This window comes from Pseudoalteromonas sp. SWXJZ10B, from assembly GCF_015864475.1.
Taxonomy (GTDB): domain Bacteria; phylum Pseudomonadota; class Gammaproteobacteria; order Enterobacterales; family Alteromonadaceae; genus Pseudoalteromonas; species Pseudoalteromonas arctica.
Map to the genome: position 1 here is coordinate 173,014 of NZ_JADYXD010000004.1, position 57,671 is coordinate 230,684.

Consider the following 57,671-nt stretch of genomic DNA (forward strand, 5'->3'; position numbering starts at 1 on the left):
TATTCTACTTTTACCACTTTGCTTTGAGCGATACATTGCAATATCAGCACATTTTAGCAGTTCATGAGATTCAGTAGCATCATTTGGGTATATGGCGCTTCCAATGCTAACACTGCAATTTAAAGTTCTACCTTCATGTAAAAAGGGTTTAGAAACTTCAGCTAAAATTCTATTTGCTATCATACCTATTTGATTAATGTTGCAAATCCCACCTATTATAACTGCAAATTCATCGCCTCCTAAGCGTGCAAATCCTTCGTTTTGCCTCAGGCAACTATGAATCCTTTCTACTGTTTGTATTAAAATTTCGTCGCCGACACTATGCCCAAGCGTATCATTAATATTTTTGAAGTTATCTAAATCTAAAGCAAGTAACGCCACGCAGTTTTTAGCACGTTTATTGTTAGCTATCATTACTTTTAGTATTTCTTCAAAATGATATCGATTAGACAAACCAGTAAGCTGATCCCTTTCTGCCATATGCTTTACAGCAAGATAACTGTTGTGCATACGTTGTTCTGCCTCGAAGCGTTTTTTGGCATATATAAGCGCTTTATTTAAACTATCCCTCGTTATATCACCTTTTGGTAAAAAGTCTTGAGCGCCGGCTTCTATACACTCAATAGCCAAAGCTGAGTTCTCTGAGGAACTAATCATGATAATTGCGGTGTTACCGAGTTTAGGCTTTGCACGCATTTCAATTAGCATTTCAATGCCATCTTCTTTAGGCATATTATAATCGAGTAGTATTATATCAAAGTGCGTGTCTTCAATGGCTTTCAAGCCCTCGGATACGCACGTTACCTCGGTAATGTCATGATGATGAGAGCCATCAGAAATAAGCATTTTTTTAATTAATTTGCGATCAACTAAGTCATCATCAACAATTAAAATATTCATAAGTTCCTTCTAAGAGCAGCATCTACATGATGCTCGTTTATAATTGATAATTTCATAGTTAAACTTTGGGCCAATAAATAGTGAATGTACTGCCAAGTTTCCCATCGGAGGCTACTTCAATTTTGCCCCCATAATTAATAATGAGCTTATTGGCAATACAGAGTCCAATGCCGCTCCCTTCAACATCATCTCGAGATTGCAATGTCTGAAATAACTTAAATATGAGTGAAAAATATTTAGGGTCAATTCCAGGCCCATTATCTGTTATCTCAATAATGTAATATTGATTAGAGGGGATAAGTGAAATATCGATAACCGGGTGCTCTTTATTGTTATGTTTTATTGCATTACTAATAAGATTTTGAAAAACAGTTTTAAAAGGAATCAGCGGTATATCGAGTACTTCGTTATTGGCGTGTATATCAACAGTGACAGTTTTTGGAACTTCTAAAATTTGTTCTATATCTTGGTAAATACTTTCTAAAGATATGCTTGCACGCGTTGAATCACAGCTATTTATTCTCGAGTAGCTTAGTAAATCTTCTAGCAGTACTTGCATTCTATTAGCCCGGCTGAGCACAAGCTGAAAGTTTTCTAGGTGCTCTTGAGGGAGTAAATCTTTACAGTCATCATAAATCCACTCTAATAAACGTTTTATAGCATTTAATGGTGACTTTAGATCGTGTGAAGCAATACTGGTAAATTCATCTAGTTCATCGCTCATTTTTTGTAATTTTTTGATTAGGCGATCTTTTTCAGTTTCGTCTTTTTTTAGCTCGCTAATTGTTGAGTGAAACTTAGAACTGTTTATTTTATCTAATGAATTTTTACGTTGGACCAACTGATTAACAAAGTTTTTTTGTAAACTATTTAAGATTAATTTTTCTTTTTCGGTAAGTAGTGAATCACTTGCTCGGTCAAATATAAACCATCCAAATTTAAGGTTTGAGGGCAAAATAATAGGTGATACCACTCTAAATATTTTAGGATCATGTTCGATAATCGATTCATTAAAAACGTCATCAGATAGTTGCTCTTTAGCTACTGTTATTTTTGAACCGGATTTATATAGCTCAACGGAACGTTCAGGGAGGTTAGCAACAATAGAAAATGCGGTGGCATCAAAAATAGTTAAAATTAGCTCAGCAATACTCTCTAAGTTTTTTTGAATGCCATTATCAACAGGCGTAATTAATTGCTGTTCATCAATTAATAATACATCTGCGATATAACTCTCTACATTGGGCATTCAAAATCCTACAACACTATTAAATAAATACGCCTCAATAAAATGAGATGTAACAAATGATTAACTTATTGTAGTTGATTATTTTGGATGCGTTGAATAATTTGCATTATAAATTGACTCCACATAAGAGCCTTACCTTATTGTAGTCAGTAGGTTATAAATCTATTTTTAAATACAGAGAAGGCTTAAGCTAGGCGAGCAACTTATAACTGAGTAAATAAGCACTAAGCGGGGTGGTGTTCTTATCAAAACCAATAAGAACAGCACTTTTAATCGCTCATTTGTACTATTGTTTGCGCTACGCTAAATAAGGTTTTATGCGTATCCATTGCTTGTTTTTGTAGCTGTTTATGGGCTTGCTCTTCAGTGAGCTTTAACTGCTCAATAAGTATGTACTTGGCTTGGTGAATGACCTTTTGCTCACTAATTACTTTTTTAGCGTCAAGTAACGCTTGGTTTATTTGTTTTATATGTTGGCTTTGCTCAATAATTAAATCGTACATACTTTTATTAGTATTGAGCTTATCGGCCGCTATGTTTTGGCCTACTTCTGGCTTTGGTTGCTTAATGGCTAATTGGCCAAAAGAAGGCGCTATGTGCTGCTCTGCCATATTGTTAAGTACCTGCTTATTTGTATTTAAACTACGTTGAGCACAGGCTATTTGCATTGCTGCGGTATCAATTAATTGATCTGCTATATTTTGTTCAATTTTGTGCATTATATCTATGCGCGTAGTGGTTACTTCGTACCATACTTCGCTCAGTTGTGAGAGCGGTTGAGCATTCTCGTCATCGAGTTTTTGCAGTAAACTTCTAAGTTGCTCCACCTGATTATTAACCTGATGCGTTGTTAGTGTGGCAAAGCATTTTAAAAGGTGCTCATCGGCGTATTCATTAAAAAATTCAAAGCTGTGGTTTTGTTCTTGTACAAAGTGCGCGAGTTGTTGTTTTTGCTCAGTGGTAAATTTACTTGCTGCAAATGCTTGTGCACCACAGGCACGCTCTTGTCCTGCGTACTCTTTACCTTGCATAAAATTGAAAAATGCGACTAACAAACGCGTTATTTTAGGATCGCTTGCGCCATCTGCTGCCTCTAAAATAATATTGAGTAAACTAGCAATTAACTGCGTGAACGACTGCGTAGCATGTACTGCACTAATGTTTTGTTGTGCTATTTGCTTGCGCAATACCGGTAATGCATCGAGTGCTTGTAAGCTGTAGGTAATTAAATTAAATAACCGAGTATGGCCCGTATCGGCGTTGTCGTTTATAAATGTTTGTTTAAGAGAATCATAAAATGCAGTTTGTGCGCTGTTGCTTAAAGGGATTTGTTCTTGTAATTGGGTTTTAAATCGCTCTCGATTTGAGGCCAAAAATATATTACTCATTGCGCGTTCTTTTTGTAACTGATGTACAAAATCGCCTAACTTAGTGAGCGAGGAACAACTGTTTTGTAATTGCTTTAGCGCGTGTATTTCTTGATATTTAGCAGCTAATAAAAACTGTTTTGTGAGAGGATTGTTTGTCGCCATTGATATTATTCCACACTTTTTTGTTTTTAAAGTGCAACCACTGTTCCAATCATTAATAAATTTCATCATTGAATTTAAAATCAAGCTAATACAATTGCTTAAAGTGTTATTTTTGTTTATCACTGTGTTTCTATAATTTAACTTACCATTACTTTTAACTTATTTGGTGCATTAAAGCATGTTATTGCACACAACTTGAACCTAAATTAAAAACAAAAAAAGCGCCTACTCCTGGGGAGGTAGTAAGCGCGAAAAGTGCATTATTCATTTTGTATCATGCGTTAACATTCATACTGTTTAATAACTCAGGGCTAATTGCCATTTTATGATTTATCACTTCACCAATCATAATTAGGGTAGGGCCTTGAAGGTTGTGTTTAGCATGCTCATTTACTATCAGTTCAAGCGTACTGGTAATTACCTTTTGCTTAGTAGTAGTGGCATTTTCGATTAGTGCAATGGGTGTATTACTTGGCCAGCCCACTGATTGTAAACCGTTGCTTAGCGTTTGTAAGCGCGAAAGCCCCATATAAACCACTAAAGTGGGGTTGTTGTTTCCAGGCATAAACGCGTAATTTTTCCAATGAGGCTGCTTGTTAGGATCGGCAAACTGCGCCGTTAAAAACGTAACACTGCGCGCTACGTCTCTTGCTGTAAGCGGAATACCCGTATAAGCGGAAGTAGCACAAGCCGTTGTAACACCTGGCACAATAGCAAAATTAATATTATGCTTGGTAAGTGCATCAGCTTCTTCGTTAATACGTGCAAATATACTCGGATCGCCGCCTTTTAAACGCACTACGTTTAAGCCCTGTTGCGCGTATTTAACCAGTAGTTCGCAAATGTTAGCTTGGGTCATCGAATGCTTACCCGCACGTTTACCTACAAATACACGCTGCGCTTTTTTAGGCAGTGTTTTTAATAAATCATCGCTTACTAACCAATCGTATAAAACAACATCGGCGGTATTAATTAAACGCTGCGCTTTTACCGTAATTAGCTCTGCGTCTCCTGGGCCCGCACCAATTATATAAACGTTGCCGCTTTTAGCACTGCGACTATTTGAGCTTGTTAGTTTATTAACAAGCTTATTTAGCCACACGTTTTCAATACCCGAAAAATAAGACAGTACATTCATAATATTCCCCTAAGCCACAGCTGTTGTAACTTTTGGTTCAGAGCTTATAAATACACTGCCGTCTTCAATTTTTGCATTAAAAACCGGTAGGTGTATTGCTTCTGCTTCTAAGCATTCACCTGTTTCTAGGCAAAAGTGCTGCTTATATAAAGGCGATGCGACCACTAATTTATTATCGATAGAGCCAATAATGCCACGCGATAATACATTGGCTTTGCCAATAGGGTCGTAATTGCTAATAGCAAACACAGCCGTTGGATTTTGTGGAATGTAAAAAATAGCCACTTGCTGATTATTAACTAATGCGCATACGCCGCTATTAGCTACTAGGTTGTCGATTGTTCCAATATTATGCCAAGACATCAGCTTGCTCCTCTTCAACTTCCATTACTGGAATACGGTTTTGTGTATTACGTTGCTCACGTTTTTCGGCTTCTGTAGCAGGGCGAATTTGGTTACGCTCTTGCACAAATAAAATGTTGTCGTCGGTTTCGGGGCTATTAACAAACTGGCGGAATCGTTTAGCTGAATCTGGGCTTTCAATCGCTTTTTTCCATTCACAGGCATAGGTTTGTGTAATTAATTCCATTTGCGCTTCTAGTTCGTTGCAAATACCTAAGCTGTCGTCAATTACTACGCTTTTAAGGTAATCTAAACCGCCTTCAAGGTTTTCCATCCACACCGACGTACGCTGTAATTTGTCAGCCGTTTTAATGTAAAACATAATTACGCGGTCAATGTATTTAATGAGTGTTGGTGTGTCTAAATCGGTCGCAAATAAATCAGCATGGCGAGGGCGCATACCGCCATTACCACACACGTATAAGTTCCAGCCGTTTTCGGTGGCTATAATGCCAATATCTTTACTTTGTGCTTCGGCGCACTCTCGGGTACAACCCGATACCGCCATTTTAAATTTATGCGGCGCACGTAAACCTTTGTAGCGGTTTTCAATTTCTATTGCATGACCAACGCTGTCTTGCACACCATAACGACACCACGTACTACCCACACACGATTTAACGGTTCTGAGAGACTTACCATAAGCATGACCGGTCTCAAATCCGGCTTCGATCAGTCGCTCCCAAATAACAGGAAGTTCTTCTAAGCGCGCACCAAATAAATCAATACGCTGACCACCAGTGACTTTGCAGTACAGGTTAAAGTCTTTGGCTACTTGCCCAATTACAATGAGTTTATCGGGGGTTATTTCGCCACCGGCAATACGCGGTACTACAGAGTACGAACCATCTTTTTGCATATTTGCTAAGTACGTATCGTTAGTGTCTTGCAGGCCAACATGGGCAGGCTCTAAAATAAAGTCATTCCATGTTGAGGCTAAAATAGATCCAATTGCCGGTTTACATATTTCACAGCCATGACCGCTGCCGTGTTTAGTTAGTAAGTCATCAAAGCTTTTAATGCTTTCTACTTTTACCATGTGCAGTAGTTCTTGGCGTGAATACGCAAAGTGCTCACATACATGGTTGTTAACTTCAACTCCACGACTTGCTAATTCGTTATCAACAACTGATTTTAATAACGCTGCACAACCACCACAGCCACTTGCTGCTTTAGTGCATGACTTTACTGAAGCTAAATCGCATGAGCCGCCATCAATTGCACCTACAATGTCGCCTTTACTCACATTGTGACACGAACAAATAGTGGCGGTATCGGGTAGGGCACTGCCCGATAACGACGGTGCGCCACCGCTGTCTGGCAAAATTAAGCACTCAGGATTTTCGGGTAAGTCCATGTCGTTAAGCATGTACTGTAATAAAGTATCGTAATCGCTGGTGTCGCCAACAAGTACAGCGCCCAGTAATTTATCGCCTTTTTCACTTAGTATGATTTTTTTATAACAGCCGCGAATAGCGTCTTGGTATATAAGTTCTTTACAGTCTGGCGTTTTGGCGTGAGCGTCGCCAATTGAGCCTACTTCTACGCCTAATAACTTAAGTTTTGTGCTCATGTCGGCACCTAAAAACTCAAGCTCGCCACCACTTAATTGGCTCGCTGCAACGCGCGCCATGTTGTAACCTGGTGCTACTAAGCCAAATAGTTTTTTGTCCCACAGGGCACATTCGCCAATAGCTAAAATATCAGGATCTGATGTTTGGCATTGGTTATTAATAATAATACCGCCGCGCTCACCCAGTTCTAAGTCGGCAATTTTGCCAAGCTGGTCATACGGGCGAATACCGGCAGAGAACAAAATTAGGTCTGTTTCTAAAAATGTCTCGTCCGAAAAATTTAATCTAAAGCGGCTCGTTTCGCCTTTTACTATTTCGCTGGTCGCTTTTGATGTATGTACCGTTACGCCAAGTTTTTCTATTTTATTTTTTAGTAGCGTACCGCCTTGTCCATCAAGCTGAACAGCCATAAGCTGCGGCGCAAATTCAACTACGTGGGTATCAAGCCCTAGTTGTTTAATTGCATTTGCGGCTTCAAGCCCCAATAAACCACCGCCAATAACTACACCGCTTTTACTTACGGCGGCACTGGCTTTTATTTTTTCTAAATCTTCTAATGTGCGATACACCAAGCAATGGGGTTGGTCGTTACCTTTTATAGGCGGCACAAACGGGAACGAACCGGTTGCAAGTATAAGTTTGTCGTACGGGTATTGCTCACCCGTTAGCGTGGTAACTACCTTTGCAGCTCTATCAATACCTTCAACCCACTGGCTTGTATGCACATTAATATTGAGCTGTTTGTAGTTGTCGTGAGTGGTAAGTGCTAAATCGGCAGCGGTTTTGCCATCAAATACACTTGATAAGTACACGCGATCGTATGCAAGATTAGCTTCTCCGCAAAGTACAGTAATGTCTGCGTTGGCATCGCTTTGGCGCATTTGCTCAACAAAGTGGTGTCCGACCATACCATTACCAATAATGAGTATTTTTTGCGAGGTTTGCATAGGGCATTCCTTAAAGTGACGGTTTAAATACAATTAACAAAAAAGCCCGCCACAAATACGCATTATGCATAACTGTGTGCGGGCTTCTTTGCCGATGGTTGCTAATAGCTAGTGTGTTCACAACCTAAATTTTTGCCGTAAGTAAAACAGGCTTGTTAATAGAATGTTTGCAAAAACACAGCCAGTTTTATAACTTATTGTTTAAAAGGCATTTAATGTGTTTTTAGAGTGAGGATAAAACCAGTTTTGTTATATGTTGGTGCGCGCCTGGCACTAATAGGGTGCAAGTATTGTCATTGTTTTGTGCATTATCAGTCAATAAAACACCCATTATCATTTATTGTGTATTGAGTTAAATTTAACCCATAAAATACGCACACAAATTACGAGCGAAATGACTAACACAAACTCAATAGATGCTTCACCTTTTCATGAAGGCGAGCTGGCAATACAAGACAAACTCGGTAAACGAGAAATAATGGCAACATTTGGCAAGCGTGCTGTGCGCTCGTTTATGCCAGAGCAGCATCAAGCATTTTTTGAGCAGTTACCGTTTGTGGTTGCAGGCAGTGTTGATGAAAACGCAGATGTGTGGGTATCTATTGTTTCGGGGCAGTCAGGCTTTTTAAGCGCCCCAACTCCTACGTCGTTATTAATGACCCATGCGGTTGATAAAAACGACCCTCTACATAACACGTTAAAAATTGCCGGCTCGCCAATTGGTTTATTAGGCATTGAGCTAAGCACGCGTAGGCGTAACCGTTTAAATGTGCGTGTAGGTGAGGTAATTAGCGATAATAAGGTGAGTTTTAGTGTTGATCAATCCTTTGGTAATTGTCCGCAGTATATTCAAACGCGCGACTTAACGTTTAATAGAGATCCCTTACTTAAAAGTAATACGGTACAAAAAGTTGAATTTAATACACTTGATAACGCAGCAGTTGCGTTAATTGACACCACCGATACATTTTTTGTTTCAAGCTTTATAACTGCTAAAAACAATCCAAAAATTGAAGGGGTTGATGTTTCTCACCGTGGTGGGTTGCCGGGTTTTGTAAAGCGCGAAGGTAATACATTAACGATTCCTGACTACGCAGGTAACAATTTTTTTAATACCATGGGTAACTTTTTATTAAACCCAAAAGCAGGTTTGTTATTTCCTGATTTTGATACGGGTAATGTATTAATGCTTACCGGCAGCGTTGAAATTTTATGGGATGGGCACCCAGAGCTTAAAGGTTTTATTGGTGCAGATCGAGGCTGGAAATTTACCCTCACTAAAGGAATGTGGCTTAAAAATTTACTCCCGTTTAGTGCTAAATTTGATGCTTACTCACCTAACACTAAAATGACGGGCACATGGCTTGAAGCTGATAAAAACAACCAAGCCGAAAAATTAAAACATACTTGGCAACCTTTAAAAGTAACTAAAATAATTAAAGAAAGTGATGTAATTACCTCCTTTTATTTAGAAGGGCATAACAATACAACCTTGTTACCGTTTAAAGCTGGGCAGCACTTAACTGTGCAAATACCAAGTAAAAGCAAACCTGTCATTAGAACCTACACCGTTTCATCAAGCCCGCATGAACTATTTTATCGGTTATCGATTAAAAAAGAGCTCAGTGGCGAGGTATCACACTACTTTCATAATAACGTAAAAGTAGGGGATGTTATTTTAGCTAAATCCCCACAAGGACAGTTTTTTATTGACCCCACCAGTACCAAACCTGCGGTACTTATTGGTGGTGGAATAGGGATTACACCTATGATCTCAATGGCTAAACACATTGCTCATGAAGGTGTAAGAACCCGCTATACACGCCCTTTGCATATTTTCCACAGTGCTAAAAACGCCCAACAGCGTGCGTTTTACAACGAGCTGAAAACGTTAGCAGATACGAGTGGCGGGGCAATTGATTACTATTCACTTTTATCGCAGCCTGTGCTTGATGAAAAGCAAGGCGGTGGTTTTAACTTAAAAGATGAGAGCTTTAATTTAAAAGACGAAAGCTTTGATTTAAAAGGGCGAATAAATGCTGATGTGTTTAGGTATTATTTACCACTTGATGATTACGAGTTCTTTTTATGCGGACCTGATGCGTTTATGCAGCACGTATATAATGAGCTTTTATTACTCGGTGTGCAGGATAAAAACATATTTGCTGAAGCATTTGGCCCCTCCGCTATTAACCGCAAAGTACTCAACACAAACGAAGCGCCTACTAAAAGCAAAGAAATGAGCGTAGAAGAGGCTGAAAACACCGTAATTAAATTTAGTAAATCGGGCTTTGAACAACGCTGGAATAAAGGCGATAACACTATACTTAATGTAGCCGAAGCCCATGGTTTAGAACCTGAGTTTGGTTGTCGAAACGGCAGCTGCGGCAGTTGTGCAGTTAAAATAAATGCAGGGAGTGTGGTGTATCGCAATAACGTGAGTTACCCAGTAGAGGCAGGGCAGGCGCTAATTTGCTGCGCTGTACCGGCTAAAGGCGTTGATGAGCTTGATTTAGAGCTATAAAGCTTACGTTACTTTAGTTTTGAGTCACCTTATCGTCATTACATGCGAGCTAATTTAGTAAATGTTTTTTTATGTGTTTTTAAAGCTAACTTAGCTTCAGATATTACAATTTGCTTACCTGCTTCACCCGATAAATCTAAAGTTTTAGTTGCTTTAATCTTAGGTCTATCAACGGATGAAACGCCGTAAGCTTCTACTTTTTTATTCATTACAACGACCTTTTGATAACGTATTAAGTTAAGTATACGTCTATATTATGAAAGAGAACATGGCGAGGTTGTAGAATAACTCCAACAGCTAAAATTAAGTAAAAAATGAGCTTATGAAATTATCTTTAAGTGCTTTATAAAAAATTAGGTATTGCTATGGAGTTGAATCGTTACCAACGTCAACGTGATGTTTGAGTACGGATCCTTAACCAAAATATTCAATTCAAGAAAAATTTAGGATAGATGTCACGTTTATTCATGAAGTTAAGTTGAATCGAACTAACTATTTAAATTCTTTTTTAATATTTTTTTTGCAACAATTTTATATGATGATTTATCTATTTCTATTAGGTATATTTCAGTATTTGGAAAATATTGGCGAATGATAGCTATAAGTACCTTTCGCTTATTTAAAGGCATTTTAAAACCAATATATACTTTATCAAGGTCATTAGAAGAATAACGGTGCAAACCGCTGGTACCACTTATAAAGCGTAACTCACCTTCATATCTCCACTGCTCGTGCTTAAATCTTACAGCACTGAAATATTGTTCGGTAATGAAAGGAGCATAATCAATTGGATTAACTACATATGACGCGGTTATATAATCAACTTTACAATACCCAATTTTGCTATCGGGGTTTAATTCTTCAATCGAATTTAGAAAATTTGACGCAGAAAACTGCAAACAGAAACCAGTAAAACCCGCTCCATAATGTGACCACATCAGCATATTTTCACTGTGCGGCGAATCGTCTGGTAAATCTAAAGAAGTTGAAAATATATTCAGAGAACCTAACAAAGTCGAATGTTCGTTCTTAACATGTTCGATACCTAATTCAAAGTCTTTACAAAATACTTCAGGATTTTGTTGATAGGCTTTGTTAGCTAGTTCGAAAGCTTCAGCTTTAGAAATATTTAAATTTTTTTCCATATAGATTGCAGTAGCATTTAAGTATTGAACAATTTTATCACATTCTTTTTTAGGAACTTCATATCTGACAGATACTTCAAATGGATCATTCAAAGAATCCAAATCAGAAAACCAGGCAGTTTGATCAGCTAAAGCGGATAATGAATTTTCATTGAATGAAGAGAATTTATACAATCTATCTGTTGGAAACACCATACTTACCTCAAAGAATCTAGCAGGTTTATCAGAGAACCTTTCCTTATTTTTACATGAAAATGTCCTCATATTGTTAATTTATATTAATAGCAAACTCTGTAAGTTATTGCCAATTATAAATATTATGCACTAGCTTTTAGATTCCATTTAAATAAACACACAAAAAAAGAGGCTAAATAGCCTCTTATAAAACAGTGTTTAAAGCTTAAAAACTAAGCCAGTAAACCTGCTTTTGTTTCAGGCATTGCTATAAAGCCATCAAGTTTACGAACGTTGCTTAGCCATTTTAAAATATTTGGGTATTGCTCAAGTGATACGCCGCCCTCTGGTGCGTGTGCTATGTACGAAAAGTTGGCAATGTCGGCAATAGTTGGCTGAGTGCCTACTAAGTATTCGCGGTTTTGTAAGTACGCATCCATGGTTTTAAATAATGTGTGGGCGATGTTTATCGCGTTTTGATGATCAAGCTGCGCGCCAAATACAGTAACTAAACGCGCTGCAGCAGGGCCTGAAGCCACAAGCCCCGCAGCAACACTCAACCAGCGTTGAATGTGCGCTTGAACCGTAACATTTTCAGGGTACCAGGTTCTGTTAGCATCAAATTTTTGTGCCAAGTACACTAAAATAGCGTTTGAATCGTTAATAACGTCATCGTTATTTTTGAGTACCGGTACTTGTCCAAAAATATTCATTTTTAGAAAGTTAGCTTGCTTTTGTGCGCCGTTTTGCAGTGCCACATCAACCATATTTACATCAAGCTTTAAAAGCGATGTAAATAGCTCTGCGCGGTGTGAATGACCAGATAAAGTAAAACGGTATAGCGTTAGGTTGTTCATGGGTAGTCCTGTTTTTAATTTTGAATAGTGATTTTTAGTAACGCTATTCTTTCACTATTATCAGTTTTGAAAAACCGAGCTAGCAAGGAATTAATGTCAATGCTATATTGACAATCATGGATACTATTCTTGGCATTAAAACAATCATCGCGGTTGTTGAAACAGGCTCTTTTACAGCCGCAGGCGACAGACTAGGGCTTTCAAAGGCGCTAGTTAGTAAATACGTGGGCATTGTAGAACAAGACTTAGGGGTTAGATTATTTAACCGCTCCACGCGTAGAATTTCGATTACCGAAGCGGGGCAAAGTTATTACGCAAGTGTAGTGCCCGTTATTGAAAGCTACAGCGAAATGCTCGATAACTTATCGGGTCAAACAGCGCTTGCTAGCGGCAAGCTTAGGGTGAGCGCACCGGTGTCGTTTGGTGAATCAAACCTAGCGCCGTTAATGCCTGAGTTATTGAGTCGCTATCCCGATTTAAGTATTGATTTAGTGCTTTCTGACAAAACAATTGATTTGCTAGAAGAGGGTGTTGATTTAGCAATTAGAATTGGTAGCGTGTCTGACTCTAATTTAATCGCGAGGCAAATTACCAGTTATCCTTTAATTTTATGTGCGTCGGCAGATTATATAAACCGCTTTGGTGCTCCTATGAATGTTGAAGAGCTTGAGCAACACGCCACAGTGATTGATAGTAACTTTAAAATAGGTCGTCATTGGCCTCTAGTTTCACCAAGTGGTGAGGCATTAACGGCAAGCGTAAACTCGCGTGTTTCGGTTAATAATCCACAAGCTGTAAAAGAGGTTGTTGTAGCGGGTGGCGGTATTGGCTTAATCCCTGAAATAGTGGTGAGAGACGATATTGCATCGGGTAAGCTTATGCAGGTTATGCGGGATTATAAAACATTTGAGTTTGGTTTATTTGCTATTTATCCGCATAGAAAATTTGTGGCTCAAAAGGTGACGTCGTTTATTCAGTTTTTATTCGAAAAGTTTGAAGCTAAGCCAAAAACAAAAAAGCCTAAAATCAGTTAAGTGATTTTAGGCTTTTTGGTGTGGGCTATTAAATTTATTTTTAAATAACTACTTATTTTAAAATAACCACTTACTTAAAAGTGACCTTTACTTCAAAATAACCACAGGCACATCGCTGTTTTCGAGCATTTTAATGGTGTTGCTGCCTACAAAAAACTGCCTTAGCTTAGAGTGGCCAAACGCACCCATTACAATTAGTTCTACATTATTTTGCTCTTTGTATTGCATTAACGAGTCAAAAATATTGCCCTCTAAAAAGCTTGCTGACACTTTAAAACCCATACTGGTGAGTTTGTATTGCGCGTTAATAAACTTTTCTTCAAGGTCTTCTTCGTTGTTTTTAATACTCACTAAATGACAATGCAAGCCGTGTAATAAACCGCCATCAATCACTTGTTGTAGCGCTTTGTCGGCTGTTTCGCGGCCATCGTACGCAATCATAAATGACGTAGGTTGTTTAAACGTTTCAGGAACAAGCAAAATAGGTTGGGTTGCATTGCGTATTAGGGTTTCTATATGCGAGCCAAGTACCGCTAAGCTATTACTATGCCCAGTACCATTTTGTCCAATAACAATAAGGCGAGTGTCGTCTTTAAAGTCGATAACGGTATCGAGCAAATCACCGTGGCGCTTAATTAACTCAAAATTAGTAATGCCTGCCGATTTAGCATGCTCACTTACTGAGTTTAATAATTCGTCAGCCATTTTTAAACTTACTTTGCAGCGCTGCTCGTCAAGGGCTACCATTTCACTAAGCAGCGAAGAATGCGCGCCAATCCCAATGCTGCCAGAGTAGTTGCCGATATTAGTTTGCTGGGCTTTTTCAAGCGTATGCACAAAACTAATGGGTTTATTTAGCTTTATTGAAGCCCAAATAGCGGCTTCGGTTACATTTTTAGTGATGGCTGAGCCATCAACACAGGTAATTATTTTAGTCATTACATTCTCCTTAATGTCCGCCAAGTAGTTTTTCGACTTCTTCAGGGTTATTGTGCACACCAAACTTATCAACAACGGTTTCGGTTGCGCTATTCATACCAATAACATCAACTGTTGCGCCTTCACGCCTAAATTTAATAACCACCTTGTCGAGTGACGATACACCTGTTATATCCCAAAAGTGGGCATGGGTTAAATCTATTACTACATTAGCAACCGCATTTTTAAAATCGAACGACGCTATAAATTGCTCAGCAGAGGCAAAAAATACTTGGCCAACTACTTCATAGGTTATTTGGTCGTTGATTTCATCATGATTGGTTTTAACCACCATAAAGCGACCAATTTTATTGGCAAAAAACAACGTTGCTAACAATACGCCAACTAAAACACCAATAGCTAGGTTATGCGTAGCAACCACCACAATAACGGTGGAAATCATCACTACATTTGACGAAAGTGGGTTCTTTTTTAAATCTTTAACTGATGCCCATGAGAACGTACCAATCGATACCATAATCATTACTGCAACTAATGCAGCCATAGGAATTAACCGTAGCCATTCATCTAAAAACACCACCATGATGATTAAAAACAAACCGGCAATAAACGTTGAGAGCCGACCACGACCGCCCGATTTAACGTTAATGATAGACTGCCCAATCATGGCGCAACCCGCCATACCACCAAATAAGCCTGCACCAATATTAGCAATACCTTGACCTTTACACTCTTTATTACGATCGCTTGTTGTATCGGTTAAGTCATCAACAATAGTGGCGGTCATCATTGACTCAAGTAAGCCGACAACAGCAAGACCAATTGAGTAGGGTAAAACAATTTGCAGTGTTTCGAGTGTTAGCGGTACATCAGGCCATAAAAATATAGGCAGAGTGTCAGGCAGTTCGCCCATGTCGCCAACGGTTCTTATATCAAGCCCTAAAAACAGTGAAACAAGCGTAATAACAACAATACACACTAAAGGAGAGGGAAGTATTTTGCCAATAGTGGGAATATACGGAAATAAGTAAATAATACCCAAGCCCGCTGCGGTCATCGCATAAACATGCCAGGTAACATCGGTAAGCTCTGGTAACTGCGCCATAAATATTAAAATTGCCAATGCGTTTACAAACCCAGTAACAACAGAGCGTGATACAAACCGCATTAACTCACCAAGCTTTAAAAACCCTGCAAATATTTGTATTACGCCGGTAAGTAAGGTGGCAACCAGTAAATATTCAAGACCGTAGTCTTTAACCAGCGTGACCATTAGCAGTGCCATTGCACCGGTTGCCGCCGAAATCATACCTGGGCGTCCGCCTACAAAGGCAATAATAACCGCGATACAAAATGAGGCGTATAACCCCACCTTTGGATCAACACCCGCAATAATAGAAAAGGCAATCGCTTCAGGTATAAGGGCAAGCGCCACAACAATACCAGCAAGCACATCACCACGAATATTAGAGAGCCAATCTCTTTTTACGTGATCAAACATGTAAGTAACCTAATTAGTTAGTTTCCCAAAGTATAGGGGAATATTTTATTTAAATAACGGTGATTCTCGCGCAGATGGCGATTAAGGGTGCACGCAACGTGCTGATGAAAAAGGGAGTGGTTGCCTAGGGCGGCGTAAGTTTCAAGTAAAAAGCTCCTTTTTGATTAGTGTGTATTAATAATGCGGGCGAATTATAAGTAACACATACACTTTAGCAGCATGCTGTTTGGCCTTAAAGACCAAACTTTAATCTAATAATGTTTTTGAATATTTAAAACTCAAATGTAAAACCAAACTCTCTTAATTTTTCATATACGTTTATGTCAAAACGGTACAAAGTAGCAGCTCTGTGGGCTACGTTGGTTTGTTTTTCTTTGCAGTTTATTAATAAGTTCATTTTTTGAAACTTACGTCTAAAGTTAGGCTTATCGAGTGACTTATTTAAAATCGACTCGTAAATTCCTTGTAGCTCAAGCAGGGTGAATTTTTCTGGGAGTAAGCTAAAACCGATAGGCTCGTGCCTTACTTTATAACGTAAGTAATCAAGGCCACTTTTTAAAATGTCGGCGTGGTCAAACATTAAAGCAGGTGCGTTGTTTACATCAAACCACTCACACTCTACAGCGTTATCGCCACTCACAAGATTGGTTTCTTCAAAGCGCACGAGCGAGTAGTAAACAATAGTAATAATACGCCTAGCGGGGTAGCGGTCTACGTTACCAAATGCACCTAACTGATCTAAATAAAGGTTTTCAACACCGGTGGTACTTTTAACAACACGCAGAGCTGCAAGGTCTAAGTTTTCGTCTTTACGAACCCAATGACCAATTAAACCCCATTGGCTTGTTGCAAGACCGCGATTATATTTAACCAGCAGCACTTTTAACTTACCTTCATGAATAGCAAATACAATATTATCTACGGTTAGATTACTAATGCAGTCATCAGGAATCGATTCTTCGTCAATATTGTTAGAAATATTTGATGTTTTATGGTGCATAAATTACTCAGCCAATGCTATACATACATATTGTTATAAAGACTATTAAGAGTATATAAAAGGCGCTTAAAGCGCAAATAAAAAACATTTATAAATCCTATCTAAAACAATCACATCTATTTAATTAATCACTTTATACACTGTCCCTGTTTTTACGCATTAACGGCGATATTCGACTTTGGTTTGGTATTGTTTTTTTATCGAACGAATAATACCTTTGTATGTTAGTAAATTTAACGCCAAATTAGCGTCATGTATTAAATAAATTACCAGTTGATTAAAAATGTAACATAAATGTTTACATGCGCCAAAAATGCATATAGTATTTTTGACTATATCGATTTGCATTGAAAATTGAGCACACATGAACAACACAAAACACACACTCACAATTAAAGAAAAAATAGGGTACGGCCTAGGTGATACAGCCAGTAATATTGTATTTCAAATGGTCGCTAACTTTATGTTGATATTTTATACCGATGTTTACGGTTTATCTGCAGCAGCTGCGGGTACGCTACTTTTAGCGGTTCGTTTATTTGATGGTATTACCGATCCAATAATGGGCAGCATTGCGGATAGAACGCGCAGCCGTTGGGGTTCTTACCGCCCTTACATATTATTTTTAGCTGTTCCGTACGGTGTGTTTGCTTGCTTAGCATTTATAACCCCCGATTTTGATTCTACGGGCAAGCTTATATATGCCTACTTAACTTACGGGCTATTAATGACGTGTTATACCGCCATTAATATACCGTACGGTGCACTTGGCGCAGTAATGACAAACGATCCTAAAGAGCGCGCATCGCTACAGTCATACCGATTTGCAATGGCAATGGCAGCACTGCTTGTAATTGTATGGGCACTGCCTAAGCTGGTTGCCTTTTTTGGCGACGGCAACGATGTAGTAGGTTACCCGCTAGCAATGGTGTTTTTAGGCGGACTTGCCGCAGCGTGTTTTTTACTGTGTTTTAAAATGACTAAAGAAACGAAACAAGTTAAACCCGCGCAAAGTAAAAAGAATGCCTTTCTTGAGTTTTTAAGCCTATTTAAAAACGATCAATGGGTTGTTATAGCCGTTATAAGCCTAGCAACATTAATCTTAATTGGCGTTAGAGCCTCAGTAGCACCGCATTATATTAAGTACTACGTAGGAGAAGCCTCGCTTACTTCTAACTTTTTAACACTCTCAGCAATTGGCTCAGTATTGGGCGCTATATCTACTAACTTTTTAACCAAGTTTATTGAAAAGAAAACACTTTTCATTGTCGCTTTAGTGGTCGTAATTATTTCTCACAGCATGTTTTATGTACTTGAGAGCGACGCAATCGTAACCATTTTTATTGTGTACTTTATTGCTAACTTTGCCCACATGATTATTACCCCAATTATGTTTTCGATGGTGGCTGATACGGTTGACTACGGCGCATTAAAAATTGGCCGCAGATTAACGGCAGTTACGTTTTCGGGTCATTTATTAGCAATAAAACTAGGCTTTGCAATCGGCGGTGCTATTGCAGGCTGGATATTATCAGGGTACGCCTACGTACCAAATCAAGAGCAATCAGAACACACGTTATCAGGCATTTTACTCGCCTTTGCTGGTATTCCAGTAATTTGTACCGTGGCATGTTTAATTTTTATAACACGTTACAAACTTACCGAGCCTGAAGTAAAGCGCATTCAAACGAAGCTGGCTGATAACAAAACCATAAACTAATTTAGCAGTCCATTTTTCACCTTTTAAAAGTGTAAATTGGGCAGGCAATACTAGGAGTAAAAATGCAAAATACAGCGCAAGCAGCACCCCCATCTAATGGATTAAGTGACGCTGAACTTAAACAGTTAAAAGACTTACAACGAGCCAACTCGTTAATACAAAATCACAATGTATTAGTTGATCACATGTATACCGCCGATCCGTCTGCGCATGTGTTTAACGGCACAGTGTATATTTACCCGTCGCACGACATTGAATCAAAAAATGAAATTAATGATAACGGCGACCACTTTGCAATGCGCGACTACCATGTGTTTTCGCTGGACGAAAGCACAGGCAAAGCCATAGACCATGGCGTAGCACTTTGTGTAGACGACGTAAAATGGGCAAGCAAGCAAATGTGGGCACCCGATGCAGCGCATAAACTTGGTCAGTATTACCTTTATTTTCCGGCACGCGATCAGCAAGGTATTTTCAGAATTGGCGTTGCAAAAAGTGACAGCCCAACAGGGCCCTTTAAAGCAGAAGACGATTACATTCAAGGCACGTTTAGTATCGATCCGGCTGTATTTGAAGATGACGACTCAAGCCATTATTTATATTTTGGTGGCTTGTGGGGCGGCCAATTACAAAATTGGCAAACAAGCGAATTTAACAAAGAAGGTACATATCCAAAAAATGGTGAAGCTGCAATTCCAGCACGCGTAGCAAAATTATCGGAAGATATGATAAGCCTAAGCGAAAAAGTAAAAGAGGTTGTTGTACTTGATGAGAGTGGCTTACCAATTACAGTATGCGATAACAACCGCCGCTTTTTTGAAGGCCCATGGGTACACAAACACAACGGTGTTTATTATTTTTCGTATTCAACGGGTGATACACACAAAATTGTCTATGCAACGGGCGATAATCCGTACGGACCATTTACCTATCAGGGCGTTATTTTAAACCCAGTACTGGGTTGGACCACGCACCACTCAATTGTTAAGCACAATGGTGATTGGTTTTTATTTTATCACGACAGTACGTTATCGAGCGGGCAAACCCATTTACGCAGTATGAAAATGGCTAAGCTTGAGCACGACGAAAACGGAAAAATCCAAACAATAAGCCCATATGAACACGCTTAATAAAAATAGTTATAAACAATGCAAATTATCTGCGTGAGCACTGCAACGCCTTTTATTTGCATAAAAAAGATATAGTCAATATGACCATTAATTTATTTTGTTAATGGTCGATTTAAGAGGAAGCTGAGGACATATGACAAAATGAAAATATTTTAAAGTAAAAAATTAGCACAAAGAATTAGCATAAACTTGCTGATATTTAATGTTTTTTAGTTAAGTAGCACATGTTTAAAACTGGTTGTGGTCTTTGTAAAACGTTTAAAACATACACACACAATAATTATTTATTGGCCGTAAAATGAAACAAATAGTTTACAATTATGTTTCGAGTAATTCTTAAAGTCTTGCAGTACGTCAATAATAATTAAATAAGAAAAAGGGCATCATGATGTTTAAGAAAAAGATAATTTCAACAGCCATACTCGCTGCAATAGGGTCGGTTACGCTTCCTCACCAAAGCTACGCTGCAGAAACCGTTGCCGATGAAGATGTAGAAATAATACAAGTAACCGGCATTAGAGGTTCATTGCAACGCTCTATGGATGTTAAACGCGATTCTTCTGGTATTGTCGATGCAATTTCGGCTGAGGATATGGGGAAATTTCCTGATACCAATCTTGCTGAATCGCTACAACGTATTACCGGCGTATCAATTGATAGAGCCGGCGGTGAAGGTAGCCGCGTAACAGTCCGTGGATTTGGACCTGCTAATAACTTAATTACTATTAATGGTCGTCAGCTTCCTAATACAACAGGTGACCGCACATTTGATTTTGCAAATGTCGCATCTGAAAGCGTATCGGGTGTGCAAGTTTATAAAACATCAGACGCAAGTGTTACCTCAGGTGGCATTGGCGCAACTATAAACTTAACAACAAACAGACCCTTAAATAGCCCAGGTATAAAAGCATCGTTTGGCGTAAAAGCCGTAGATGATCAATCAACCGATGAGGGCAGCATTACACCAGAGGTAAGCGGTTTATATTCGCAAACATTTGGGGATGACAAGTTTGGTATCTCGATATCGGGTAGTTACCAAGACCGTGAAAGCGGTATGCAACAGTTTATTCAAGATCAAGGTTACAGAGCATCTGATTACACAAATACAGGATGGGGCGGCGTACCTGCAGGAGCAGAAGGCGGAACAAACAGACCTACATCAGGTATTTATTCAAACCCGCAACAACCACGTTATGTGTTTGAAGAGCGCCAACGTGAGCGTATAAATGGGCAGCTAGTTTTTCAATATCAGCCTGTTGAAAACATTACAGTAACCCTTGATTACACCGGCTTTAAAACAACTATTGAAGAGCAGCATACGGACGCCTCAGTTTGGTTTAACTACGCTGGCGATAGAAGTGAATCTGTTTGGGCGGGCGAGCCTAACGCGTATCCACTTATTTACTCAGAAATTTATGACATTCAAAGTGATGCCGACTACCGCGATACGTCGCTTACTGTAGGTTCTTGGGGCCGCGAAGAAAAAACAGATTCATTAGGCTTTAACCTAGAGTGGGCAGTGTCGGATCAACTTAACCTAGAGTTTGATCATCACAGTTCAAAAGCCTCTATGAAAGCAACCGATCCACGCCACGGTACGCGTAACAATATTCAGTTGCCTTCGTACACACGTACGCGCTCTGGGCTTGATTTAACTGGCGATTTACCCGGTATTGCAATTGGTAACATCGAAAACTTTAACCCAAGCACTATGCGCTTATCGGGTAGCTGGTTTGCAAATGATAAATACGATTCAGAAATCGATCAAACACAAATCTCAGGTGACTACTACATTGACGACAACCTAAGCATCGACTTTGGTGTTGCGGTTAACAAAGTAAATAACCATTATCGTCATACCCAAGTACAACGCCCAGATTGGGGTGGTGTTGGTGTTGAGGGCGACTTTGCTGATATTGATTGGCGCCAAGATACTATTTTAGATAAGTTTCAAGCTAAAGCGGGTAACTTTGAAGGCACTGCAACACAAGGCGAATACGATTTATTTAATACAATCTTTTTTGCCGACTTTGATGCGATTGTAAATGCTGCCGAGTTTGCTGACCCTGTTGCTAACGTAGATAACCTTTACGGTGATTGTAAAGCAGCGGCTGGCGCAGCGGTAGGTCCAAATGGCGAAGGACAATTTTGTGCTTCAACCGATTGGGATGCAGCAACAAACCGCTTTACTGAAGAAAAAACGCAGTCTGCTTTTGCACAAGTAAATTATAAAGGCGAATTGAGCGGCATGTTCTTCGACCTACAAATTGGCTTACGCTACGAAAAAACAGACGTATTTTCTAAAGCAACAGCACCCGGTTATAGCAGCGTAGAATGGAACGAAGATACAGCCACATCAGTAACGGGTGTTACCGGTATTGAAACGCTAAGCCAATCGGCAGACTACAGCCAGTTTCTGCCAAATATTAACTTTAATATTGAAGTAGTTGAAGATGTAATGATCCGCGCAGCGGCGAGCAAAACTATTTCAAGAGCGGGTTATGGTCAGCTACAAGGCGGAACAACTATTAATACCGGCGGTAGTTTAAGTGGTTATTCGGGTGGCTCTGGTAATCCAGGACTCAAACCACTTGAATCAATTAACTACGACTTATCAAGTGAATGGTATTACGGCGAAGGTAGCTATATTTCGTTTGGTTACTTTAAAAAAGACGTAACCAATTGGATCACAACAGGCACAATAGATTCGGATATTTTTAATCTTGCCGATCCTTTAAACGGTGAGAAGTTCAAAGCAGCACAAAGTGCACTTGGTGCTGATGCTTCTAACTTAGCTATTCGAACATATATTTTTGAAAACTTTGCTGATGATCCAAATGTACAGCCTAATTTTGATGAAAATGGCGAGTTAGACGGCGGCACAATTGTTGGTGACCCAGCAACAGATGAACCTGTAAACTTTAGAATAAACGTGCCTGTAAATGGCGACCAAGAATACACCATTGATGGCTTTGAATTTAATATTCAGCACTTATTTGGTGAGTCAGGCTTTGGCGGTATTTTTAACTACACCATGGTTGACTCAGGACTTGAATACGACAACGACTCATTAGAGGATACAGAAGCACTTGTAGGGTTAAGTGATACGGCAAACGTGGTGTTCTTTTACGATAAAGAAGGCTTACAAGCACGTATTGCATATAACTGGCGCGACTCGTTTTTAAATGAGCGCCGTGTAAATGGCGATTTAACTGCGCCAATTTATACCGATGAATATTACCAAATAGACTTTAACGTAAGTTACGAAGTACCCGCAGTAGAAGGGCTTACCGTATTTATTGAAGGTATAAATATTACTGACGAGTACGTAACATCGTACGGGCGCAAGCAAGAGCTGATTTATAACATCACTCAAACAGGCTCTCGCTACGGTTTAGGTGTTCGTTATAATTTTTAATAAATATTATCTACCTATTTAAAGCCGCATTATGCGGCTTTTTTTTGCTCTTTTTAATCTAGTAATAATAATACCCACCTGTTATAGTCAATGTGAATTTAACTTATTTGTTACATTCACTTCACAGCAGTAGGTATGCGTAGTAGTAAGTAAAGGCACATAACAATAATTGGAGCACACAATCCATGGCCAATCATGCATTATTAAATAATGTTGAGCATCAGCATTTAAAAATAAACCCTGCACGCGGCACACACTTAGGTGACGGGGTTTGGTACAGCGAAACATTTGTAAGCGAATTTAGAGTCGCTCAAGCACATTACCCAATATTTTTTACCAAAGATGACGCAACAAATACATTTTCGCCGGTGTGTTTATACGGCATAAACAGAGACGAAAACTTATTTTTAGTAAACCAACAATGGCAAGCACACTACATTCCGCTCAGCATGCAGCGACTGCCTTTTGCTATTGCGACTCAAAATACAATGCAAAACGGTGTAGCAACGCAAGAGCGCATGCTTAGTATTGATTTAGACTCACCAAAAGTGTCAACAAAGCAGGGTATTAGCCTCTTTTTAGAACACGGCGGAAATAGTGATTACCTCGAAAATATAATAAACGTGCTCGACAGCCTTCATCATGGCCTTCAAGAAAATCAGCCTTTTATTAAAACCTTAATTAAACATAGTTTGCTTGAGTCGGTATCGCTAGAACTTGATTTAGTAAACGGGCTTAAACATAACTTACTCGGTTTTTATACCATAAACGAAGACTCGCTAAACCAGCTAGGTAGCGAGGCAATTGCAGAGCTTCACTCACAAGGGTATTTAGCGTGTATATATATGGTCATTGCATCGCAAGTACATGTACGTGATTTAGTGGCGCTTAAAAACGAGCAACTTATGCTACAAAAGCAAGCGATGTAAGTGCTTAACTATGGCAAATTTAGTAAATAAAATTCAATCGCTCAGTGGTTTAACTCCCAGTACGTTACCAAGGGAGCTTTTAAACTCGCCTGTGCCTATTGTACTAAAAGGGTTTGTAAGCGAATGGCCCCTAGTTATTGCTGCTAAAAAATCTGATGCTGCAGCAATTGATTATTTAACGCCGTTTTACGAAGGTTTTTTAGTTAATATCTGCACAATAGCCGCCAGTCAAAATGGGGTTGTAGGGTATAACCACGATATGAGTGGTTTTAACTTTACTAATCAGCAAGCGCCATTTATTAACGCGCTTGAGCAAATAACGCAAACTGCAAATAACCCACACGCAGATACGCTATACATTGGCTCTACTAGCATTGCACAATGCTTACCTTCTTTGGTTGATCACTGCCACGTTAATGCGTTAAGCGAAGGCTGTTTATTTAATGTGTGGGCAGGCGGTAAGGTTACCGTGCCAGCACATTACGACGTAGCGCAAAATTTAGCGTGTTGCGTTGCAGGTAAAAGGCGTTTTACTTTATTTCCCCCCGATCAAATCGATAATTTATATGTAGGCCCGCTTGATAAAGCACCAGGTGGTCAGCCTATAAGTTTAACCACCACAACTGCACCTAACTTTAAGCAGTTTCCTAAGTTTGAACAGGCAATAAAAGCGGCAATTACCGTTGACTTAGAGGCGGGCGATGCACTTATTTTACCCAGTATGTGGTGGCACCAAGTAGAGGGGCTTGGCAGTTTAAATATTCTGTTTAATTATTGGTTTAAAAATACGCCAGCGGTTTATGGTCAACCGACTAATGCGTTGCACCTTGCTATTTTAAACATACGTAATTTACCAAAGCATGAGCGCGCCGCATGGCAACGTTTGTTTAATTACTATGTATTTGCTGATAACGAATTTACCCACATACCAGAGCCCGCACAGGCTATTTTAACAAAGCCAATGAATGAGCTAACAGCGCGTAAATTAAGAGCCGAATTACAAAATAAATTAAGACGCTAAGCGTACTTGTAAGGTTTGAAATATGAATCAAAATGCAATTAAAAAAATCGTAATAGCAGGTGGCGGTACCGCTGGTTGGATGTGCAGCGCTGCAATGGCAAAGCTGCTAGGTAAAAATATTGAAATATGCTTGGTTGAATCCGATTTAATACATACCGTAGGGGTCGGGGAGTCAACTATTCCTACGCTGCATATATTTCATGATTTGCTAAAAATTAGTGAATCAGAATTTATGGCAGCCACTAATGCCACGTTTAAGTTAGGCATATCGTTTGAGGGCTGGAAACAAAACCAGCAAAGCTACTTTCACTCATTTGGTTATGTGGGGCAAGGTTGTTGGGCTGCAGGTTTTCAGCACTTTTGGCTAAAAGGGATGCAACAAGGTGTAGCAGCCGATATTGGTGATTATTGCACAGAGCACGTAGCAAGTCGCTTGGGTAAATTTGCCGTAGTGCCGAATAAAGACCGTAACCATGCTTATCAGTTAGATGCCGGTTTGTACGCTAAATTTTTACGAAATTTTGCACAGCAAAACGGCGCTAAACGTATAGAAGGCATGATAAGCAAAGTTAACTTAGAGCCCACTAATGGCTTTATAAAATCGCTTACTTTAGGTGACGGGCAAATTATTGAGGGTGATTTATTTATAGATTGCACCGGCTTTAAAGGTTTATTAATAGAGCAAGCGCTACACACCGGATACGAAGATTGGAGCCATTGGCTCCCGTGTGACAGCGCAGTGGCAGTACAAACCGAATTAGTAAGCCCAATAGTGCCATATACGCGTGCAATGGCACATAAATGTGGTTGGCAGTGGCAAATACCGCTGCAAAGCCGCCGTGGTAATGGCTTAGTGTTTTGTAGTAAATACATGAGCGATGATGAGGCCAAAACAGCGCTACTCAATAACGTAGAAGGCAAACCTATTAATGAGCCGCGCGTTATTAAATACCGCACTGGTACACGGCGTAAACATTGGAACAAAAACTGTGTTGCTATTGGCTTGGCAAGTGGTTTTATTGAGCCGCTTGAATCAACCAGTATTCATTTAATTCAGCAAAGCATTATTAGATTAATGCAAAACATGCCAACCAAAGCAATCGAGTCGTGCTATCAAGATGACTTTAATAACAAAATGCGCTTTGAGGCCGAAAACATTCGCGACTTTATTGTGCTGCATTACCATGTGACACAGCGCACCGACAGCGACTTTTGGCGTTACTGTAAAAACATGCCAATTCCAGAGTCGCTTGCCAAACGCATTGAGCTATTTAAGCAAAGTGGGCATGTTTATAAAGCAGAGCAAGAGTTATTTGGCGAAGCCTCGTGGTTACAAGTGATGTTAGGGCAAGGGCTAGTGCCGCAAAATTATCACCCGATTGTTGATAGCATGAGCGATGATGAGCTTAAACGATTTTTAGAATCAATAAAAAATCATGTTGCTAAAAAAGCAGATAGCTTACCGAGTCACATTGATTTTATTAATCATTATTGCAAGGCTAAGTAAGCAATATGCTAACACTTGGCAATAATTTACAGCCGCAGTATGAGTTTATAGGGCAAGAGCAAACGCCAATTATTATAATTGACAACTACCTGAGTGAGCCGCAAAAACTTATAAACTTAGCGCAAAGTGCTGATGAAAGTGCTGCCCTAAGTGATGAAAATCATGCGCAAAATAATGGCGAGTTTAAACCTGACGAACTCACTCAATACCCAGGTTTACGAATGCCGCTTCCAAAGCAATGTGTGGTTGATTACCTAAAGCCTCTTATACAGGGGTTTTATAACGTATTTAATATTGGGCAAACACTTACCCCATACCCAAAAGATAATACCTTATCGTTAATTACTAAAACACAGCAGCAGCTATCACCAATACAAACCTTGCCACACTTTGATACAAACGATCCTAACTTAATTGCCATTATTCATTACCTTGGCGAAGGCGAGCATGGCGGCACTGGGTTTTTTAGGCATAAAAAAACAGGGTTTGAAACAATCAGCTCAAAGCGCAAAAACACGTATTTAACATATGCTCAGAAGTACCTTGAATTAGATAATGCAAAGCCTAGTTATTGCACCACGCAGCACAGTGAGTTTGAGTGCTACAAGCACATAGAATATAAGCCAAATAGGCTTATTGTGTTTCCTGGGTATTTGCTGCATACAAGTTTGCTTAATACGGCTACCGATATTTCGTCGTGTCCACAAACAGGGCGGCTAACGGCTAATATGTTTGTTCATTTTAAATAGGAATACTATGTCTTTTTCTTTATCTAGATTTGCATATAAGGGTTGGCTATTAAGCTTTGTTGTATTGGCGCTGAGTATGGTAACAGTGCAAAAAAGTAATGCTACAGGGTTTGATACCCTCCCTAAAAAGCAATTTAATGTGCTGCTATTTACAAAAACCGCAGGGTGGCACCATAAGTCGCAAACCGAAGGCGTTAAAGCGCTAGAAGGCTTAGCCGATAAGCACTTCTTTAACTTAATTTGGCATGAAGAAAGCCATTATTTTAACGACGATTACTTAAAAAATGTTGATGTAGTAGTGTTTTTATCAACCACAGGCGATATTTTAAACCCAAAAGAGCAAGCCGCGCTTGAGCGATTTGTAAAAGCAGGTAAAGGCTTTGTTGGTATTCATAGCGCATCAGATACCGAATACGACTGGGCGTGGTACCAAAAGCTGGTGGGGCGCACCTTTAACATTCATCCTGTTATTCAAACTGGCGTACTAAGTAAAGTACCTAATACTCACTTTATTGGCTTAAACCATATGCCGCAGGAAATGCTTTGGACCGACGAGTGGTACGAGTTTGGGCCCGAGCTAACTAAGTTAAACTACTTACTCACAGTTGATGAGAAAAGTTACAACCCAACTGCCGATTGGGGTAATAACAAAACAGGCTCGGGTATGGGGGCGTTTCATCCTATTTCGTGGTATCACAATTACGATGGTGGTCGCTCATTTTATACAGCCCTTGGGCATACTAATGCGGTGTATAAAAGTAAGTTTTTAACAGAGCATATTTATGGCGGAATTTATTGGGCTGCAACGGGTAAAGGGTTAAAAAAAGTAGCAATTAATAAATAACTAATAAATACGCTTTTAACACTATTTATGTCGATTTAGGCTGCTTTTTAAGCGGCCTTTTATATTTTTTAAGCATTTCTTAAACACCTCACACATTTTACTTAGTTTATAAAACAAACAAATAGTTTTGAGAATTCCTTGATCAAATGGTCAAAAAGACTATATTAAATTTGCACGCAGATATAATTCAAATAAAGAGGATAAACATGAAAGTATTTTTTAAAATAACAACTTTATTGTTAACACTAATAAGCTATCAATCACTTGCTGCATTTAATAATAACCCATCGAGTGTAGGCGCCGACAGTTCAGGGACATACCGTAACCTCGCACAAGAAATGGGTAAAACAAATATACAGCAAAAGGTGAATAGTACTTTTGACAATATGTTTGGCTATAACAACACTCAACAACTTTACTACCCGTACACCGAAAACGGTGTTTATAAAGCACACTACATAAAAGCAATTAACCCAGACGAAGGCGACGATATAAGAACAGAAGGGCAATCGTGGGGAATGACCGCCGCTGTTATGCTCTACAAGCAAGAAGAATTTGATAACCTATGGCGCTTTGCTAAAGCGTATCAAAAAAATCCAGACAATCACCCTGATGTAAAAAAACAAGGCGTTTACGCGTGGAAACTAAAGCTTAATCAAAACGGCTTTGTTTATAAAGTAGATGAAGGTCCGGCTCCGGATGGCGAAGAGTACTTTGCGTTCGCACTACTTAATGCGTCAGCTCGTTGGGGTAATTCGGGCGAATTTGATTATTATGCTGATGCCATTACCATGTTAAACACAATTAAAAACAAGCTGATGCAAAACCAAATAATCCGTTTTTCACCTTACATTGATAACCTAACAGACCCTTCTTATCATATACCTGCGTTTTACGACTACTTTGCAAATAACGTGACTAATCAAGCCGACAAAAATTACTGGCGACAAGTGGCTACAAAAAGTAGAACCTTACTTAAAAACCATTTTACAAAAGTGAATGATAATCCGCATTGGAACTTACCTACATTTTTATCGCGCTTAGATGGCAGCCCTGTTATTGGCTACATTTTTAACGGCCAAGCAAACCCAGGTCAATGGTATGAGTTTGATGCATGGCGCGTAATTATGAATGTTGGCTTAGACGCGCATTTAATGGGTGCTCAAGCATGGCATAAAAGTGCAGTAAATAAAGCATTAGGCTTTTTAAGTTATGCAAAAACAAACAACAGTAAAAACTGTTACGAGCAAGTGTATTCGTACGGTGGAGCGCAAAACAAAGGCTGCGCAGGTGAAGGTCAAAAAGCCGCGAATGCAGTAGCGTTACTTGCTTCAACAAACGCTGGGCAAGCAAATGAGTTTTTTAATGACTTCTGGTCTTTATCACAACCAACAGGTAACTACCGCTACTACAATGGTTCGTTATATATGTTAGCTATGCTGCATGTATCGGGCAATTTTAAGTTTTATAACAACACGTTTAATTAAAATAACGGTGCCTAAGTAGCAAAAATCTAAGTAGCAAAAGCTTAGGCAGCAAAAACTTAAATAATAAAAAACCGGTGTAACCAAGTTACACCGGTTTTTGTGCTTAACGAGTGAGCTTAACTTTCCCTTTAATAAGTACTTAATTAGTTAGCCAAACCCGCTACTTTTACATCAAGCGTAAACAAGCCCTTTGCGGTGGTTATTAATAATGTTTTGCGATTTTTACCACCAAAGGCAAGGTTGGTTACATTAGGGCCCAGTTCAATTTTATCGATAAGTGAGCCGCGTGGCGTATAAATATTAATAACGCCTTTTTTGTGGCTGCTTACGTAAATATTGCCAGCTGAATCTACTTTTATACCATCGGGCGAGGTTACCTTAATAAAGTCTTCGCGCGGTGAAATATCACCGTTTTCATCAATAGTGTATTTGCTTACGCGGTTGCTAAAGTCGCCAATATAAAGGGTACGTTGATCTGGGGATAGCGCAACACCGTTGGGTTTTTTAAGCGTGGCGTCAATTAAACTAAGTGTGCCCGTATTACTTAACTTATAAACCCCGGTATAAGGCATTTGCTGAGTGCGTTCGCCTAGTTGCCAATTAGGATCGGTAAAAAATATATCGCCATTTTTATGCATAGTCATATCGTTTGGCGAGCTAAAGCTTAGCCCATCAAACTCGCTAACTATTACGGTATTAGTTTTACTTTTTATATTAATTTTAGAAAGCGATTGCGTACTATGGTTAAGCGTATAGAGGTTCTGCCCTTTGGCATACAAGCCGTTTGTACCACTGTGTTTTAAATAAGTGGTGAGGGTATTGGGCAGCACTAATTTATAAATGGTCGAATCAGGGCCAAGTGCTTGCGAGCTAGCAAAGTTCATTTCTGAAAAATAAAACGCATTGTCTTGGCTTGACCACGTTGGGCCTTCTAAAAATAATAAATTGTCACTAACGAGTGTGGGTGTTACGCCCTTTATTAATGGCGACTGCTCATTGCTTTGGCTGTTTACAGCGTTTAACAAAGGTGTATTTTCAGGTTGTTGTGCCAGCGCTGCTTTATTAAAACAGAGCATTAATACAACTAGGCTTAGCGTTTTTTTGTGTGTTTTTAGCATAGACGTTTACTCAGGTTTGTTTAATTTATAATTAATGGTCATTTTGACTATATCATTTATTTTTTTCGTTGTATGATATTTATCGAAAATAATAACGATTCAACGGAGCACACACATGCATAAAAAACACACACTCAGCCTGCTTTTACTTGCAGGATCATTAAGCGTAAACGCTGCACAAGACCAAGGTCTTAAAAACACCTTTGCAGACTCATTCAAAATGGGGGTTGCTGTAAATCAAGATATAGTGACAGGCAAAAACGCAGCCGCGCAGTCAATTATTGCTAAGCAATTTAATACAGTCACCCTAGAAAACGCCATGAAAGCTGAAGTAATTTATCCGCAGCAAGGTAAGGTCGATTTTAGTGGTGCAGATGCGTTTATAGATTTTGCAAAGCAAAATAACATGTTTACCGTAGCCCACACCTTAGTGTGGCATAACCAAACGCCTGACTGGTTTTTTACAAATAGCAAAAATGAGCCAAATACCCCAGCAGAGCAGTTAGAGCAAATGCGCAAACACATAGAGCTAGTAGCAGGGCGCTATAAAAACAAAGTAGATGCGTGGGATGTAGTTAATGAAGTAATTGCTGATGACGGCTCTTATCGACCAACTGTGTGGGTTAACCGCTTAGGCGATGGCGATACAATGGTAAAAGCTGCGTTTAAATACGCCCAGCAGTATTCACCTAATACCGAACTTTACTACAACGACTTTAATGCATGGCGACCAGAAAAAAGAGACGGCATTATACGTATGATCAAAATGCTGCAAAAAGAAGGTATCCGCATTGATGGCATTGGCATACAAGCGCATTGGGGGCTTAACTTTCCTAAAATGCAATTCATTGAGCAAGCTATCGATGCATACGCTGCGCTGGGTATAAAAGTGATGATCACTGAGCTTGATATAGACGTGCTGCCTTTAACAAAAGAAGGGCAGATTACCGGCACCGATATGATGAAACCGCAGTTTCAGCTGGAAGAGTTTGAGACCTACCTCGACCCTTATAAAAATGGCTTGCCGAGCGATGTAGAGGCGCAACTAAACGCCCGTTATAAAGCCTTGTTTGAACTGTTTTACGCAAAACGCGACAAGATAGACCGCGTAACCTTTTGGGGATTACACGATGGTATGTCGTGGAAAAACGACTACCCAATCCCAAACAGAACAAACTACCCATTACTATGGGATCGTAATTTAAACCCTAAACCAGTTATTAAAACCATTGCTGAAGTAGTTCAGTAAATCGCATTGTGTAGTCAAAGCCGACTATTTTTAAATACTCGGCTTTTTTTGTTTGGAAATTTTCACATAGGGGTAAATAAAAGTCACTTTACTAAGCTATGAGCTGGCAAACCTTGAACTTACCTAAGTAATACAAGCGCAAATATCACTTACACCTTCTATTTAATTATTTTTTCATACTCAAAGAAAACGCAATATGAAGCGGGTTAAATTTTAACCTTGACCCTTATTGTTAAATAGACTATAACAATGTTGGTTTTAGGTTAATTTAATGATTGTATATTTACACACACGATATAGAACAATAAAAATTTAATTTAAGCCTTAACTATAACTCTATGATTTTAATCTTATATATGTACCCTTGTACAAAGTAAATATTAACGTTTGAAGAGATATTAAAATAATAAATATAAATGACTGTTTGTTTTCTAATTGGTTATAGTCATATTGAATAATAGTTTTTTGATGATGCAGTAGAAATACTCATATCATATTTTATTCACTCAAATGGCTTTACTGCACCTAGTTTAAAAACGACGCATTTATTGCTTTAGTCTAAGGAATAAAAAATGAATAAATCGATTTTTCGTAACACCGGATTAGTGACCTTAGTGTCACTTTTAATGGCGTGCGGGGGGAATAATAAAGATACACCGGTGCCTGAACCCATACCGGAAGTAGTAGCCCCTGATACACCAGAGCCTGAAGCGCCAATAGCAGCTGAAATAACAAATGGCGGGTTTGAAGAGGACACTGCAGGGCAAACAACACCCGTCGGAAATTGGGTATTTAGGCCAACACAAGAATCAAGCGCAACTTCTACTATAGAAGTAATAGAATCCGAAGAAGGCGTTAATACTTACCAAGGCACAAAAGCAGTTGAGGTGAGCGTTAATACACTGGGTGACAACCCGTGGGGAATTGAAATAGCTTATGAAGACCTTCCTATCACCGGTGGTAAAAATTATGAGTTTAGCGTTTGGGCCAAAGGTGAAGAGGGAACCAGTGCCGATTTTTGGATTCAAACACCTGCGCCAGATTACGGTCAACTTAGCCTAGTAAAAGAAACACTCACAGGCGAGTGGCAAAAAATAACATTAACAGCCGCAACGGCCGAAGCTGACTCTTTAGTAAGGCTGGCAATTCACTTTTCAAAAGAAGAGAATATTAACAAGTCTATATACCTAGACGAATTTTCAGGCTTTATTTTAGACGATGTACCAGCACAAGAAATACCTGATGTTCAATACAGCGAAGTAACAGCACAAAGTTTAAAAGCATTGGCACCTAATTTTAATATTGGCGTGGCTGTGCCAGCGGGTGGTTTTGGTAACAGCATAATAGATAGACCAGAAATTAAAACGATTATTGAACAACACTTTAATCAGCTCTCTGCTGAAAATATTATGAAGCCTACCTATTTACAACCAACCCAAGGCGAATTTTTTTACGATGATTCTGATGAGCTAGTTAACTACGCCAAAGACAACTCACTTACTATACATGGCCATGTTTTTGTTTGGCACTCGCAAATTGCGCCTTGGATGCAAAGTTTTCAAGGTGATAAAGCCGCGTGGATAACCATGATGGAAGATCACATAACACAAGTTGCCACTCATTTTGAAGAAGAAGGCGATAACGATACCGTCGTTAGCTGGGATGTAGTTAACGAAGCGTTTATGGAAAACGGTAAATACCGTGGTGAAAAAACCACTGACGACAGCGCCGACGAATCAGTATGGTTTGAAAATATAGGAGCCGAATTTTTATCGTTAGCCTATAAAGCAGCAAGAGCGGCCGACCCCGATGCCGACTTATACTACAACGATTACAACCTGATTTGGAATGCCGATAAATTAGATGCCGTTATATCTATGGTTAACGATTTTCACAACAACGGCGTGCCTATTGATGGTATAGGGTTTCAATCTCATATTTCACTTAACAGCCCTGATATTTCAACCATTCAGGCACATCTTCAAAAAGTGGTCGATATTCGCCCTAAAATTAAAGTGAAAATTACCGAGCTAGATGTTCGTATGAACAACGAAGGCGGCATTCCTCTCACTTACTTAACCAGTGAAAGAGCGGATGAACAAAAGCAGTACTACTACGATATTGTTAAAACATACCTAGAAACTGTACCTGAAGATCAACGCGGTGGCATAACTATTTGGGGCGTAATTGACGAGGATAGCTGGTTGCAAAACTGGCCAGAGCCGACAACAGAATGGCCGCTGTTATTTTTTAATGACTTTACTGCAAAGCCTGCCTTACAAGGATTTGCTAATGCATTAAAAGAGCTAATTGAAGTAGGTCAACCAGCACCTTCATCAGAGCTGCTAACTAATGGCGACTTTGAAGCCGGACTTGATTCCTGGCAAGCGCGTGGCAATGCAAGCATAACCTTAGAGTCAACCCAAGCCCATAGCGGTAATAATAGCGCTTTAGTACAAGGGCGAACTGAAACGTGGAATGGGTTACAAAAGGATGTAAAAGGCTTATTTACAGCAGATAAAACCTATAACGTATCTGCATGGGTTAAGTTATCTGACGATACCAGCACCGTTTCACCAGATATAAAACTAACGCTACAAATAGAGCACACTAGCACTGAGTACCTAGAGCTTACACCTGTTACAACAGTTGCAGCAGGTGACTGGGTACAGTTATCAGGTACTTACACACATTCAATTACAACGCAGGAAAGCGCCGCTTTACTTTATGTTGAGTCAAGTGAACTCACCGCTGACTTTTATGTAGATGATGTTTCGGTAACCTTGGTCGAATAATAAACCTAACTAAAAGTAATTAACCCCAGATTAAATAGTCTGTATTTTTATACAGACTATTTTTTGCGCGGGCTTTAATTGTTTGTGCATGATGCAGCAGGGTAGCTTGAGTATTCAAAATCGAGTATTTTTAAATGCTCCTCTATTCAGTGTTTTCGGAGTTTTTCACAAAAATAAAAAATGAGAAGTGTCACATGATTTTAAAGCATTATAGAAAGAGCATGGGGCTTAAAGTTTATAACTAGCAATATGTTGTGGTATTTGATACTAATATAAGAAATAAGTATGGGTGTAATAATTCTGATCGATAAATTTTAAAGATGCCATTCATAAAGCTTTTGGTTGTCTCTAGCCTAAATCGAGCATAAGGAAATAAAAATGAGTTTTGTTGGAGCAAGATGGTGGAAGTTCGATTTTCATACGCACACGCCAGCCTCTTTTGATTATGGGAAATCGGATCGCGCATTAAAGACATCTAAATCGCCAAGAGATTGGTTATTGGACTATATAGATAAAGGCATTGAATGTGTTGCAGTGACGGATCATAACACTGGTGATTGGATTGACCCTCTTAAAGAAGCCGCAGAAAGTTTAAGAGCTGAAGGATATTCAATATTTGTCTTTCCTGGTGTAGAGATTACAGCAAACTCAAATATTCACGTATTGGCTATTTTTGACCCGAGTGCTACTTCTGCAGATATAAATGGTGTTGTTGGTGCTTCAAAGTTTCGTGGTACTAAAGGTGATAGCGACTCCGTTGCTGAAGAGAGTGCTGAAAATATAATAAAAGAAATACAATCTGCAAGAGGTGTAGCAATTCCTGCCCATATAGATATGAAAGCAGGGCTTTGCCAGCAGACTTCATCTCATACAGTCAAGCAAGTCTGCTCCCTCGCTAATGCTGTTGAAATCGTTTTTCCAGATAGGGAAGTAGCAGCAACACCATTATCACGATATACCAATTTAAATCTCGAATTACCATCTGTAATTGGATCTGATGCTCATCACCCAAATGATATTGGTAGGGCATTTACATGGGTGAAAATGTCATCACCTTCGATTGATGGCCTTAAGTTAGCATTAGTTGATGGTTCTTCTTCATTAATTCGATGAGATAGTGAAATTTCTGACCCTAATAGGGCTTCAAATACATTATTGCGCTCAGTAACTATTGAATCTGCAAAGTATGCAGGCCGTTCATCACCGTTAGTTATTGAGTTTAACCCTTGGCTTAATTCTATTATTGGAGGCAGAGGAAGTGGCAAATCTTCAGTCCTTGAATTTATCCGACTGGGGATGGATAGAAGTAGAGATTTAGAGGGGTTAGACTCTCTAAATGAAATTCGTCAATCCTTTGAAAGCTTTGTCAAAATACCATTATCAAGGGATAGTGATGGAGTAATGCTGGCGAACACAAAAGTAAGTTGTGTTTATACTAGAGACGATGTTAATTACCTTTTGAAATGGACTAAAGAGAGTAATAGTGTGTCAATTTTTCGTTCGGAGGCTGGTGAATGGCAGCCTGAAGATGGCGAAGCGCACTCTAGGTTTCCAATAAAAATATTCAGTCAAAAACAAATATTTAACTTAGCAAAAAATCCGAATACTCTTTTGCGCTTGATAGATGAATCTTCAACAGTAGGATTCCAACAATGGAAAATGGATTGGGAAGATAAGTACACACACTTTCAAACATTGTGTAGCCAAAGAAGAGAACTTCAATCCAGATTATCTAATAAAAATGTACTTTTGGGTCAACTATCTGATGTAGAACAAAAAATCAAAACAATAGAGCAATCAGGCCATGCTGATATTCTGAACAACTATCAGGCTTTTAGAGCTAAAAGAACAAAGGTCTCTCAATATGAAGCCGATATCGTAAACTTAAAAGCTCAGGTCGAGACAATCATGAATGCTGTTGAAATTCCAACAGCTGATACAAGCATGTTTAATAACCTTATAGATAATGAGCAAGAAGTTGCAACTAAAATTAATAACTTGATTCAAGTTGCTTTAAATTTCAAAGAAAATATTGCTAAAGCAATAACAACTATTGATAACGAACTTACAACTTTTAAAAATTGGTATTGTGTTTCTGAATTTAATAACGTGCACATAGCTGTTGATGAACAATATAATAAGCTAATTTCAAACTTGCAAAGCCAAGGAGTGGGTAGCCCTGCTGATTATGCAAAATTAATTAGTGATAGAGAAACAATTAACCAATCGCTAAAAAGTATGGAATTAATTGAAAAGCAGGTTGTTGATTTAACTAGTTCTATAAATAATTCTTATCACGAAATAATAGAATGTAGAAAAAGGTTAACTGTGAATCGCCTAGCTTTTCTTGACCAATATCTATCTGGCAGTTCTTCAATCCAAGTTGAGATTACACCATTCTCTGATTCAGAAAGTTTAGATGCGTCTTTCAGGAAAGTGTTAGGGAGAACTGATAGCTCATTCTCAGCTGAGATATTTGATTCGGATCGAGAATGTGGTTTCTTATTAAACCTTAATAAAGAGCTATCAGCTACTGCTAAAGATACAGATTCAAATAACTTAGAACAATCCCTAAATCGAATTCACAGTTTTAAAGGAAGTATATTTAATTTTAATTCAGGTGAGGTTTTAAGTACAAAATTAGGGAAAAGGTTTGTTGATTTTATGTCACAACTCCAACCACAAAATTTTGATGCGATAAATGCATGGTTCCCTGAAGATAAGCTAACAATTAAATTCTATGACGGTAATCGATTCAAAGATGTATCACAAGGCTCCGCAGGCCAGAAAGCTTCAGCAATACTCTCATTCTTATTATCGTATGGAACAGAGCCTCTTCTTTTAGATCAACCTGAAGATGACCTTGATAATGGGTTAATTACGAGCTTAATTGTTTCAAAGCTCCATGAAAATAAAGCTGAGCGGCAGATAATAGTCGTAACTCATAATCCAAATATTGTTGTGAATGGTGATTCTGAATATGTAATTGCATTAGAAGATAGAGGTCAGATTAACTCCCTTACTTCTGGGGCGTTGCAAGAAGTCGATGTAAGAAAAAATGTATGTGAAATAATGGAAGGTGGGGAGCTTGCTCTTCAGAAAAGATATAAAAGGATGTTTAATATCTAGATTTTAAGGTCTCTAAAATTAAGGAAGCGCCCTCTGGTCATGGTGTATAACAAACAGCCTAATTTAATATCAGGCTGTTTTATTTCCTCTAAAAGCGAAGCGTCTCTTAACCTCTTAGTGCATTATTCTCTTGGTCTATTTCACTTAAAAACTCAAAAATCCAATCAAAACTACTTAGCCTGATACCTCACTACCACAAACTTAAGTGGCACATCGCCGTTGTTATAAATCCCGTGTAGGTCATTAGGGGCTGCAAATAAAATATCTCCGGTGAGTGCTGGTTGGCTTTTACCATTAAGTGTCCAGGTACCTGAGCCCTCTAGAATCATTAAGTATTCTTCATCGGGATGCTGGTGGGCGGGATGTATTTCGTTATTAGGTTTAATAACCGCCACGCCGGTAATAGCGCCTTTGGTGAGAGATGTATCGCCATAAAAGTAGGTATGAAAATCACCGCCTTCGTAATGAGTAATGTGCGCTTCTTTCTGGCTTACTATAGACGAGGTAAGTTGCTTGGGTTTATCTGCTGCGCTGACAGGTAATGCAGTAATTATTGCAGCAGTTAATGCGACTGTTAATGCAAAGGTGGCTGCGGCTGTTAGTGATAAAGTGTTTGTTGTGTTTTTCATGTGTGTCCTTGCTAATTTATTTACTAATTTTGTTGCTAGTAAAGTGTGTGATTAAGGAATGTGTACTGTGTTATTTTTGTTCAGTCTATTTTAATAAAACGTTGTTGTCAAAAAGACTATATGGTGTTAAGTTTACCTTGCACACAAAAAAACACACAACAGGTACATCATGCATAAAAATAAACTTACTATTGCTATTTTATTAGGGATGTCGAGCCTTGCACTTGGCTGTAATGGCTCAGCAGAGCAAAGTAAACCGACACTAAAAGCACAAAAAGCGTCGGCGCAATTAACGCTTAAAGCGCAATTTAAAGACCACTTTAAAATAGGTACAGCGATTAGCCGAGACCAAATGTTAGGGGCTTTGCCTGAAGATTTAAACGTGGCTAAAGCGCAATTTAATACCTTTACGCCAGAAAATTCTATGAAGTGGGAGCGTATACACCCAGAGCTAGAAACCTATGATTTTGAAGCCGCTGATGCGTTAGTTCAGTACGCACAAGAGAACAACCAAGAATTAGTTGGGCACACATTAGTGTGGCATTCGCAAACTCCTGACTGGGTTTTTGAAGACGAACAAGGCGAGCCGCTAACCCGCGATGCATTACTTAAGCGCATGCAAAACCACATTAATGCTGTTGCAGGGCGTTATCAAAACCGCATTTTTGCATGGGACGTGGTAAACGAAGCACTTAACGAAGACGGCACACTGCGCGAATCTAAATGGAGCACCATTATTGGTGACGACTTTATAGAATACGCGTTTAAATACGCTAAGCAGGCAGCGCCTAATGCCAAGCTGTATTACAACGACTACAACTTGTATAAGCCAGAAAAACGAGCCGGTGCAATTGCGCTTATTAAAAACTTACAAAGCAAAGGCATTGAAATAGATGGTATTGGTATGCAAGCGCATTACTCGCTTGATAACCCAGAGCTTTCGTTAATGGAAGACTCTATTGTGGCATACGCAGCCACAGGTATTGATGTGATGATAACCGAGCTTGATATTTCGGTTTTGCCATTCCCTGAAGGTGAAGAACAAGGGGCTGACATTTCGTTAGATATTGCCTTGCAAGAGCGCTTTAACCCATACCCAGATGGTTTACCGAGTGAAGTAAACACCCAGTTAGGCGAGCGCTACAAAGAGGTGTTTAACATACTTAAAAAGCATGACGATAAAGTAAGCCGCGTGACATTTTGGGGTATAAGCGATGCAGGCACTTGGCGTAACGATTGGCCAATGCAAGGGCGCACCGATTACCCATTATTAATTGACCGTGAGTTAAAACTTAAAAGCTTTGTAAGCGATTTATAATAGTAAAAAACATTTAATCTCCCGTAAAGGATCGCTTAAGAGCGATCCTTTTTTGGTTTTAAGCGCTTAAAATAGCTATTTTTGATAGGTTTATTATTAAGATTTCAAGTTAGTTAAGCAATAACTAATATGCGTTTGCAAAGGCACTTGTGGTGTTAAATAGCTAAATGGGAAGTGTGGGTTATTAGGGCTGTCGGGGCAAAATTGCGGCTCTAGGCAAATACCGTCATATGCATTAAACGCACCTTTTAAGTGCTGCCCTGTATACACCTGAATGGCAGGGTAGTTAGAAAGCACACTCAGCATTACTTTTTCATCAGCGCTTGTAAGCGTCGCGTGTTGCTTAATAATTTGCAGGTTAAGCGTTTGCTCGGTTACAAAATTATGATCAAGTTTATCGGTTTTATTAAGCACCCGCGCATTTGTATAGTCAAAAGGCGTATTGGCTACAGGGGCTATTAAACCGGTAGGAATGGCATGTGTATCCACGGGCGTATAATGCGCTGCGGCTAATGTTAATACATGCCCTTGTGCGCTATTAGTAATACCATTTAGATTAAAATACGGGTGTGATGTAGGCCCCGTAATGGTTTTTTTATTGCTGGTAATAGTAAATTTAATATCAAGATTACTTTGGTTTTTACTGTTAGTGGTAAAGGTATACAGCACATTAAATGTGGTTTTACCGGGGTAGCCGTTATAACCATCGGGTAGGGTAATACTTAAACTTAACACGTTTTTTTGATGGTAATCGAGATGCCAAAACAAGTCGCTTAATGCTTTTTTACCGCCGTGGAGTTGGTTTACTCCTTCGTTTTTATTAAGCGCATAGGCTTTATTATCAATGTGTACTTGTGCGTTATTTAGCCTGTTTGCATAAGGACCGGCTACCGCGCCTAAGTAAAACGTATCGTTTAAATAGTCATTAATATTAGAATAGCCAAGTATAATATTTCGTTTTTTATTATCAACATGGGTAACCCAGCTGGTAAGCCGGGCACCGTAGTTAATAATAGAAATAGTATCGTTTGTTTCATTACTTAGTGTGTATTGAACAATTGAAGTTGTCATGTTGGTTACTCTTTTAATTGTTCGTTCTGGCTTTTTTAATTTCTTCTTTTACGATTGGGTACAGGTCGTATGTTGGATAAAACTCAGTGCTGTAAGCTTTCCAGCCATAGCGTTCTATTGATAAATTTACTTTTGGCAGTAGCGCTGCCGGGAAGCGCAGAGTAACTACTTGCCCTATACCCATCATTACTTTCCAAGATTCTACCGTTGCACCCTCTGGCGGAAAATGTTTGTAGAAGTTAGCGCTGTTGAGTATTTCTTTTATTTCAGAGAGGCTTTTTGATTGGTCGTGCTTTAAAAAAATCGTCAGCATTAGTTCATCATTTTGCTTGTCATTTGCCCATGCGTTAAAACTAGTACCTGCACTAAAAAGCATAATTAATAGTAAGTATTTCATCATATTCCTTAAATTTAAAAATGCGCTAAGCATTGGGATACTTAGCGCATTAATTGGATAAAATTGTATTTTTAAGAGTATTAAGCGTTGGCTTTAATTAACGCTTGCGCGGTGCTCACTACATTTTTGGTGGTAAAACCAAAGTGCGCTAATAACACGTTACCTGGCGCCGATTCACCAAAAGTGCTCATACCAATTACTTTGCCTTGTAAGCCAACATATTTAAGCCAGTAATCTTGATGTGATGTTTCAATTGCAATACGGTTTGCTACCGAGTTTGGCAATACACTTTGCTTGTAATCGTCTGATTGCAGGTCGAACAATGTGGTGCTTGGCATAGATACCACACGCACTGCAACGCCTTGTGCTGTAAGCTCTTTAGCGGCTTGCATTGCTAAATCAACCTCAGAGCCTGTTGCAATTAAAATAAGCTCAGGCGTTTTACTGCTATCGCTAAGAATGTAGCCGCCTTTTTCTATATCGTTAATTTGCTGTGCGCTACGTGGCTGGTGGTTTAGCCCTTGGCGACTAAAAATAAGCGCAGTAGGTTGCTGCTGATTTTGTATTGCGTTTTTCCACGATACTGCGGTTTCTACCGTGTCACATGGGCGCCATGTGACTAGGTTTGGGGTCATACGTAGGTTGGCTAGCTGCTCAATAGGTTGATGAGTTGGACCGTCTTCACCTTGGCCTATGGAGTCGTGGGTATATACAAATATATTTTGAATACCCATAAGTGCTGACATTCTTACTGCGTTACGGGCATATTCCATAAACATTAAAAACGTTGCGCCGTAATTAATAAAACCACTGTGCAGTGATATGCCATTCATAATGCCGCTCATACCAAACTCGCGCACGCCATAAAACAGGTAATTACCGCTGGCGTCATCTGCGCTTATGCCTTTAGAGCCAGACCACAGCGTTAAGTTAGAACCGGCTAAATCGGCAGAGCCACCCAATAACTCTGGTAAATGCGGGGCAAAGGCTTCAATGGTGTTTTGCGAGGCTTTTCGGCTGGCAATGTTAGCGGCGTCTTTGTTGCACTGTGCAATATAGTTGTTTGCAATTGTTTCAAAGTTTTCAGGCAGGGTGCGTTTAATTACGCGGCGCTCAAATTCTTTAGCAAGCTCTGGGTGGCTTTTGGTGTAGTCGCTAAACAGTTGTTGCCATTGTTTTTGTTTTTTATCACCGCTTTGTTTAGCGTCCCAATGGGCGTAAATATCATCACTGATACTAAATGCTTTATTTGGGAGGTTTAAAAATTTGCGTGCAGCAGTTATTTCGTCATTGCCTAATGGCGAGCCATGGCAGTCGTGCGAGCCTGATTTATTTGGCGAGCCAAAGCCAATCACGGTTTTACAACAAAGTAGGGTAGGTTTATCGCTCACTAGTTTGGCTTGTGCAATGGCGCTGGCAATTTGTTCTGGGTCGTGGCCGTCTATATCTTTTATTACATGCCAGCCGTAAGCGTCAAAGCGTTTAGCGGTGTCGTCGGTAAACCAGCCCTCAACGTGTCCGTCGATAGATATACCGTTATCATCCCAAAAAGCAATAAGTTTACCCAGGCCTAATGTGCCTGCAAGCGAACATGCTTCGTGCGATATGCCTTCCATTAAACAGCCATCACCCATAAAACAGTAAGTGTAATGATCAACAATATCAAAACTCTCTTTGTTAAATTGTGCTGCTAGGGCTTTTTCGGCAATAGCCATACCTACGGCATTTGATAAACCTGCGCCAAGCGGACCTGTGGTTGTTTCAACACCTGGGGTATAACCGTATTCAGGGTGACCTGGGGTTTTTGAATGCATTTGTCTAAATTGTTTAAGCTCGCTAAGTGGTAGTTCGTACCCGCTTAAATGCAATAAAGAATAAATAAGCATAGATCCGTGACCGTTACTGAGTACAAAGCGGTCTCGGTTTGGCCAATTTGGATCGTTAGGATTGTGGTTTAAAAAATCGTTCCACAGTACTTCGGCTATATCGGCCATACCCATAGGTGCGCCCGGATGCCCTGAATTTGCTTGCTGTACCGCATCCATACTGAGTGCGCGAATGGCATTAGCAAAAGGCGCACGAGAAGAAAGCTGAGTCATGTATTACCTCAAATAAAATTAAAAAAGCCCGCACGTAATGTGGCAGGCTTGAGGGAAATTAGTGTAGTAGGTCTTCAACCAATTTAGCCAAAATACGCTGGTCTTTGGCAAAGTTACGAATGCCTTCACCGAGCTTTTCGCTGGCCATTGCATCTTCGTTGTGCTGCCATAAAAATTGCTCGTGGGTGAGTGGGGTTATGTCGCTTTGCGGTGCTTTGGCAATGTTTGCAGCGTCAAGCTTTGTAACCAGTTCACCTTCTTGGCTTTGTAAACTATTTAACAGTGGTGGCGAGATAGTGAGTAAATCACAGCCAGCAAGTTCGATTATTTCTTCAATGTTTCTAAAGCTTGCGCCCATTACCACGGTTTTATAATCGTACTTTTTATAGTACTGATAAATACCTGTAACCGACTGCACACCAGGATCTTCGCTTGGGGTGTATTCTTTATTATCGCGGGCTTTGTACCAATCAAGAATACGACCAACAAACGGAGATATAAGCGTTACGTTAGCTTGTGCGCACGCAATGGCTTGCGCCATCGAAAAAAGCAGCGTTAAGTTACACTTAATGCCTTCTTTTTCTAACTGCTCAGCGGCTTTAATGCCTTCCCACGTTGAAGCAAGTTTAATAAGTACGCGGTCTTTTGAAATACCCGCTTGCTCGTAAAGTGAAATAAGCTTACGCCCTTTGGCAATACTTGCTTGGGTGTCAAACGATAAACGCGCATCTACTTCGCTTGATATACGCCCAGGTATTACTTTTAGTATTTCACAGCCAAAGTTAACAATAAGTTGGTCGCAAATAGCGTCAACGTCATTGCCAGCTTTGCTTATAGCATCACTAATTAAATGTTTATACTGAGGTAATTTTGCAGCTTGTAAAATTAACGAAGGGTTGGTTGTTGCATCAACCGGTTGTAGAGCTTTGATTGACTCTACATCGCCACTGTCGGCAACGACCGTGGTTACTTTTTTGAGTTGTTCTAACAAGTTCATAATGATGTACGCCTCGGCTTTAAAACCGAGGCGATGTCCTTATACGTAGCGGTTAACAATATTCTCAAGCAGTTCTTGGCGACCAGAAACTTGCTTAGGATCGATGTTGTTCTCGTGTACTAAGGCAGAAAGGCTCTCAAGTGATTGCTCACCATTTAGAATGCTTTGACCTAGGTCTTCTTTCCAACCAGCGTAACGTTTTTCAACAAAGTCAGTCAGCTCGCCACCTTCAATCATTGCAGCTGCATTGAGTAATGCTTTAGCCATCGTATCCATACCGCCAATGTGACCAATGAATAAGTCATCACGCTCACACGATTGACGACGAAGTTTAGTGTCAAAGTTAAAGCCGCCCGTTGTAAAACCACCCATTTTTAAAATTTCGTAAACAACAAGTGTGCACTCAGCTACGTCGTTAGGAAATTGATCAGTATCCCAACCGTTTTGCATGTCGCCACGGTTAGCATCAATACTACCCATAATGCCCTCAGCGCAAGCAACTGCAATTTCGTGGTGGAAGCTATGACCCGCAAGTGTTGCGTGGTTTGCTTCAATGTTTACTTTAATTTCGTCTTGTAAGCCGTGCTTGTATAAAAAGCCTGCAACCGTTGCTGTATCGTAATCGTACTGGTGCTTAGTTGGCTCTTGTGGTTTTGGCTCAATTAATAATGTGCCTTTAAAACCAATTTTTTTCTTGTGCTCTACAACCATTTTCAAAAAGCGTGCGTACTGTTCGCTTTCTTGTGCAAGGTCTGTATTTAGTAGCGTGTCGTAACCTTCACGACCACCCCAAAGTACGTAGTTTTCGCCGCCTAAACGATGCGTAATTTCCATTGCATGTTTAACTTGTGCTGCTGCATATGCATACGTATTAGGATTAGGGTTTGTTGCACCACCGGCACAAAAACGCTGATTTGAGAATAAGTTAGCAGTACCCCACAGTAGTTTTACACCTGTGCGCTGCATTTCTTTTTCGATAATGTTTGCTATGTGCGTTACGTTATCGTGGCTTTCTTGTAGTGTTTTGCCTTCAGGGGCAATATCAACATCATGAAAACAAAAGTAAGGAACGCCCAATTTTTCATAAAATTCAAAAGCTACTTTTACTTTTTGTTCAGCAAGTTCTAATTGATTGCCTACAGGTTGGATCCAAGGACGGTCAAACGTACCTTCCCCAAAAATATCAAACCCTGTAGAACAAAAGTTATGCCAGTAACAGGCTGCAAAACGTAAATGTTCTTTCATTGTTTTGCCAAGCACTACTTGGTTTTCGTCGTAGTAACGAAATGCAAATGGGTTTTTAGAGTTTTCACCCTCAAATTTGATTTTTTCAACGTTTGTAAAAAATTGTTCGCTCATAATGTGCTCCATTAATTTTATAATAGTGTATTAAAAGTATGTTTTTACACTTTGGTAAAGTGCTTTGTATGTTGTGTATTGTTGTGCGTAAAAGTTTTGCATGACTGGGTCTGGCTCAATTGTTTGCGTTACTTTGCCGTTAACACACACTTGTTGTGCAGGGAGTTGTGTTACTGCTATTCGGGCAAGTCTTGCAGCGCCAAATGCGGGGCCAACTTCTGAGCCTTCTCGGTAAATTAGGGGGCGGTTGAGTACACTTGCGATGATTTTTCCCCACAGTGGGCTTTTAGCGCCACCACCAATAACGGTTACATCGTCAATTTGTGCACCAGCATCAAGCAGTACTTGTTGGCCATCGGCAAAGGCAAAAGCAACGCCCTCTAGTACTGCGCGGCCAAGGGCTGCTGCATCGGTATCGCTATCTAAACCAAAAAATACGCCTTTGGCATCGGGGTTATTATGCGGCGTACGCTCGCCAGTTAAATAAGGTAAAAATATCACAGAGCTTGGTTTGCTAAAATCGCATTTACTTACTTGTTCAAGCAATGCGCTTTCGTTTTTAAAACCGGTTAATTTAGTGACCCAGGTTAAACAGCTTGCTGCGCTTAACACCACTGACATTTGGTGCCAGGTGTTTTCAATGCAATGACAAAAAGTATGTACAGCACCTTCTGGGTTAGGCAGGTATTTATCGTTAGCAACGAAGTAAACGCCCGAAGTACCTAATGACAAAAACGCTTGTTTAGGCCTTACTACACCAACCCCGGCAGCGCCTGCGGCATTATCGCCACCACCTGCAACAACAGGCACCTGCTCCATACCCCATTTAGCAGCAACTTGGGCTGTTAATTTGCCAGTAATTTGTGTGCCCTCAAAAAGGGTAGGCATGTGTTGCTCTGTTAAGTCGCAGGCGCTAAGCATTTTTTGCGACCATGCTCTTTTTTCTACGTCTAGCCACAGTGTGCCTGCTGAGTCAGACATGTCTGATGCAAAATCACCGGTCATTAAAAAGCGTAGGTAGTCTTTTGGTAATAATACTTTGGCTACTTTTGCAAAATTTGCTGGCTCAAACTCTTTTAACCACACCAATTTAGGCGCAGTAAAACCAGGCATTACTATGTTGCCGGTAATATTACGAGAGTTAGGTTCGCGTTTTTCAAGCTCTACACATTGTGCAGCACTGCGCCCGTCGTTCCATAAAATGGCTGGGCGAATAATATTATTGTTTTTATCAAGCAGCGTTGCGCCATGCATTTGCCCAGAAAGGCCCACAGCCTTTACCGATTTTAGTAATGCAGGGTGAGTATTTTTAAGCTCCTCGATTGCACTACAGGTAGCAAGCCACCAATCTGAAGGGTTTTGCTCAGAAAAAAGGGGTGCTGGGCGTGAAACGCTTAAAGATCCACTTGCTTGAGCAAGCAATTGGTCTTGCTCGTCTAAAATAATTACTTTTACACCTGAAGTGCCTAAATCGATACCAAGGAACATAAATGTGATACTTAATGTTGTTTTAGTGTTAGCGCTAACATTAATGATTTGATATTGTTAAGTCAAGCTAGTTTTAAACTATGTTTAACAATTAATTTGCAAGTTTATTGCTTGGTTGTTGGAGTTCACTTAAATTTCTTTTTAAGATCATAAGGAAACACTATGAAAAAAATAAACTGGGGTATTGTTGGTTGTGGCCGAATTGCTGCACAATTTTGTGAAGACTTAGCACATATAAATAATGGTGTTGCGTACGCAGTTGCAGCAAGAAATGGAGATGATGCAACCGCTTTTGCGAGCAAGTATGGTGCGGCCAATGCCTACGAAGGGTATCAGGCATTATTTGACGATAAAAACGTTGATGTAGTTTACATTGCGACCCCGCATAACTTTCACTTTAAAAATGCCAGCGATGCTATTAAAGCAGGTAAGCATGTATTGTGCGAAAAGCCCATTACGGTTTCGGCTGAAGAGTGCAAGCAGTTGTTTTTACTGGCTAAAAAGCACGACGTATTTTTAATGGAAGCCATGTGGACGTACTTTTTACCTGCAATACAAAAAGCAAAACAATGGGTAGGGCAAGGGCGAATTGGCACTATTAAACATGTTAAAGCTGACTTTGGTTACCCTGTGCCTTTTAACCCCGACGGGCGTGAATACAACCCAGATTTAGCGGGCGGTTGTTTACTCGATATGGGAATTTATCCGCTTGCCATTGCCAATTACTTTTTAAATAACGACCTTGAAAACTTACACGTAAGAGCAAATATTCGCTACAAAGGCGTGGAAGACGATGTACTTATTACTGCTAATTGTGGCGATGTAATGGTGAGCTTAGCAACGTCATTTCAATGCCGGTTAGGGAATGGCGCGTATATTATTGGCGACAAAGGCTATATAAAAATACCCGATGCATTTAGGGCTTATGAGTGCTCTTTGTATGAGCTTGATGACTTAATTGAGCATTTTGAAGATGGCAGGCAGTCACAAGGTTACAGCTTTGAAGCGCAAGAAGTAGGGCGCTTACTGAGCGAAAACAAACGAGAGAGTGACATTATGAGCCACTCTCAAAGTTTACTTTTACAATCGCAAATGGAGCGTATTAAAGCCCTGTTTTAATAGAGCTTTGAATGAGCTTTTAAATGGTTTTATATCAGCTCTAAATCAACTAATAAACTTAACTGGCGGCGATTTATTCGCCGCTAGGTTCGTCATAATTAAAAAATGAAAAGTGAGCTTCTTTATTTTTCCCCGATAAGTCTTGGCACGCCATACCAACAAAAGCACCGGTAAAACACGGGCGATACCCTTGTGGTGATTGCTGCACGTAATCATCAGATAAAATACTGCCATCGAGCACTGGACCAAACTTTATCCAGCAGCTTTTTTCGGTGGCGTAGTAAAACTGCAGCTGAGCGCCATTAAAGTCAGCTTTTAAGTAAACAGGTTTGTTTGTTTTAAGCAAAAGCGGTGCAACAGGCGTGCTTGTTTGGTATTTATCGCAGCTTATTATATTTAAATAACGTGGTGTGGTTTCATCGCCTACATCGCCGCCGCTTATATGCAAATAGTAGTAATGAGCGGTGTTGTAATAACATACTAGCCCCGCCATTTGCTGAAAACTGCTCGGCGCAAAATCAACGCATGTACTGCTAACAGTATGATGAGCCTGTACACGCCTGGCAATAAAACTTTGCTGATGCAATGAGCTTAAAGACTCTTTACCTACTAGGGTAAGCGATGCTTTTTGAGTGTTTTTATACACCCAGCTTTTGCACATGGGTATACGCAATGACTGAAAATCAACAGTCAGATCATCGTTACTAAAATCAATATTTGTTGATGGTTGAGGCTGTGGATTTAGTGTTAAACCTTCAACGGGTACGTGTATTCTGGGGGCTTTATTTGTGTGTTTTGCATAAGGCCAGCCATCGTCTTTCCAGATTATTTGCTCAATCCCTGTTTCACGCCCTGTAATGCAGCGGCCACGCTCAGTCAGTGGTCTTGATGTTAAAAATACCGTGTACCAATCACCGGTTTGTGTTTGAAAAAAATCTCCATGGCCACATTTTTGTAGCGTATTACTCGGCTCGTGGGCTGCTGTAATAACGGGGTTGTGCGGGTGTACTTGGTAAGGGCCAAATACGTTTTTAGCACGCGCTACACTAATGCAGTGTTCATACCCAGTGCCACCTTCAGCGGTAATTAAATAGTAGTAATCGCCGCGTTTTAAAATATGTGGGCCTTCAGTGCAACCAAGTTTTGTGCCTGAAAATATAGGTTTAACATCGCCTATTAATTTATTGGTTTTTAGGCAAAGCTCTTGCATTACTATGCCACCAAATAGTGCGTTGTTGCGGTGATCAACCAGCATGTTTAGCAAATAGCTTTTACCGTCATCATCGTGAAAAATAGACGGATCAAAACCGCTAGAGTTTAAGTAAGTCGCTTGTGACCAGTTACCGGTAATATCAGTGGTTGATACAAAATAGTTTGGTGTGTCTTTGTAAGGGCCATCAAAGCTTTTTACATTGGTATATACCAAATAAAAACGGCCATTATTGTAACTAAGTTGCGGTGCCCATACGCCGCAAGAATCAGGCACTCCTCGCATATCGAGTTGCTCTACGGTGTTAAGTGCTTGGCCTATAACTCGCCAATTTACTAAATCGGTAGAGTGGTGAATTTGCACACCTCCAAACCATTCAAATGTTGAAGTGGCTATGTAGTAATCGTTATTAACTCTGACAATGTTTGGGTCTGGGTTAAAGCCTCTTAGAATTGGGTTTTGCAGCATGCTCATAATATAGGCCTTTTTAAGTTTTTTATATTATTGGGTGTGAATATTATAAATTTGTTGTTAGCGCTAACATTTTCAGTGTAGTATAAGACTTTGTCAATAAGTAATCATATAAAACGCGCTGTAAACAATATCAAGCTTTACAATTATGTATAATGAAAATTAAGAAAGTTAATTATAACAATCCACTGATTGTGAGTAGGTAATAACAGTAATGGCCGATCCTAAAAGAGCAAGAATACAAGATGTAGCCGAGCAGGCTGGTGTATCAATGATGACAGTTTCGCGCGTGCTCAACCAAGACAAAAAAGTAAGCGACAAAACCCGCGAAAAAGTAATGGCGGTTGTTGAGCAATTAAATTACAGGCCAAATGTGTCTGCTAGGCGCCTTGCTAGTACTAAGTCATTTTTTTTAGGGCTTTTATACGATAACCCAAGTGACTCTTACATAAGCCAATTTTTATTGGCAGCGCTTAAAAAATGCCGCGCATTGGGCTACCACCTTGTTGTTGACGAAGCGCATACCGATATTGACAAAACAATTGAATCGGTAAAGCAACTTATTGATGTTACACAGGTTGATGGCATGATTTTACTGCCACCTATGTGCGACAACGAACAGGTTTTAGATGTTCTTACTAAAGCAAATATTCCGTTTGTAAGAATAACGCCAGATACAAAATTAAATCGCTCACCTTATATATGCATGGACGATTACCAAGCGGCGTTTGATGTTACAGAGCATTTAATAAATCAAGGGCATAGCAAAATTGCACATATTATTGGCGACACTAAACAAGGTGTAAGCCGTTTGCGTTACCAAGGTTATTTAGATGCGCTGCGCTCTAATAAAATAATAACGCCACCTGAGTATATAGAGCAGGGCAGTTTTACTTATCAATCGGGTATGGAAGCGGCAATAAAATTACTTTCGCTTGATGATAAACCAACGGCTATTTTTGCAGCTAACGATGATATGGCAGCCGCTGTAATCTCAATAGCTCAAAAACAAGGTATTAATATTCCAAGCGAACTGTCGGTTGTTGGCTTTGATGACACGCAACTTGCAACCATAGTTTGGCCAAATATTTCTACGGTAAAACAGCCTATTAATGAAATGGCTGAGCTTGCCATTACTTTACTTGCATCAGGTCAGTATAACGATTTGAGCAATGTAAAAAGCTTAGACTTAAGACATATTTTAGATTTTGAATTAATAGAAAGAGAATCAAGCTCAACCAATAAAAATAACTAAATAAGCACACCCTTTTGAGCTTCAAAATCTATATAAAATAACAACAACACACAATATGGATACTTATGAACGAGAAAGAAAATGTACTTTTAATAGTACTGGTTTGCTTTGTTGCGACTATTGGCGGTTTTTTATTTGGGTTTGACAGCGGCGTAATTAACGGCACTGTTGATGGACTCCAAACGGCGTTTGGCTCCAGTAGTGCAGGTACGGGATTTAACGTATCGAGTATGCTGATTGGCTGTGCCATTGGTGCGTTTTGCGCAGGTCGGTTAGCTGATAAATTTGGTCGGCGTCTAATTTTACTTTTTGCCGCTGCTTTATTTATTATAAGTGCTTGGGGCTCGGGTGTGTCAGTCACATCGTTTGAATTTGTGATTTATCGCATTTTAGGCGGCTTAGCGGTAGGGGCTGCATCGGTTATGACCCCGGCTTATATTAGCGAAATTGCCCCCGCACGATACAGAGGCACGCTCTCTACACTGCAACAAGTGGCTATTATATTTGGTTTATTTAGCGCATTTGTGAGTAACTATTTTTTAGCAAATACGGCTGGCGGCTCTACGGCTATATTTTGGATCGACTTTGAAACATGGCGTTGGATGTTTTGGGTTGAGTTATTACCTGCATGCTTGTTTTTAATCGCTTTATTTTTTATCCCTGAAAGCCCACGATACTTAATTATGGCTGGTAAAAAAGACGCTGCTGCACGTGTTTTATCGTCATTATATGGTGCTGAAATTGCCGCTCTTAAATTAAATGAAATAGCAGAGTCTCTTGCTGGCGATAAACACCAACCTAAATTATCTGATCTTATTGATAAACCTAAAAAACGTTTACGCCCCATTGTTTGGATAGGAATTGGCTTAGCTACATTTCAGCAATTAGTCGGCATTAACGTTGTTTTTTACTACGGCGCGGTACTTTGGCAAGCAGCCGGTTTTACTGAATCTGACGCGTTACTCATTAATATAATAAGCGGCTTTGTAAGTATTTTAGCGGTGTTTATTACCATGTATTTTATAGACAAAATTGGCAGAAAGCCTTTTTTGTTAACCGGCTCAATTGGTATGACGGTGACGCTTTCGGTTATTGTTTATGCCTTTTTAAATGCAGATATTGGCTCAACAGGCAACTTAGAATTAGGAGAGCAGGGCATAGTTGCTTTAATAGCCGCTAATGCGTATGTGTTCTTTTTTAACTTATCGTGGGGCCCTGTAATGTGGGTTATGTTAGGTGAAATGTTCCCTAACCAAATTCGCGGCTCTGGCCTTGCAGTTACCGGCTTTGCCCAGTGGATAGCTAACTTTTTAATTACCTGGTCGTTCCCTGTTATGCTCACAGGCATTGGTTTAGCTGGGGCTTATGGTTTTTACGCATTTTGTGCGTTTGTTTCAGTCATATTTGTATTTAAGTTTTTACACGAAACCAAAGGCAAAGAGCTTGAACAAATGAAAGGCTAGTATTATCCCTTTAATAAGCGCCAAAACTAAAGCAATAGAACTAGAATAATAGAACTAAAGCAATAGTTTTGGCGTTGTTAGACTGCTTCACTCGTTAAGCTTTTTTACTAAACCCAAACACTTTATAAACTCGCAGTAACTACCTCATTTCTCAATAGTTAAATTATTAATGCATTTAAGTAAAGTGTGAGTCGCTTGTTCAATATCGCTATCTGCAATAGCGTTTAACATCATTTTTTAACTTTTATTATTTCGATTCGAGCTGTCTCCATCGCTGTTTTCCCTTAGTTGTTAACTGGGTCATCAACCTTCGGCCATGTTCTAAAAATGAATAATATTAGACGTGACGTAGTTTTTTTTAACAAGACGTAGTTGCGCAGTTTGTGTAATAAGCAACTAAAAAGCAAATACAGCTGATAGTCTGCAGTGAGCGAGAACCCGTCATTCAAAAATTTTGATATCTGAAGTCAAGATTTGACCCTCGGCTTTTTTTCTCGGCTTTTTTTTATTTAAATAACAGAGATTCTCGCGCAGGCGGCGATTAGAGTTGCACGAAGTGTGCTGATGAAAATAGACGTGTTTGCTTAGGGCGGCGTAGTTTTCAAGAAAAGCTCCTAAACTGGTTAATTACTTATATTTTTAAAAATAACACACGGGAGGTTTTGTTTCTAGTGGATAAAATTCAATATAAAAATGCTTAAATAAAATACAGGTAATTATTTTTGAAACTTAAATAGTGAGGTAAAAGGCCGCACGATTTTTTTTAAATTATTTTTTAGAGTAATAACCCACGCCTATTTATTAAATAAATAAAATGCTAAAGCCTGCAGTACTTAAGGGTTGGTTTTAATTAAATATATAATTATTCTAAGGAGTTACCTAACGCACTGTTTTAGTGCAACTTTTTAGATGTGTTAGTTTAATTCAGGGTATTGTTGAAGTTAATCGTACAATCCTTAATATTCAAACTTTTATATTATTGACAGCACATTGTTTGGCACTATCATGTACTACAAAATGAATCTTGGCTTAATTTTTGCAAAATTAAACATATTGCTATAAATAATGGAATTAAATAATTGGACACACAGCGGGTTAAGAAACCTTCCGGTTTTACTCTTATAGAATTAATGATAGTAATTGCAATTATTGGGATTTTATATGCAATTGCACTTCCTAGTTATACGAGCTACATACAGCAAAGTAGAAGAGCAGATGTGCAACAGATTTTATTACAACAAACAGCTGTTTTAGAAAGGCAATACACCCGTGTTGGTGGCTACCCAAGTACATTTACTTTTCCTACCTCAGATTATTACTCCTTTAGCTATACAACCGATGCAACTACAGGTGCTTCAAATGGGTCTGAATTTACAATACAAGTTACTCCTAAAGGTGCACAAAAAAGTGACGAGTGTGGCAAGTTGTCTGTAAATCAAAGCGGTACAAAGTCTGCAGATAAATCCCAGTGTTGGTAAAAAAAAGCATTGGCTTTACTTTACTCGAAGTTTTAATCACGATGACTATTATCGGTATTCTAACTGCCGTTGCGGCTCCTTCGTTTATTACTTTTATAAAGCGGGATCGATTAATTACAAACTCGAACCAATTGCATAGTGTTTTTAAGTTCGCGCGAAGCGAAGCGGTCAAAAGGGATCAAAAAGTCTCGCTCAAACTAACAGACAGCCAATGGCAGGTACAAACAGAAATAGACTCTAAGCAAACAATGTTAAACATGTTTGAAATCACGCATAACAGCATTTCAGTCGGCCTTGAAGATATTAATATTTCAAGTACAGGCGAATTAAGTCAATCCTATCAAATTTTAGTAACCGATGGTGATAGCTCAACTTCTGATTTTACACTGTGTATTTTACAAAGCGGGCAAAGTTGGTTAGCTGAGGCGCCTGAAACATGCTAAAGAATCGCAATAAAGGATTTTCTCTTTTAGAGGTTATGATTGCATTAATTATTGCAACCGTGGCTTTATTAGGATTAGCCTCAGGGCAATTAAAATCATTGCAATACATAACAAACAGTTTTAATTATACGGTATCTATAATTGAGGCTAATAATGTATTAGAACGAATTTGGCCACACCTATGCGAACTGCAACAAACGAATCCTGATTTGTACAATGATGCTGATTTCAGAGCTTATTTATCTCCACAGATTGATGCCTATACACTTATTTTACCAGCGGATTTTTCTAATGATTTAACTGTTGAAATAACATGGCAAGATAAACGTTTGACTGACAATTTAGAAAACCGTGTTGTAATTACAGGAAGTTTTCCGACGCTACCTGCTGGATGCGTGCCATGAAAAATTTAATAAATAAGCACCATGGTTTTACGTTAATAGAGCTTATGGTTGCACTTGCTGCAGGTATGTTTTTATTAGGTGGTGTGAGCCTGGCTTATTCTTCAATTAATAGCAGTACCAGCACAGCAAAAGATTTAGAAAATGCATTAGATGTAATCCGATTTAGCAGTAAAGTATTTACACGAAGTCTAAAACAAACCAGCTCAATTCCTACTTATAGCGATAATATTTTAAGTGTTGAGCAAGAATCGGGTGTACTTGCATGCACAGGCTCAATAATTAATGCGCCATTCACTGAAAAATATAGTCACGAAGACGACTCATTATTTTGTGATATAGGTAATGGCAAAGTAAAAATATTAAAAGGTGTTAATACAATCAGCTATCTAATTGATAACAATGTTGTGAGTGTCCTTGTAGAACCTACAAACTTACCAAGCCAATTTAATAACAGCTTAGTTATTGATATATCTTTGTCGCAAATGGTAATGAATAAGGCATTTCAATAAATGAAAAATACATCTGGTTTTACGCTTGTTACTGTACTTATTTTAACATCTATGGCTTCAATTGTTGTACTTAGCACTCTTAGAGATAGTGTGATTCAGGAACGTTTGAGTGGTAATTTTCAGAAAAAGTTGAACGCAAGGTTGATGTCTGAAAAAGGCGTATTTTCAAGTATGGAAAAACTTGAAACAGCAATGCTTGCAGACCCGACTATAAATATTAATGATCTAATAGCCCGTAATAGTGAAGTTTCTGGAACAGGCTCACTTGAATCTAGTATATACAATGCAACCATCGAGATTGACAGTAATGGCGATATTTTAATTTCTAGCGAAGGAACCCGCTTTGAAGGCGAGGACCAAATGCAAGCTATATTTGAATATGTAGTAGGTGGCGGCGGAACTACCAGTGCCTCAGTTTTTTCTAATGGAATTACAGGATGTTCTGGTGTTGCAATTAGTGGAAGTGGCTTAATTGATAGTTATGATTCGTCTTTAGGGGATTATAACGACACGCTAGATGATGGCAGTAAAAATACATCAGAAGAATCTTTTGTTAATACAGTTAACGATACTGGTGATATTACGCTCAATGGTAGCGGCACAATTGAAGGTGATGTTTTATCCTCGAGTAACTTATCAATTATTCAAGGCGCAGATGTTACAGGCAATATTCATAGTAATGGCAATTTAATACTCTCTGGTGGTGTGGTTATTGGAGGAGATGCATCTGCATATTTAAGCTTCACACAAAGTAGTGGTACTGTTTCGGGTAGTATTTCTGCAAACCAATCTATCTCAATACAGCAAACGCCAGTTGGTGGAGATGTGAGTTCATCCGGTTCTATTTCGGTTACAGGTAATACAGTCCAAGGAACAATTCGTTCATATGGTTTAGTGGCTCTTACACAAACAATAATACGTAACGGTGTTTATACTTCCGGTAATTATGAACAAACAGGTGGAACCGTATACGGTGGAGTGCGTGTTCAAGGTAATGTAACACTTAAACAGTGGGGCAGTACTATTGATAGTAAAGATTTAAGATACGCAGGTAACGGATCTTTTAAAGACGATACACCAGAGTATGCTTTTTTACCTTATAAAGTATCAAGTACAGAAATATCAATACCAACTATTGAGCCTGTTGAAAAAATAACACCAGAGAGTGAAAATAATAGAGGGTTAACTACGTGTGACCCACTTGATATCAAAACAGCGATTGATGGCGTGTCAGTTACTACAACAAGCCCTGACCTTTTTATAAATAACAATAGCAGTGCTGGGGACTTACTCGAATTAGAGACTAATGAGGCTAACTTTTTAGTAGATTTTGGTAGTACTCCAGATGGGACTATTAATGCTAAAGCTGCTACTTTTCTTGATTCAGCAACTCAAATATTTTATTTTGATGACGTGACAATTAAGGGGCGAATGCAGGTAAAAAGCAACCACAATGCGGTTATGTTTGTAGATGGTGATTTTACAATGAATGGCGCAAGTTCGCTAACGATCCCTGATAACAGCAGTTTAACTATAATAATTAAAGGAAAGTTTCAAATAGGCAGTGGTGCACAGGTTCACACCCCTGACAATGGCATTACAGACGAAGGGCGACCTGTTTTTAGTATTTATAGTTCATATAATGGAAATGACACAGGAATAGAGTTCTCAGGTGGTACACAAGAGCTTTACGCTGTTATATACGCACCTCTTACACAAGTTAAAGTTACTTCAGCTGTTGGTTTTAAAGGATCTATTTTAGGAGATACAGTTATTGTAAGTGGTGCTGGTGGTATTCACTTTGACACGGCATTAAATGAGGCTAGTTTTGGTGGTTCTTCATCTGGTGGTAATGGATCAACGAGCAAATTAGTTTTTAAAGGGTGGCGCTTTACATCCATTGAACAAAGCAATGAATAAAAAATACTGCAATAAGCTTATTTCTATAA

Annotated in this window: 45 protein-coding genes (1 of these 45 running past the window's edge); 24 read left to right on the forward strand and 21 right to left on the reverse strand. The window is 39.3% G+C overall.

Annotated elements, in window-relative coordinates; translation table 11 throughout:
* From I6F54_RS05785 to nirB, 6 genes are all read right to left on the reverse strand, one after another.
* On the reverse strand, nucleotides 1-900 hold the 5' portion of the coding sequence (locus I6F54_RS05785; RefSeq protein ID WP_007585212.1) for a two-component system response regulator. The gene continues 819 nt to the left of window position 1, outside the view; the window shows 900 of its 1,719 coding nt (coding positions 1-900); it begins with the start codon at nucleotides 898-900; the stop codon falls past the left edge of the window.
* A 58-nt stretch (nucleotides 901-958) separates the two neighbouring features.
* Nucleotides 959-2,149 carry a sensor histidine kinase gene (locus I6F54_RS05790; RefSeq protein WP_197140224.1) on the reverse strand — a complete coding sequence of 397 codons (1,191 nt, stop codon included), beginning with the start codon at nucleotides 2,147-2,149 and terminating at the stop codon, nucleotides 959-961.
* Between the two features lie 269 nt (nucleotides 2,150-2,418).
* Nucleotides 2,419-3,681 carry a nitrate- and nitrite sensing domain-containing protein gene (locus tag I6F54_RS05795; RefSeq protein WP_165741033.1) on the reverse strand — a complete coding sequence of 421 codons (1,263 nt, stop codon included), beginning with the start codon at nucleotides 3,679-3,681 and terminating at the stop codon, nucleotides 2,419-2,421.
* 274 nt (nucleotides 3,682-3,955) lie between these two features.
* On the reverse strand, nucleotides 3,956-4,819 hold the full coding sequence (gene cobA / locus I6F54_RS05800) for a uroporphyrinogen-III C-methyltransferase (RefSeq protein WP_197140226.1): 864 nt from the start codon (nucleotides 4,817-4,819) through the stop codon (nucleotides 3,956-3,958).
* 9 nt (nucleotides 4,820-4,828) lie between these two features.
* A complete protein-coding gene (nirD, locus tag I6F54_RS05805) occupies nucleotides 4,829-5,182 on the reverse strand; it encodes a nitrite reductase small subunit NirD (RefSeq protein WP_002959861.1) in 354 nt (117 codons plus the stop codon).
* Nucleotides 5,169-7,742, reverse strand: a complete 2,574-nt coding sequence (gene nirB, locus I6F54_RS05810; RefSeq protein WP_197140228.1) for a nitrite reductase large subunit NirB — start codon at nucleotides 7,740-7,742, stop codon at nucleotides 5,169-5,171. Before nirB ends, nirD begins: the two co-directional genes overlap by 14 nt.
* Nucleotides 7,743-8,136: 394 nt before the next feature.
* Here nirB and I6F54_RS05815 point away from each other — a divergent pair, with 394 nt between their 5' ends.
* Nucleotides 8,137-10,266 (forward strand): FAD-binding oxidoreductase, encoded by a 2,130-nt coding sequence (locus I6F54_RS05815; RefSeq protein ID WP_197140230.1) that lies wholly within the window; start codon nucleotides 8,137-8,139, stop codon nucleotides 10,264-10,266.
* A gap of 38 nt (nucleotides 10,267-10,304) precedes the next feature.
* Here I6F54_RS05815 and I6F54_RS05820 read toward each other — a convergent pair whose 3' ends face one another.
* The 3 genes from I6F54_RS05820 to I6F54_RS05830 form a co-directional block, all read right to left on the reverse strand.
* Nucleotides 10,305-10,475, reverse strand: coding sequence for an acetyltransferase (locus I6F54_RS05820; protein ID WP_165727793.1), 171 nt, complete (start codon nucleotides 10,473-10,475; stop codon nucleotides 10,305-10,307).
* 279 nt (nucleotides 10,476-10,754) lie between these two features.
* Nucleotides 10,755-11,603, reverse strand: a complete 849-nt coding sequence (locus tag I6F54_RS20445; protein ID WP_197140232.1) for a DUF2971 domain-containing protein — start codon at nucleotides 11,601-11,603, stop codon at nucleotides 10,755-10,757.
* Between the two features lie 215 nt (nucleotides 11,604-11,818).
* Nucleotides 11,819-12,442, reverse strand: coding sequence for a glutathione S-transferase (locus tag I6F54_RS05830; RefSeq protein WP_197140233.1), 624 nt, complete (start codon nucleotides 12,440-12,442; stop codon nucleotides 11,819-11,821).
* Nucleotides 12,443-12,558: 116 nt separating this feature from the next.
* On the opposite strand from I6F54_RS05830, the gene I6F54_RS05835 reads away from it, so the two are divergent.
* Nucleotides 12,559-13,476: a LysR family transcriptional regulator gene (locus I6F54_RS05835; protein WP_197118765.1), complete on the forward strand. Its 918-nt coding sequence runs from the start codon at nucleotides 12,559-12,561 to the stop codon at nucleotides 13,474-13,476.
* Nucleotides 13,477-13,563: 87 nt separating this feature from the next.
* Here I6F54_RS05835 and I6F54_RS05840 read toward each other — a convergent pair whose 3' ends face one another.
* The 3 genes from I6F54_RS05840 to I6F54_RS05850 all read right to left on the reverse strand — a co-directional run bounded on the left by I6F54_RS05840 (nucleotide 13,564) and on the right by I6F54_RS05850 (nucleotide 16,916).
* Entirely contained in the window at nucleotides 13,564-14,415 is an 852-nt protein-coding gene (locus I6F54_RS05840) for a universal stress protein (protein WP_197140235.1), read from the reverse strand.
* A 10-nt stretch (nucleotides 14,416-14,425) separates the two neighbouring features.
* A complete protein-coding gene (locus tag I6F54_RS05845) occupies nucleotides 14,426-15,916 on the reverse strand; it encodes a SulP family inorganic anion transporter (protein WP_197140237.1) in 1,491 nt (496 codons plus the stop codon).
* A 271-nt stretch (nucleotides 15,917-16,187) separates the two neighbouring features.
* Nucleotides 16,188-16,916, reverse strand: a complete 729-nt coding sequence (locus I6F54_RS05850; RefSeq protein WP_165727801.1) for an NUDIX hydrolase — start codon at nucleotides 16,914-16,916, stop codon at nucleotides 16,188-16,190.
* Between the two features lie 364 nt (nucleotides 16,917-17,280).
* Here I6F54_RS05850 and I6F54_RS05855 point away from each other — a divergent pair, with 364 nt between their 5' ends.
* The 9 genes from I6F54_RS05855 (at nucleotide 17,281) to I6F54_RS05895 (ending at nucleotide 29,721) form a co-directional block, all read left to right on the forward strand.
* Complete coding sequence (locus I6F54_RS05855; protein ID WP_165727802.1) at nucleotides 17,281-18,636, forward strand: MFS transporter; 1,356 nt, start codon at nucleotides 17,281-17,283, stop codon at nucleotides 18,634-18,636.
* 62 nt (nucleotides 18,637-18,698) lie between these two features.
* A complete protein-coding gene (locus tag I6F54_RS05860; RefSeq protein WP_165740620.1) occupies nucleotides 18,699-19,766 on the forward strand; it encodes a glycoside hydrolase family 43 protein in 1,068 nt (355 codons plus the stop codon).
* A gap of 388 nt (nucleotides 19,767-20,154) precedes the next feature.
* Nucleotides 20,155-23,184: a TonB-dependent receptor gene (locus tag I6F54_RS05865; protein WP_197140239.1), complete on the forward strand. Its 3,030-nt coding sequence runs from the start codon at nucleotides 20,155-20,157 to the stop codon at nucleotides 23,182-23,184.
* Between the two features lie 185 nt (nucleotides 23,185-23,369).
* The gene (locus I6F54_RS05870; RefSeq protein ID WP_197140241.1) at nucleotides 23,370-24,113 is read left to right on the forward strand and encodes a SapC family protein; all 744 of its coding nucleotides are present in this window, start codon (nucleotides 23,370-23,372) and stop codon (nucleotides 24,111-24,113) included.
* Between the two features lie 10 nt (nucleotides 24,114-24,123).
* On the forward strand, nucleotides 24,124-25,134 hold the full coding sequence (locus I6F54_RS05875) for a cupin-like domain-containing protein (protein ID WP_197140243.1): 1,011 nt from the start codon (nucleotides 24,124-24,126) through the stop codon (nucleotides 25,132-25,134).
* Nucleotides 25,135-25,156: 22 nt separating this feature from the next.
* Entirely contained in the window at nucleotides 25,157-26,641 is a 1,485-nt protein-coding gene (locus I6F54_RS05880; protein ID WP_197140245.1) for a tryptophan halogenase family protein, read from the forward strand.
* A gap of 5 nt (nucleotides 26,642-26,646) precedes the next feature.
* A complete protein-coding gene (locus I6F54_RS05885; RefSeq protein ID WP_197140247.1) occupies nucleotides 26,647-27,390 on the forward strand; it encodes a DUF6445 family protein in 744 nt (247 codons plus the stop codon).
* A 7-nt stretch (nucleotides 27,391-27,397) separates the two neighbouring features.
* Entirely contained in the window at nucleotides 27,398-28,234 is an 837-nt protein-coding gene (locus I6F54_RS05890; protein ID WP_197140249.1) for a ThuA domain-containing protein, read from the forward strand.
* Nucleotides 28,235-28,440: 206 nt separating this feature from the next.
* Complete coding sequence (locus I6F54_RS05895; protein ID WP_166112535.1) at nucleotides 28,441-29,721, forward strand: glycosyl hydrolase family 8; 1,281 nt, start codon at nucleotides 28,441-28,443, stop codon at nucleotides 29,719-29,721.
* Nucleotides 29,722-29,864: 143 nt separating this feature from the next.
* Here I6F54_RS05895 and I6F54_RS05900 read toward each other — a convergent pair whose 3' ends face one another.
* Nucleotides 29,865-30,839 (reverse strand): SMP-30/gluconolactonase/LRE family protein, encoded by a 975-nt coding sequence (locus I6F54_RS05900; protein WP_197140251.1) that lies wholly within the window; start codon nucleotides 30,837-30,839, stop codon nucleotides 29,865-29,867.
* A 115-nt stretch (nucleotides 30,840-30,954) separates the two neighbouring features.
* On the opposite strand from I6F54_RS05900, the gene I6F54_RS05905 reads away from it, so the two are divergent.
* The 4 genes from I6F54_RS05905 (at nucleotide 30,955) to I6F54_RS05920 (ending at nucleotide 38,012) form a co-directional block, all read left to right on the forward strand.
* Nucleotides 30,955-32,088: an endo-1,4-beta-xylanase gene (locus I6F54_RS05905; protein ID WP_197140253.1), complete on the forward strand. Its 1,134-nt coding sequence runs from the start codon at nucleotides 30,955-30,957 to the stop codon at nucleotides 32,086-32,088.
* Between the two features lie 572 nt (nucleotides 32,089-32,660).
* Nucleotides 32,661-34,883, forward strand: coding sequence for an endo-1,4-beta-xylanase (locus I6F54_RS05910; protein ID WP_197140255.1), 2,223 nt, complete (start codon nucleotides 32,661-32,663; stop codon nucleotides 34,881-34,883).
* Between the two features lie 378 nt (nucleotides 34,884-35,261).
* A complete protein-coding gene (locus I6F54_RS05915) occupies nucleotides 35,262-35,996 on the forward strand; it encodes a PHP-associated domain-containing protein (protein WP_197140257.1) in 735 nt (244 codons plus the stop codon).
* 42 nt (nucleotides 35,997-36,038) lie between these two features.
* Entirely contained in the window at nucleotides 36,039-38,012 is a 1,974-nt protein-coding gene (locus tag I6F54_RS05920; protein WP_197140259.1) for a TrlF family AAA-like ATPase, read from the forward strand.
* Nucleotides 38,013-38,182: 170 nt separating this feature from the next.
* Here the strand turns inward: I6F54_RS05920 and I6F54_RS05925 are convergent, their stop codons facing one another.
* Nucleotides 38,183-38,641, reverse strand: a complete 459-nt coding sequence (locus I6F54_RS05925; RefSeq protein WP_231613120.1) for a cupin domain-containing protein — start codon at nucleotides 38,639-38,641, stop codon at nucleotides 38,183-38,185.
* A gap of 169 nt (nucleotides 38,642-38,810) precedes the next feature.
* Between I6F54_RS05925 and I6F54_RS05930 the strand changes: the two genes are divergently transcribed.
* On the forward strand, nucleotides 38,811-39,959 hold the full coding sequence (locus I6F54_RS05930) for an endo-1,4-beta-xylanase (RefSeq protein WP_197140261.1): 1,149 nt from the start codon (nucleotides 38,811-38,813) through the stop codon (nucleotides 39,957-39,959).
* Nucleotides 39,960-40,055: 96 nt separating this feature from the next.
* Here I6F54_RS05930 and I6F54_RS05935 read toward each other — a convergent pair whose 3' ends face one another.
* From I6F54_RS05935 to xylB, 6 genes are all read right to left on the reverse strand, one after another.
* Entirely contained in the window at nucleotides 40,056-41,030 is a 975-nt protein-coding gene (locus I6F54_RS05935; protein ID WP_197140263.1) for an aldose epimerase family protein, read from the reverse strand.
* 13 nt (nucleotides 41,031-41,043) lie between these two features.
* A complete protein-coding gene (locus I6F54_RS05940; protein ID WP_197140265.1) occupies nucleotides 41,044-41,427 on the reverse strand; it encodes a hypothetical protein in 384 nt (127 codons plus the stop codon).
* An 80-nt stretch (nucleotides 41,428-41,507) separates the two neighbouring features.
* Entirely contained in the window at nucleotides 41,508-43,526 is a 2,019-nt protein-coding gene (gene tkt / locus I6F54_RS05945) for a transketolase (protein ID WP_197140267.1), read from the reverse strand.
* A gap of 58 nt (nucleotides 43,527-43,584) precedes the next feature.
* The gene (gene tal / locus I6F54_RS05950) at nucleotides 43,585-44,523 is read right to left on the reverse strand and encodes a transaldolase (RefSeq protein ID WP_197140269.1); all 939 of its coding nucleotides are present in this window, start codon (nucleotides 44,521-44,523) and stop codon (nucleotides 43,585-43,587) included.
* Nucleotides 44,524-44,562: 39 nt separating this feature from the next.
* Nucleotides 44,563-45,882, reverse strand: coding sequence for a xylose isomerase (gene xylA, locus I6F54_RS05955; RefSeq protein WP_007375167.1), 1,320 nt, complete (start codon nucleotides 45,880-45,882; stop codon nucleotides 44,563-44,565).
* Nucleotides 45,883-45,912: 30 nt separating this feature from the next.
* A complete protein-coding gene (gene xylB / locus I6F54_RS05960) occupies nucleotides 45,913-47,370 on the reverse strand; it encodes a xylulokinase (protein ID WP_197140272.1) in 1,458 nt (485 codons plus the stop codon).
* A 162-nt stretch (nucleotides 47,371-47,532) separates the two neighbouring features.
* Between xylB and I6F54_RS05965 the strand changes: the two genes are divergently transcribed.
* Nucleotides 47,533-48,489, forward strand: a complete 957-nt coding sequence (locus I6F54_RS05965; RefSeq protein ID WP_197140274.1) for a Gfo/Idh/MocA family protein — start codon at nucleotides 47,533-47,535, stop codon at nucleotides 48,487-48,489.
* 73 nt (nucleotides 48,490-48,562) lie between these two features.
* Here I6F54_RS05965 and I6F54_RS05970 read toward each other — a convergent pair whose 3' ends face one another.
* Nucleotides 48,563-50,173 (reverse strand): glycoside hydrolase family 43 protein, encoded by a 1,611-nt coding sequence (locus I6F54_RS05970; RefSeq protein WP_197140276.1) that lies wholly within the window; start codon nucleotides 50,171-50,173, stop codon nucleotides 48,563-48,565.
* A gap of 211 nt (nucleotides 50,174-50,384) precedes the next feature.
* Here I6F54_RS05970 and I6F54_RS05975 point away from each other — a divergent pair, with 211 nt between their 5' ends.
* From I6F54_RS05975 to I6F54_RS06005, 7 genes are all read left to right on the forward strand, one after another.
* Nucleotides 50,385-51,425: a LacI family DNA-binding transcriptional regulator gene (locus tag I6F54_RS05975; RefSeq protein WP_007375163.1), complete on the forward strand. Its 1,041-nt coding sequence runs from the start codon at nucleotides 50,385-50,387 to the stop codon at nucleotides 51,423-51,425.
* 59 nt (nucleotides 51,426-51,484) lie between these two features.
* On the forward strand, nucleotides 51,485-52,888 hold the full coding sequence (locus tag I6F54_RS05980; protein WP_442960969.1) for a sugar porter family MFS transporter: 1,404 nt from the start codon (nucleotides 51,485-51,487) through the stop codon (nucleotides 52,886-52,888).
* A gap of 1,079 nt (nucleotides 52,889-53,967) precedes the next feature.
* A complete protein-coding gene (locus tag I6F54_RS05985) occupies nucleotides 53,968-54,366 on the forward strand; it encodes a type IV pilin protein (protein ID WP_197118742.1) in 399 nt (132 codons plus the stop codon).
* Nucleotides 54,357-54,809, forward strand: a complete 453-nt coding sequence (locus I6F54_RS05990) for a GspH/FimT family pseudopilin (protein ID WP_165741667.1) — start codon at nucleotides 54,357-54,359, stop codon at nucleotides 54,807-54,809. Before I6F54_RS05985 ends, I6F54_RS05990 begins: the two co-directional genes overlap by 10 nt.
* The gene (locus I6F54_RS05995; protein ID WP_165727826.1) at nucleotides 54,803-55,213 is read left to right on the forward strand and encodes a prepilin-type N-terminal cleavage/methylation domain-containing protein; all 411 of its coding nucleotides are present in this window, start codon (nucleotides 54,803-54,805) and stop codon (nucleotides 55,211-55,213) included. The genes I6F54_RS05990 and I6F54_RS05995 overlap by 7 nt, the downstream gene beginning before the upstream one ends.
* Nucleotides 55,210-55,722: a PilW family protein gene (locus I6F54_RS06000; RefSeq protein ID WP_165741665.1), complete on the forward strand. Its 513-nt coding sequence runs from the start codon at nucleotides 55,210-55,212 to the stop codon at nucleotides 55,720-55,722. Before I6F54_RS05995 ends, I6F54_RS06000 begins: the two co-directional genes overlap by 4 nt.
* On the forward strand, nucleotides 55,723-57,642 hold the full coding sequence (locus tag I6F54_RS06005; protein ID WP_197140280.1) for a DUF7305 domain-containing protein: 1,920 nt from the start codon (nucleotides 55,723-55,725) through the stop codon (nucleotides 57,640-57,642). It abuts the gene before it with no gap.
* The last annotated feature ends 29 nt before the right edge of the window (nucleotides 57,643-57,671 follow it).

Excerpts from the sequence above, each read along its gene's own strand:
- I6F54_RS05880 (WP_197140245.1), top strand. The coding sequence starts at position 25,157 with ATGAATCAAAATGCAATTAAAAAAATCGTAATAGCAGGTGGCGGTACC.
- I6F54_RS05845 (WP_197140237.1), bottom strand. The coding sequence starts at position 15,916 with ATGTTTGATCACGTAAAAAGAGATTGGCTCTCTAATATTCGTGGTGAT.
- nirD (WP_002959861.1), bottom strand. The coding sequence starts at position 5,182 with ATGTCTTGGCATAATATTGGAACAATCGACAACCTAGTAGCTAATAGC.
- I6F54_RS05895 (WP_166112535.1), top strand. The coding sequence starts at position 28,441 with ATGAAAGTATTTTTTAAAATAACAACTTTATTGTTAACACTAATAAGC.
- I6F54_RS05795 (WP_165741033.1), bottom strand. The coding sequence starts at position 3,681 with ATGGCGACAAACAATCCTCTCACAAAACAGTTTTTATTAGCTGCTAAA.
- I6F54_RS05790 (WP_197140224.1), bottom strand. The coding sequence starts at position 2,149 with ATGCCCAATGTAGAGAGTTATATCGCAGATGTATTATTAATTGATGAA.
- I6F54_RS05915 (WP_197140257.1), top strand. The coding sequence starts at position 35,262 with ATGAGTTTTGTTGGAGCAAGATGGTGGAAGTTCGATTTTCATACGCAC.
- I6F54_RS05925 (WP_231613120.1), bottom strand. The coding sequence starts at position 38,641 with ATGAAAAACACAACAAACACTTTATCACTAACAGCCGCAGCCACCTTT.
- I6F54_RS05855 (WP_165727802.1), top strand. The coding sequence starts at position 17,281 with ATGAACAACACAAAACACACACTCACAATTAAAGAAAAAATAGGGTAC.
- I6F54_RS05815 (WP_197140230.1), top strand. The coding sequence starts at position 8,137 with ATGACTAACACAAACTCAATAGATGCTTCACCTTTTCATGAAGGCGAG.
- I6F54_RS05900 (WP_197140251.1), bottom strand. The coding sequence starts at position 30,839 with ATGCTAAAAACACACAAAAAAACGCTAAGCCTAGTTGTATTAATGCTC.
- I6F54_RS05930 (WP_197140261.1), top strand. The coding sequence starts at position 38,811 with ATGCATAAAAATAAACTTACTATTGCTATTTTATTAGGGATGTCGAGC.
- I6F54_RS05935 (WP_197140263.1), bottom strand. The coding sequence starts at position 41,030 with ATGACAACTTCAATTGTTCAATACACACTAAGTAATGAAACAAACGAT.
- I6F54_RS05850 (WP_165727801.1), bottom strand. The coding sequence starts at position 16,916 with ATGCACCATAAAACATCAAATATTTCTAACAATATTGACGAAGAATCG.
- I6F54_RS05940 (WP_197140265.1), bottom strand. The coding sequence starts at position 41,427 with ATGAAATACTTACTATTAATTATGCTTTTTAGTGCAGGTACTAGTTTT.
- I6F54_RS05975 (WP_007375163.1), top strand. The coding sequence starts at position 50,385 with ATGGCCGATCCTAAAAGAGCAAGAATACAAGATGTAGCCGAGCAGGCT.
- I6F54_RS05820 (WP_165727793.1), bottom strand. The coding sequence starts at position 10,475 with ATGAATAAAAAAGTAGAAGCTTACGGCGTTTCATCCGTTGATAGACCT.
- I6F54_RS05860 (WP_165740620.1), top strand. The coding sequence starts at position 18,699 with ATGCAAAATACAGCGCAAGCAGCACCCCCATCTAATGGATTAAGTGAC.
- I6F54_RS05905 (WP_197140253.1), top strand. The coding sequence starts at position 30,955 with ATGCATAAAAAACACACACTCAGCCTGCTTTTACTTGCAGGATCATTA.
- xylA (WP_007375167.1), bottom strand. The coding sequence starts at position 45,882 with ATGAGCGAACAATTTTTTACAAACGTTGAAAAAATCAAATTTGAGGGT.
- xylB (WP_197140272.1), bottom strand. The coding sequence starts at position 47,370 with ATGTTCCTTGGTATCGATTTAGGCACTTCAGGTGTAAAAGTAATTATT.
- I6F54_RS05830 (WP_197140233.1), bottom strand. The coding sequence starts at position 12,442 with ATGAACAACCTAACGCTATACCGTTTTACTTTATCTGGTCATTCACAC.
- tkt (WP_197140267.1), bottom strand. The coding sequence starts at position 43,526 with ATGACTCAGCTTTCTTCTCGTGCGCCTTTTGCTAATGCCATTCGCGCA.
- I6F54_RS06000 (WP_165741665.1), top strand. The coding sequence starts at position 55,210 with ATGAAAAATTTAATAAATAAGCACCATGGTTTTACGTTAATAGAGCTT.
- I6F54_RS05865 (WP_197140239.1), top strand. The coding sequence starts at position 20,155 with ATGTTTAAGAAAAAGATAATTTCAACAGCCATACTCGCTGCAATAGGG.
- I6F54_RS05835 (WP_197118765.1), top strand. The coding sequence starts at position 12,559 with ATGGATACTATTCTTGGCATTAAAACAATCATCGCGGTTGTTGAAACA.
- cobA (WP_197140226.1), bottom strand. The coding sequence starts at position 4,819 with ATGAATGTACTGTCTTATTTTTCGGGTATTGAAAACGTGTGGCTAAAT.
- I6F54_RS05890 (WP_197140249.1), top strand. The coding sequence starts at position 27,398 with ATGTCTTTTTCTTTATCTAGATTTGCATATAAGGGTTGGCTATTAAGC.
- I6F54_RS05995 (WP_165727826.1), top strand. The coding sequence starts at position 54,803 with ATGCTAAAGAATCGCAATAAAGGATTTTCTCTTTTAGAGGTTATGATT.
- I6F54_RS05970 (WP_197140276.1), bottom strand. The coding sequence starts at position 50,173 with ATGAGCATGCTGCAAAACCCAATTCTAAGAGGCTTTAACCCAGACCCA.
- I6F54_RS05885 (WP_197140247.1), top strand. The coding sequence starts at position 26,647 with ATGCTAACACTTGGCAATAATTTACAGCCGCAGTATGAGTTTATAGGG.
- I6F54_RS06005 (WP_197140280.1), top strand. The coding sequence starts at position 55,723 with ATGAAAAATACATCTGGTTTTACGCTTGTTACTGTACTTATTTTAACA.
- I6F54_RS05965 (WP_197140274.1), top strand. The coding sequence starts at position 47,533 with ATGAAAAAAATAAACTGGGGTATTGTTGGTTGTGGCCGAATTGCTGCA.
- nirB (WP_197140228.1), bottom strand. The coding sequence starts at position 7,742 with ATGCAAACCTCGCAAAAAATACTCATTATTGGTAATGGTATGGTCGGA.
- I6F54_RS05910 (WP_197140255.1), top strand. The coding sequence starts at position 32,661 with ATGAATAAATCGATTTTTCGTAACACCGGATTAGTGACCTTAGTGTCA.
- I6F54_RS05870 (WP_197140241.1), top strand. The coding sequence starts at position 23,370 with ATGGCCAATCATGCATTATTAAATAATGTTGAGCATCAGCATTTAAAA.
- tal (WP_197140269.1), bottom strand. The coding sequence starts at position 44,523 with ATGAACTTGTTAGAACAACTCAAAAAAGTAACCACGGTCGTTGCCGAC.
- I6F54_RS05840 (WP_197140235.1), bottom strand. The coding sequence starts at position 14,415 with ATGACTAAAATAATTACCTGTGTTGATGGCTCAGCCATCACTAAAAAT.
- I6F54_RS05875 (WP_197140243.1), top strand. The coding sequence starts at position 24,124 with ATGGCAAATTTAGTAAATAAAATTCAATCGCTCAGTGGTTTAACTCCC.